Source organism: Streptomyces sp. NPDC028635, assembly GCF_040637635.1.
GTDB lineage: Bacteria > Actinomycetota > Actinomycetes > Streptomycetales > Streptomycetaceae > Streptomyces.
This window is the reverse complement of sequence record NZ_JBEZWX010000028.1, coordinates 1-55,461: the sequence shown is the minus strand read 5'-3', so window position 1 is coordinate 55,461 and position 55,461 is coordinate 1. Positions and strand designations below refer to the sequence as shown.

Annotated in this window: 53 protein-coding genes, 1 tRNA gene and 1 pseudogene (1 of these 55 only partly in view); 36 read left to right on the top strand and 19 right to left on the bottom strand. The window is 71.9% G+C overall.

All coding sequences use genetic code 11. The features are described from left to right. Positions 1–294: the final stretch of an ABC transporter permease gene (locus AB0E88_RS25840; RefSeq protein WP_361634934.1), read on the top strand. Its footprint begins 492 nt before the window's first position; 294 of the gene's 786 nt are visible here — the last part of the coding sequence; its start codon lies off the left edge, out of view; the stop codon is at positions 292–294. A gap of 1 nt (position 295) precedes the next feature. Here the strand turns inward: AB0E88_RS25840 and AB0E88_RS25835 are convergent, their stop codons facing one another. Next, positions 296–3,484: a BTAD domain-containing putative transcriptional regulator gene (locus AB0E88_RS25835; RefSeq protein WP_361634849.1), complete on the bottom strand. Its 3,189-nt coding sequence runs from the start codon at positions 3,482–3,484 to the stop codon at positions 296–298. 231 nt (positions 3,485–3,715) lie between these two features. Next, positions 3,716–6,649 (bottom strand): protease pro-enzyme activation domain-containing protein, encoded by a 2,934-nt coding sequence (locus AB0E88_RS25830; RefSeq protein ID WP_361634846.1) that lies wholly within the window; start codon positions 6,647–6,649, stop codon positions 3,716–3,718. Positions 6,650–7,124: 475 nt separating this feature from the next. Between AB0E88_RS25830 and AB0E88_RS25825 the strand changes: the two genes are divergently transcribed. Both AB0E88_RS25825 and AB0E88_RS25820 read left to right on the top strand, forming a co-directional pair. Beyond that, positions 7,125–10,523, top strand: coding sequence for a hypothetical protein (locus AB0E88_RS25825; protein ID WP_361634843.1), 3,399 nt, complete (start codon positions 7,125–7,127; stop codon positions 10,521–10,523). Positions 10,524–10,808: 285 nt separating this feature from the next. Beyond that, on the top strand, positions 10,809–11,312 hold the full coding sequence (locus AB0E88_RS25820; RefSeq protein ID WP_361634839.1) for an N-acetyltransferase family protein: 504 nt from the start codon (positions 10,809–10,811) through the stop codon (positions 11,310–11,312). A 32-nt stretch (positions 11,313–11,344) separates the two neighbouring features. Here AB0E88_RS25820 and AB0E88_RS25815 read toward each other — a convergent pair whose 3' ends face one another. The 4 genes from AB0E88_RS25815 to AB0E88_RS25800 form a co-directional block, all read right to left on the bottom strand. Then, positions 11,345–11,680 (bottom strand): SCO5918 family protein, encoded by a 336-nt coding sequence (locus AB0E88_RS25815; RefSeq protein WP_361634836.1) that lies wholly within the window; start codon positions 11,678–11,680, stop codon positions 11,345–11,347. Between the two features lie 67 nt (positions 11,681–11,747). Further along, a complete protein-coding gene (locus tag AB0E88_RS25810; protein WP_361634833.1) occupies positions 11,748–13,241 on the bottom strand; it encodes a DEAD/DEAH box helicase in 1,494 nt (497 codons plus the stop codon). Between the two features lie 204 nt (positions 13,242–13,445). Beyond that, positions 13,446–13,649, bottom strand: a complete 204-nt coding sequence (locus AB0E88_RS25805; RefSeq protein ID WP_361634830.1) for a cold-shock protein — start codon at positions 13,647–13,649, stop codon at positions 13,446–13,448. 225 nt (positions 13,650–13,874) lie between these two features. After that, positions 13,875–14,351 carry an SgcJ/EcaC family oxidoreductase gene (locus tag AB0E88_RS25800; protein WP_361634827.1) on the bottom strand — a complete coding sequence of 159 codons (477 nt, stop codon included), beginning with the start codon at positions 14,349–14,351 and terminating at the stop codon, positions 13,875–13,877. 124 nt (positions 14,352–14,475) lie between these two features. Here AB0E88_RS25800 and AB0E88_RS25795 point away from each other — a divergent pair, with 124 nt between their 5' ends. The 3 genes from AB0E88_RS25795 to infA all read left to right on the top strand — a co-directional run bounded on the left by AB0E88_RS25795 (position 14,476) and on the right by infA (position 16,100). Then, positions 14,476–14,925: a MarR family transcriptional regulator gene (locus AB0E88_RS25795; RefSeq protein ID WP_361634824.1), complete on the top strand. Its 450-nt coding sequence runs from the start codon at positions 14,476–14,478 to the stop codon at positions 14,923–14,925. Positions 14,926–15,117: 192 nt separating this feature from the next. After that, complete coding sequence (locus tag AB0E88_RS25790; protein ID WP_361634821.1) at positions 15,118–15,882, top strand: GNAT family N-acetyltransferase; 765 nt, start codon at positions 15,118–15,120, stop codon at positions 15,880–15,882. Further along, the gene (infA, locus tag AB0E88_RS25785) at positions 15,879–16,100 is read left to right on the top strand and encodes a translation initiation factor IF-1 (protein ID WP_361634818.1); all 222 of its coding nucleotides are present in this window, start codon (positions 15,879–15,881) and stop codon (positions 16,098–16,100) included. Before AB0E88_RS25790 ends, infA begins: the two co-directional genes overlap by 4 nt. Positions 16,101–16,130: 30 nt before the next feature. Here the strand turns inward: infA and AB0E88_RS25780 are convergent, their stop codons facing one another. The 3 genes from AB0E88_RS25780 to AB0E88_RS25770 all read right to left on the bottom strand — a co-directional run bounded on the left by AB0E88_RS25780 (position 16,131) and on the right by AB0E88_RS25770 (position 18,052). Continuing rightward, entirely contained in the window at positions 16,131–16,499 is a 369-nt protein-coding gene (locus AB0E88_RS25780; RefSeq protein ID WP_361634815.1) for a MerR family transcriptional regulator, read from the bottom strand. Between the two features lie 434 nt (positions 16,500–16,933). Beyond that, entirely contained in the window at positions 16,934–17,137 is a 204-nt protein-coding gene (locus AB0E88_RS25775) for a cold-shock protein (protein WP_030648194.1), read from the bottom strand. A gap of 204 nt (positions 17,138–17,341) precedes the next feature. Then, the gene (locus AB0E88_RS25770) at positions 17,342–18,052 is read right to left on the bottom strand and encodes a hypothetical protein (RefSeq protein ID WP_361634812.1); all 711 of its coding nucleotides are present in this window, start codon (positions 18,050–18,052) and stop codon (positions 17,342–17,344) included. A gap of 133 nt (positions 18,053–18,185) precedes the next feature. On the opposite strand from AB0E88_RS25770, the gene AB0E88_RS25765 reads away from it, so the two are divergent. The 8 genes and pseudogenes from AB0E88_RS25765 (at position 18,186) to AB0E88_RS25730 (ending at position 22,904) form a co-directional block, all read left to right on the top strand. After that, positions 18,186–19,436 carry a histidine kinase gene (locus AB0E88_RS25765; protein WP_361634809.1) on the top strand — a complete coding sequence of 417 codons (1,251 nt, stop codon included), beginning with the start codon at positions 18,186–18,188 and terminating at the stop codon, positions 19,434–19,436. Further along, the gene (locus AB0E88_RS25760; protein WP_361634806.1) at positions 19,424–20,068 is read left to right on the top strand and encodes a response regulator transcription factor; all 645 of its coding nucleotides are present in this window, start codon (positions 19,424–19,426) and stop codon (positions 20,066–20,068) included. The genes AB0E88_RS25765 and AB0E88_RS25760 overlap by 13 nt, the downstream gene beginning before the upstream one ends. Positions 20,069–20,128: 60 nt before the next feature. Further along, positions 20,129–20,509, top strand: a complete 381-nt coding sequence (locus AB0E88_RS25755) for a metalloregulator ArsR/SmtB family transcription factor (RefSeq protein ID WP_361634803.1) — start codon at positions 20,129–20,131, stop codon at positions 20,507–20,509. Then, entirely contained in the window at positions 20,506–21,321 is an 816-nt protein-coding gene (locus tag AB0E88_RS25750; protein ID WP_361634800.1) for an MIP/aquaporin family protein, read from the top strand. Before AB0E88_RS25755 ends, AB0E88_RS25750 begins: the two co-directional genes overlap by 4 nt. 25 nt (positions 21,322–21,346) lie before the next feature. Next, positions 21,347–21,769 (top strand): arsenate reductase ArsC, encoded by a 423-nt coding sequence (locus tag AB0E88_RS25745; RefSeq protein ID WP_361634797.1) that lies wholly within the window; start codon positions 21,347–21,349, stop codon positions 21,767–21,769. Next, positions 21,766–21,929: pseudogene (locus AB0E88_RS25740) on the top strand (VapC toxin family PIN domain ribonuclease); the annotation flags it as partial. The gene AB0E88_RS25745 and the pseudogene AB0E88_RS25740, both read left to right, overlap by 4 nt. A gap of 346 nt (positions 21,930–22,275) precedes the next feature. Continuing rightward, the gene (locus AB0E88_RS25735) at positions 22,276–22,497 is read left to right on the top strand and encodes a type II toxin-antitoxin system VapB family antitoxin (RefSeq protein WP_361634794.1); all 222 of its coding nucleotides are present in this window, start codon (positions 22,276–22,278) and stop codon (positions 22,495–22,497) included. Beyond that, complete coding sequence (locus AB0E88_RS25730; RefSeq protein ID WP_361634791.1) at positions 22,494–22,904, top strand: PIN domain-containing protein; 411 nt, start codon at positions 22,494–22,496, stop codon at positions 22,902–22,904. The genes AB0E88_RS25735 and AB0E88_RS25730 overlap by 4 nt, the downstream gene beginning before the upstream one ends. Before the next feature lie 211 nt (positions 22,905–23,115). Here the strand turns inward: AB0E88_RS25730 and AB0E88_RS25725 are convergent. Further along, positions 23,116–23,189, bottom strand: a tRNA-Gly gene (locus AB0E88_RS25725). 594 nt (positions 23,190–23,783) lie between these two features. On the opposite strand from AB0E88_RS25725, the gene dcd reads away from it, so the two are divergent. Beyond that, positions 23,784–24,359 (top strand): dCTP deaminase, encoded by a 576-nt coding sequence (gene dcd / locus AB0E88_RS25720; protein ID WP_361634788.1) that lies wholly within the window; start codon positions 23,784–23,786, stop codon positions 24,357–24,359. An 8-nt stretch (positions 24,360–24,367) separates the two neighbouring features. After that, entirely contained in the window at positions 24,368–24,865 is a 498-nt protein-coding gene (locus AB0E88_RS25715) for a phosphoribosyltransferase (RefSeq protein ID WP_361634785.1), read from the top strand. Between the two features lie 83 nt (positions 24,866–24,948). On the opposite strand, the gene AB0E88_RS25710 is transcribed toward AB0E88_RS25715, so the two are convergent. Continuing rightward, a complete protein-coding gene (locus tag AB0E88_RS25710; RefSeq protein ID WP_361634783.1) occupies positions 24,949–25,941 on the bottom strand; it encodes a Yip1 family protein in 993 nt (330 codons plus the stop codon). 92 nt (positions 25,942–26,033) lie between these two features. Continuing rightward, entirely contained in the window at positions 26,034–27,314 is a 1,281-nt protein-coding gene (locus AB0E88_RS25705) for a VCBS repeat-containing protein (protein ID WP_361634780.1), read from the bottom strand. 290 nt (positions 27,315–27,604) lie between these two features. On the opposite strand from AB0E88_RS25705, the gene AB0E88_RS25700 reads away from it, so the two are divergent. Next, a complete protein-coding gene (locus tag AB0E88_RS25700; RefSeq protein WP_361634777.1) occupies positions 27,605–27,928 on the top strand; it encodes an antibiotic biosynthesis monooxygenase in 324 nt (107 codons plus the stop codon). A 79-nt stretch (positions 27,929–28,007) separates the two neighbouring features. Here AB0E88_RS25700 and AB0E88_RS25695 read toward each other — a convergent pair whose 3' ends face one another. Next, positions 28,008–30,290 carry a (Fe-S)-binding protein gene (locus AB0E88_RS25695; RefSeq protein WP_361634774.1) on the bottom strand — a complete coding sequence of 761 codons (2,283 nt, stop codon included), beginning with the start codon at positions 30,288–30,290 and terminating at the stop codon, positions 28,008–28,010. Positions 30,291–30,524: 234 nt separating this feature from the next. Between AB0E88_RS25695 and AB0E88_RS25690 the strand changes: the two genes are divergently transcribed. The 6 genes from AB0E88_RS25690 to AB0E88_RS25665 all read left to right on the top strand — a co-directional run bounded on the left by AB0E88_RS25690 (position 30,525) and on the right by AB0E88_RS25665 (position 37,402). Then, positions 30,525–31,658, top strand: a complete 1,134-nt coding sequence (locus AB0E88_RS25690; RefSeq protein ID WP_361634771.1) for an undecaprenyl/decaprenyl-phosphate alpha-N-acetylglucosaminyl 1-phosphate transferase — start codon at positions 30,525–30,527, stop codon at positions 31,656–31,658. 93 nt (positions 31,659–31,751) lie between these two features. After that, positions 31,752–33,599 carry a molecular chaperone DnaK gene (gene dnaK, locus AB0E88_RS25685; RefSeq protein ID WP_361634769.1) on the top strand — a complete coding sequence of 616 codons (1,848 nt, stop codon included), beginning with the start codon at positions 31,752–31,754 and terminating at the stop codon, positions 33,597–33,599. Continuing rightward, positions 33,599–34,252: a nucleotide exchange factor GrpE gene (gene grpE / locus AB0E88_RS25680; protein ID WP_361634766.1), complete on the top strand. Its 654-nt coding sequence runs from the start codon at positions 33,599–33,601 to the stop codon at positions 34,250–34,252. The genes dnaK and grpE overlap by 1 nt, the downstream gene beginning before the upstream one ends. Before the next feature lie 36 nt (positions 34,253–34,288). Beyond that, positions 34,289–35,455: a molecular chaperone DnaJ gene (gene dnaJ / locus AB0E88_RS25675; RefSeq protein ID WP_361634763.1), complete on the top strand. Its 1,167-nt coding sequence runs from the start codon at positions 34,289–34,291 to the stop codon at positions 35,453–35,455. 5 nt (positions 35,456–35,460) lie between these two features. Then, positions 35,461–35,907: a helix-turn-helix domain-containing protein gene (locus AB0E88_RS25670; protein ID WP_103779400.1), complete on the top strand. Its 447-nt coding sequence runs from the start codon at positions 35,461–35,463 to the stop codon at positions 35,905–35,907. Between the two features lie 388 nt (positions 35,908–36,295). Next, positions 36,296–37,402: a substrate-binding domain-containing protein gene (locus AB0E88_RS25665; protein WP_361634760.1), complete on the top strand. Its 1,107-nt coding sequence runs from the start codon at positions 36,296–36,298 to the stop codon at positions 37,400–37,402. A gap of 126 nt (positions 37,403–37,528) precedes the next feature. Here AB0E88_RS25665 and AB0E88_RS25660 read toward each other — a convergent pair whose 3' ends face one another. After that, complete coding sequence (locus AB0E88_RS25660) at positions 37,529–38,113, bottom strand: hypothetical protein (protein WP_361634757.1); 585 nt, start codon at positions 38,111–38,113, stop codon at positions 37,529–37,531. A gap of 203 nt (positions 38,114–38,316) precedes the next feature. On the opposite strand from AB0E88_RS25660, the gene AB0E88_RS25655 reads away from it, so the two are divergent. Then, a complete protein-coding gene (locus AB0E88_RS25655; RefSeq protein WP_361634754.1) occupies positions 38,317–39,345 on the top strand; it encodes a helix-turn-helix transcriptional regulator in 1,029 nt (342 codons plus the stop codon). Between the two features lie 20 nt (positions 39,346–39,365). Here AB0E88_RS25655 and AB0E88_RS25650 read toward each other — a convergent pair whose 3' ends face one another. After that, the gene (locus AB0E88_RS25650) at positions 39,366–40,346 is read right to left on the bottom strand and encodes a helix-turn-helix transcriptional regulator (RefSeq protein ID WP_361634751.1); all 981 of its coding nucleotides are present in this window, start codon (positions 40,344–40,346) and stop codon (positions 39,366–39,368) included. Between the two features lie 310 nt (positions 40,347–40,656). On the opposite strand from AB0E88_RS25650, the gene AB0E88_RS25645 reads away from it, so the two are divergent. Beyond that, positions 40,657–40,992 carry a hypothetical protein gene (locus AB0E88_RS25645; RefSeq protein ID WP_361634932.1) on the top strand — a complete coding sequence of 112 codons (336 nt, stop codon included), beginning with the start codon at positions 40,657–40,659 and terminating at the stop codon, positions 40,990–40,992. Positions 40,993–41,119: 127 nt separating this feature from the next. On the opposite strand, the gene AB0E88_RS25640 is transcribed toward AB0E88_RS25645, so the two are convergent. Next, entirely contained in the window at positions 41,120–41,533 is a 414-nt protein-coding gene (locus tag AB0E88_RS25640) for a TIGR03618 family F420-dependent PPOX class oxidoreductase (protein WP_361634748.1), read from the bottom strand. A 151-nt stretch (positions 41,534–41,684) separates the two neighbouring features. On the opposite strand from AB0E88_RS25640, the gene clpB reads away from it, so the two are divergent. Continuing rightward, the gene (gene clpB, locus AB0E88_RS25635) at positions 41,685–44,282 is read left to right on the top strand and encodes an ATP-dependent chaperone ClpB (protein WP_361634745.1); all 2,598 of its coding nucleotides are present in this window, start codon (positions 41,685–41,687) and stop codon (positions 44,280–44,282) included. Positions 44,283–44,590: 308 nt separating this feature from the next. Here the strand turns inward: clpB and AB0E88_RS25630 are convergent, their stop codons facing one another. Next, positions 44,591–45,055, bottom strand: coding sequence for a hypothetical protein (locus tag AB0E88_RS25630; protein WP_361634742.1), 465 nt, complete (start codon positions 45,053–45,055; stop codon positions 44,591–44,593). 140 nt (positions 45,056–45,195) lie between these two features. Here AB0E88_RS25630 and AB0E88_RS25625 point away from each other — a divergent pair, with 140 nt between their 5' ends. Further along, the gene (locus AB0E88_RS25625) at positions 45,196–45,726 is read left to right on the top strand and encodes a YbjN domain-containing protein (RefSeq protein ID WP_361634739.1); all 531 of its coding nucleotides are present in this window, start codon (positions 45,196–45,198) and stop codon (positions 45,724–45,726) included. A gap of 7 nt (positions 45,727–45,733) precedes the next feature. Here the strand turns inward: AB0E88_RS25625 and AB0E88_RS25620 are convergent, their stop codons facing one another. Beyond that, complete coding sequence (locus AB0E88_RS25620) at positions 45,734–45,910, bottom strand: hypothetical protein (RefSeq protein ID WP_361634736.1); 177 nt, start codon at positions 45,908–45,910, stop codon at positions 45,734–45,736. Positions 45,911–46,039: 129 nt separating this feature from the next. On the opposite strand from AB0E88_RS25620, the gene AB0E88_RS25615 reads away from it, so the two are divergent. After that, positions 46,040–46,492, top strand: coding sequence for a hypothetical protein (locus tag AB0E88_RS25615; RefSeq protein ID WP_361634733.1), 453 nt, complete (start codon positions 46,040–46,042; stop codon positions 46,490–46,492). Further along, on the top strand, positions 46,489–46,815 hold the full coding sequence (locus AB0E88_RS25610) for a transcriptional regulator (RefSeq protein WP_361634730.1): 327 nt from the start codon (positions 46,489–46,491) through the stop codon (positions 46,813–46,815). Before AB0E88_RS25615 ends, AB0E88_RS25610 begins: the two co-directional genes overlap by 4 nt. An 18-nt stretch (positions 46,816–46,833) precedes the next feature. On the opposite strand, the gene AB0E88_RS25605 is transcribed toward AB0E88_RS25610, so the two are convergent. Continuing rightward, entirely contained in the window at positions 46,834–48,030 is a 1,197-nt protein-coding gene (locus tag AB0E88_RS25605) for a pyridoxal phosphate-dependent aminotransferase (protein WP_361634727.1), read from the bottom strand. 170 nt (positions 48,031–48,200) lie between these two features. Between AB0E88_RS25605 and AB0E88_RS25600 the strand changes: the two genes are divergently transcribed. The 7 genes from AB0E88_RS25600 to fbaA all read left to right on the top strand — a co-directional run bounded on the left by AB0E88_RS25600 (position 48,201) and on the right by fbaA (position 55,389). Then, the gene (locus AB0E88_RS25600) at positions 48,201–48,563 is read left to right on the top strand and encodes a hypothetical protein (protein WP_361634724.1); all 363 of its coding nucleotides are present in this window, start codon (positions 48,201–48,203) and stop codon (positions 48,561–48,563) included. A gap of 417 nt (positions 48,564–48,980) precedes the next feature. Beyond that, the gene (locus AB0E88_RS25595; protein ID WP_361634722.1) at positions 48,981–49,499 is read left to right on the top strand and encodes a DUF2617 family protein; all 519 of its coding nucleotides are present in this window, start codon (positions 48,981–48,983) and stop codon (positions 49,497–49,499) included. A 211-nt stretch (positions 49,500–49,710) separates the two neighbouring features. Next, the gene (locus AB0E88_RS25590; RefSeq protein ID WP_361634719.1) at positions 49,711–51,357 is read left to right on the top strand and encodes a polyamine aminopropyltransferase; all 1,647 of its coding nucleotides are present in this window, start codon (positions 49,711–49,713) and stop codon (positions 51,355–51,357) included. A gap of 363 nt (positions 51,358–51,720) precedes the next feature. Then, positions 51,721–52,641 (top strand): SRPBCC domain-containing protein, encoded by a 921-nt coding sequence (locus tag AB0E88_RS25585; protein ID WP_361634717.1) that lies wholly within the window; start codon positions 51,721–51,723, stop codon positions 52,639–52,641. 222 nt (positions 52,642–52,863) lie between these two features. Next, positions 52,864–53,652, top strand: a complete 789-nt coding sequence (locus AB0E88_RS25580; protein ID WP_361634714.1) for an aldose 1-epimerase — start codon at positions 52,864–52,866, stop codon at positions 53,650–53,652. Between the two features lie 20 nt (positions 53,653–53,672). Beyond that, positions 53,673–54,221 carry an orotate phosphoribosyltransferase gene (pyrE, locus tag AB0E88_RS25575; RefSeq protein ID WP_361634711.1) on the top strand — a complete coding sequence of 183 codons (549 nt, stop codon included), beginning with the start codon at positions 53,673–53,675 and terminating at the stop codon, positions 54,219–54,221. A gap of 145 nt (positions 54,222–54,366) precedes the next feature. Next, positions 54,367–55,389 (top strand): class II fructose-bisphosphate aldolase, encoded by a 1,023-nt coding sequence (fbaA, locus tag AB0E88_RS25570; RefSeq protein WP_361634708.1) that lies wholly within the window; start codon positions 54,367–54,369, stop codon positions 55,387–55,389. The last annotated feature ends 72 nt before the right edge of the window (positions 55,390–55,461 follow it).

The following is a 55,461-nucleotide window of genomic DNA, read 5'->3' as shown; positions in this document are numbered from 1 at the left end:
GGCATCGGCCTGGTCAGCCCCAACGCCGAGGGGGCCAGCAACCTCGGGATGCCGCTGACGATGCTGCCGCTGCTGTCGAGCGCGTTCGTACCGGTGGACGCGATGCCGGCCGGCTTCCGGTGGTTCGCCGAGTACCAGCCCTTCTCCCCGGTCATCGAGACCCTGCGCGGCCTGCTGCTCGGCACCGGGATCGGCACGAAGAACGCGGCGCTGGCACTGGGGTGGTGCGTGGCCCTCACCGTGCTGGGCTACCTGTGGTCCAAGGCGTCGTTCAACCGTGAGCCGCGGCGGTGACCTACGGGCGGGGGTCGAGCACCCCGCGGACAGGGTCCGTCGCCCCGCACCCCTGCGGGTCCCGGCCCGCCGCGAGCTCCCGCAGTGCCTCGATGCGCAGTTCCTCCCGCCCCAGGGCGGCGTACCTCGACCTCGCGTCGGTGTACGCCGCCCTGTCGGCGTTCTCGGCCGCCGCGTCGGCGCGCGCGGAGGACAGCGTCGGCAGGTCCCGGATCACCGGCATCCGTTCCGCCAGCGCCACCAGCCGCACCGCCGCGCTCTCGCCCGACGCCATCCCGGCGTGCCCCAGCGCCAGCAGCATCGTGCCGTGCACCGGGAGTTCGACCGGCGCGGCGATCCCCGGCGGGGCGCTCAGCATCCCCAGCAGCCGCTCCCGCAGCTGCCCGGCGAGTGCGGCCACCGGCTCCAGCCGGCCGTGCTGCGCGTGCGCCGCCAGCGCCGCCGACTGCACCTGGAGGGACCACGGGTCCACGAACGGGTCACCGGCGTAGCGCCTGGCGTCCTCCCGCACCTGTTCCACCGCCCGGCGCCACAGCCCGAGCCCGACCTCCGTCAGGCCCCGGGCGAGCGCGATCTCGGCACGGGCCGGCAGATCGGGCGCGAAGACGCGGGCGGTCTCCGACTGCCGGTCCAGGGCGGTCAGGCCCAGCCAGTACTCCGCCTCGTCGAGCTCCCCGCGCTGCAGGCAGGCCAGCACCAGCCCCCAGTACACGCCGATCGAGTCCGACCAGTCGCCGTACTCCTCGAGCGCGCCGAGCGCGGCCCGCAGATGTTCGTACGCCTCGGCGCCCCGCTCGGACTGCAGGCACAGTTCGCTGACCCGGCCGTGGCCGAGGAGCCGCACGGCCGGGTTGCCGAGCGGTCCGAGGGCGTCCAGGAGATGGCGGGCGTGCGTCAGCGCCCGCTCGGCGTCGTGCTCGCCCTCCCACACATAGCTGGCGATGCACGCGGCGACCCCGGCCAGCAGCGGCTCACCGGCGTCGCACAGCTCCTGAAGCCGTGTGTAGTGCGGCGGCCGCATCTCCGGCACGGCGCACAGGACGACGGCCAGCGCGCGCAGCAGCGTGTCCGGCGGTGCGGGCGGCAGACGGCGCAGCACGACCAACTGGCGCAGGGCGTGCGGGCCGTGGCCCATGAACAGGGCGCCCGTGATGACGGCGGCGGCGCTGCGGGCCGGCTCGACGTCGTCCGGGCCGGGCCGGAAGTGCGACAGCGGGCCCGCGGTGTCGGCGGCGAGCGCGGAGAGCCGGGTGTAGTGGGTGTCGATGGCCCACAGGGAGGCCAGTACGGCGGTGACGGCGGCGGTGGTGGGGGCGTCGCCGCGGGCCAGCGCGTGCCGCAGCGCCAGGACCAGGTTGTCCTGCTCGGCGCGCACCTCCACCAGGGCGCCCACCGGTCTGCCGCTGAACAGGATGTCGTGCCGGTCGCGGCCGAACTCCCGTGCCCAGTTGAGGAAACGGTCCGTCACCCGCTGCTCCTCGCCCGCCTCCGCCCGCCGGGCGGCGCTGAACTCCCGCAGCGTCTCCAGCATGTGGAAGCGCACCCCGGCCGGGCTGTCCCCGACCTTGACCAGGGACTGCCCGGCGAGCTGTTCCAGCACGGTCAGCGCGTCCACGTGGTCGCCGAGCACCTGCTGGGCGGCGTCCTCGCTGAAGCCGCCGGGGAACACCGACAGGGCGCGCAGCGCGGCCCGGCCGTCCTCCTCCAGCAGCTGCCAGCTCCACTCGACGACGGCCTGGAGCGTGCGGTGGCGTGCGGGTGTGTCGCGGGCGCCGCCGCGCAGCAGCCGGAAGCGGTCCCGCAGCCGGCGGTTGATGTCGGCCACGGACAGCACCCGCACCCGGGCCGCGGCGAGTTCCACGGCGAGCGGCAGCCCGTCGAGGTGCCGGCAGATCTCGGTGACCTCGTCGGCGGGCAGCTCCACGCCGGGCCGCACGGCCCGCGCCCGCTGGGTGAACAGCTCGACGGACGTCGTCAGCGCCAGCTCCGGCAGGGCGTACACGGACTCCGAGGTCAGCCCCAGCGGGGCCCGGCTGGTGGCGAGCACCCGCAGCCGGCTGGAGCGGGATATCAGCGTCTGCACCAGGCCGGCCACACCGCCGAGCACCTGCTCGCAGTTGTCCAGCACCAGCAGCGCCGGTCCGCCGCCCAGGGCGCCGAGGATGCCGGCGGCGTCGTCGGCACCGCCGGCGAACGACCGGCCGTCACCGGCGCCCACGGCCGCGGCGACCTCGGCGGCGACGTCGTCGTCGGCGACGACACCGGCGAGCGGGACGAAGTGCACGACGGCCTGTTCGGCGGCCCGGCTCACCGCGTGGGACAGCCGGGTCTTGCCCAGCCCTCCGGGGCCGACGACGGTGACGACGCGGGCCTCACGCAGCAGCCGGGCCACGGCGGCCACGTCGGCGTCCCGGCCGAGCAGCGGGTTCGGCTCGTGCGGCACGCCGTGCCGGACCGGTGCGGCGCCCGAGGCCAGCAGCTCCTGGTACACGGCTGTCACACCGCGGCCCGGGTCGGTGCCCAGCTCCTCGCGCAGCGCGCGCCGGTAGGCGTCGTACCGGGTGAGCGCCGCGGCCCGGCCGGCGGTGGCGGCCTCGCAGCGCAGCAGCTCCGCCAGCACCTCCTCGTCGCGGTGCAGGTCGCGGGCGAGTTCGAGGAGGGGTGCCAGGGCCTCCTGGCGGCGGTCCAGGCGGGCCAGGGCCAGCGCGCGGGAGCGCACCAGCGAGCGGTGCGCGGGGACGAGGCCGGCGCGCAGGGCGGCCACCGGGTCGTGCAGGTCCTGTCCGGCCGCGGCGTCCACGGTGCCGTCCCACAGCGCGAGTCCCGCCTCGGCCCGCGCCAGCGCGGCCGCGTGATCCCCGGCGCGGGCGCGTTCGGCGCTCGCCTCCGCGTGCCGGGGCAGCGCGCAGGCGTCGATGCGGGACTCCTCCAGCGCCAGCCGGTACCCGGTCGGTGTGCTCACCACCAGGTCGGCGCCGAGCTGCGCACGCAGCCGGGACACGAGGACCTGGACGGCCTTCCCGGGCCGCTCGGGCAGCTCCTCGGGCCACAGCCCCTCCACCAGCCGGCCGGTGCTGCACCCGGCGCGCAACTCGCCGGCGAGCAGGGCGAGCAGGCCGCGCAGCCGGGGCGCGGTGATCTCCCGCCCGCGGAAGGCGACGGTGGGCAGGAGCGTCAACTCGGTGGTCACGCCTGCAGAGTAGTCACCAGGGGAAGCCCTGGGGGGCTGTCGGGCTCGGATCCGATCACGACGGCAGCTTCCGGCAGCGCGTGGACGGCCCGGCCGACCCGGACACGCCGTACCTGCTACGACTGTCACCGGGCGGTCGCCGGTCGGTGCCGGACACGGGAAGGGCCCTGCCCCCACCGCTCACGACGGCGGCGGGGGCAGGGCCCGGGTCCCGGAGGCGCTGTGCGCGCCTTACATGTAGTAGCCGAACAGGTCGGCGATCACGTGCACGCTGCCGGCGTTCGGACGGAAGTCGATCTTTCCGTTGACGACCGGCACGGTCACCAGGTTGGCCACGGTCTGGCCCTTGACCCAGTTGACGCTGGAGGCGTTGGGCAGGGTGGACCCGTCCGGCCAGACGGTCAGGAAGCCGTTGGACGTCGGGGCGGTGACGGTGACGTTCAGGACCACGGCCTTGGCGTTCGCCAGGGTGTGGCCGTCATTGACGTTCAGCACCAGCGTGGCGCCGCCGGGCACCGGGGTGTTGCGGGCGGTGCCGAGGGCGTAGCGGGTGTCGAGCAGCCGGCTCGGACCCGCGGTGTGGAAGGACGAGCCGGTCGCGTCGGCCGTGAAGTAGCCGGCGACGTCCGCGATGAAGTGCACGGTGCCGGTGCCGGCGTTGTACAGGTTCACCTTGCCGTCGGTGCCGATCGGCAGGACGACCATGTTCGGACGGGTCTGGCCCGCGAGCCAGTTGATGTTCGACGACTCGGTGCGGGTCGCGCCGTTCGGGTACGCGATGAGGTGACCGGTGGAGGTCGGCGCGGTGGCGGTGACGTTCATGACCACGGCGGTGGCGCCCGTGGCGGGCACTCCGCCCCGGCCGGCGACCTGAAGGGACACGGTGCCCTTGCCGGTGACCGGCGTCTTCGTGGTCACGCCGTTGGCGGCGCGGGTGTCCAGCACGCGGGACGGACCGACGGGCAGGTAGGTGCTGCCGCCCGCCTCGGTGGTGTAGTAGCCGGCGACGTCCGCGACGAAGTGCACGGTGCCGCTGGAGGCGTTGAACAGGTCGACCGAGCCGTCCTTGCCGACCGGGACGGTCACCAGGTTCGGGATGATCTCGCCCTTGAGCCAGTTGCTGTTGGACGACTCCGGACGGGTGGTGCCGCTCGGGTAGGCGATGAGGTGGCCGGTCGCGGTCGGCGAGACGGCGGTGACGTTGATGACGACCGCGGTGACGCCGGTGGCCGGGACGCCGCCGGCGCCCGTGACCTTCAGCTTGACCGTGCCGTTCGCGGCGACCGGGGAGGTGCCGGCGCGGCCGGTGCCGTAGCGGGTGTCGAGGACGCGGGCCGGGGTGAGCGCGTTGAACGTGCCGGCCGGGGAGCGCGGGACGGAGGCGCACAGGCCCTTGACGATCTCGCGGCCGTTCGGCGTGCCGAGACCGGTGGCGAGGTCGTAGCCGGCGCCGGCCTGGTACTGACCGCTGTAGTTGCCGGAGTCGGTCACGTTGTTGTTGCCGGAGGTGACGTCACGGAACGCGGCTGCCGGCAGTCGGTACAGCGCGTTGTGCGCGTAGCCGACGCTGCCGTTGGCCTGGCAGGCGAGGTCCTGGTCGGCCTGGCCGATGAGCGCGGCCCACACCGGGGCGGCGCCGCTGGTGCCGCCGATGATGTTCCAGTACTGGGTGCCGCTGCTGTCGTGTCCGAAGGCGACGGGGTAGCCGGTGGCCGGGTCGCCGACCGCGGACACGTCCGGGACCTGACGGCAGACCGTGCCGGTGGCGGCGGCGCAGGCGTCGTTGTAGCCGGCGCCGGTGCGGTTCTGGAAGCCGTTCGCGTCCACGCTGAAGCGCTGCGAGACACCGCCGCCGGAGCCGGTCCAGGTGGTCTGGTTGGAGACCGCGGTCCGCATGGAGGTGCCGCCGACACCGAGGACGTACGGCGAGACGGCCGGGAAGTCGGTGACGAGCTTGTCCTGGCCGGGGATGGTCTCGTCCGGCTGGTAGCAGCCGGTGGAGCCGCTGTCGCCGGAGGCGGCGACGACGGTCTGGCCCTGCGCGGCGGCCTGCTGGAACAGCAGGTTCTCGGCGTCCATCACCTCGGCCGGGGTGTACGTCTCACAGCTGCCCCAGCTGATGGAGACGACCTTGGCGCGGTTGTCGGTGACGATCCGGCGCAGCGTGGCCGTGCCGTCGTCCCAGGTGTTCTTGCCCTGGTAGACGAGGACCTTGGACTGCGGGGCGAGACCGACGATGGTCTCGACGTCCAGCGCGGTCTCCATGCCGATGCTGTGGACGGGGTCGACCGGGTCCGTGGGACCGCCGTTGACGCGCACGGAGCTGACCGAGGCCTTGGTGCCGTGGCAGGCCTGGTAGCTGTTGATGTCGCGCAGGTCGTAGTTCTCCAGCGAGTAGACCGCGATGGTGGTGCCGGTCTGCACGTTGGGCTGGTCCGCCATGTTGTACGCGGCCGCGAGCGACCGGGCGCTCCAGTAGTCCGTCTTGTCGTACGCGGCCGGGTAGTCGTCGCCGGGCGTCGCGTACAGGTTCTTGATGTCGGTGCACATGGTGCCGGTGGTGCCGGTCAGCCGGGACTGACGGGCGCCGTCGGTGGTGTGCTGCAGGCGGGCCGGACCCTTGGCGCCGGTGTTGCGCGGCGTGCGGGCGGCGAGGGTGTTCAGGCCGACGACCGCGCGGACGTCACCGGCGACGGCGCCGTCGAGCTGCGGGGCGCGGGTGTTGGTGAACCCGGTGCTGCCGTCCTTCAGCTTGTAGCCGTCGAAGTCGGTGGCGAAGGCCTTGGCGGCCTTGTCGACCGTCGCGTGCACGGGCAGCGTGAGTCCGTCGGACTCCAGCGCGCCGACCTCGAGGCCCTTGGCGGCGAGCCGCGCGCGCACCCGCTCGACGGTCTGCGGCGTCGCGCCGAAGCGGTCGGCGAACTCGCCGGAGCCGAGGTACTTGCGGTAGTTCGGCGACGCCGGGTCGGAGACCTCGGCGACGAAACGGTTCAGCGCCGCGGGGTCGCGCGGCTCCAGAACGACGCTCAGGTCGAGCGCCTCCCCGGCCGCCGGGTCCGCCGCGCGCACGGCGCCCGCCGGCACCTTCGGCGCGCCGCCGACCCGCTGCGGGGCCGGCTCGCCGGACGTGGCCGCGTACGACACCGGTGTCACGGTGGCGGTCACGGCCAGGGCGGCTATGGTCGCCGCTCCCCATCGATACGCCTTTTCACGGGCGGTTCGGCCCATGCACACTCCCTCTTCGTCATCTGCGTCATCCAGGTGCGTGGGCAGGTGACACCGCGGAAGGGTGCGCCGGTGCGGGCACGCGGGCATACGACATGCGGCATGCGGGCACGGCGAGAGCGCGAAGAGTACGTGTCGGAGGCCCGGCCGCAGCCGGACCACGTAGAGCCCCCCCGGCGGTGTCACCGCTCCCACGCGGTGGACGACGGCCAGAAACGAATCTCTATCAGCCGGGGGATCGGCCCGCCAAGGCGGGGGTGGGTACTTTGCTAGACCGTGATCATGACAAGCCGGGGTGTTACCGGACATAGCCGCCGTCTGCTTCGCCGCACACACCGAAAGCGGTGTCTGTGGCCCTTGTTATGCTCCGGCTCACCTGCAGTGGGGGGCACGGCAGGGACAGGGGGAGGGACTCTTGCTGAAGCGTCATGGCCTGGTCCGGGGAGTGCTGGCCACCGCGGTGGCGGCCGGCGGTCTCCTGCCGCTCGCGTCGAGCGCCGTCGCGGACGACCCGGCCCCGCCACCGGAGGTGGTGATCCCGGCGACACCGCGGCCGGCCCCGGTCGACGCGGCGCTGTACCAGTCGGGCATGTCACGCTTCGGCTGGGCGGACGCCGCCGGAGCGGACGGCGTGTTCTACGCCGACGGGAAGGCGGGCGGCGTCGTCTGGACCCGGTACGCCGACGGTCGGAGCACCAGGGTGCCCGTGCCCGCCGGGAACATCCGGGCCACCGGCTCCGACACCCTGGCCGTCCTGCGCGACGGCGAGGTGGAGTTCCATGGTGCCGACGGCAGCGTGCGCCACCTGGCCCTGCCCGGCGACATCAAGACGGCCGCCATGGCCTTCGGTTCGACGGCGGTCGCGTACCGGATGGTCACGCAGCCGGACGGGACACGGACGCCGGAGTCGACGCACCTGCTGTCACTGCGGCCCGACGGAACGACGAGAGACCTGACCCTGACCGGCCCGGACGGCGTGGCGTTCGACCGGGTCATCGGCGGCGACGAGTCGAGCGTCGTGGTGGCGACGACGGCCCGGGACGGGCAGCGGCGCATCGGCATCGCCTCGACGCAGACCGGACGCGTCGAGGCCCTGACCCCGCCGGTCCCGCAGTCGTACGAGAACGTGAAGCTGTCCCCGGCACACCTGGTGGTGTACAGCGGGAAGAACGGCGTTCACGACATCCTGGCGTTCTCCCGCAAGGACCTCTCCGCCCCGGCCACCGTGGTCCCGGGGAACCGGATCGACCCGGTCGACTACACCAAGAACCACGGGTTCGCGATCGTCGGCGACTGGCTGGTGTACTCGTACGCCCGGACCCTCGAAGGAGTGCCCATCTCCGGCGGTCCGGCCGTCACGCTGCTTCCCGAGACCTTCTCCGCACCAGCCGCCGGACCCGACGGCACCGCCGCCGCCATGGGCGGCAGCGACCCGGTCCGGTGGGGGGTGCAGCACATCGCCCCCGATGACTCCGGCAGGCCCGTCGCGCGGCTGGTGAAGCCGCTGCCCAACCCCGCGCGCGTCGAGGGCGTCGCCCTCGCCCAGGGACGCCTGTCCGTGGTCGACGACAGCGACGACACCCCCTTCGAGTACGTCCGCACCCTCGGCGCCTCCGGCACCCCCGCAGCCGGCGAACGCTCCAGGCTCACCGACGTCCCGCTGCGGGCCTGCGCCGACGACGACGTCGACTGCGCCGAGTACCGTGCGCTCGGCGACGGCCGCTTCGAGCGCCGCATCGGCGGCTACTACGTGGTGAACGGCCCCGAGCGCGGCGACTTCCGGTCCGCTTGGCTCGGTGCCGGCCGGCTCGTCGACATCGACGGCGAGTACCTCGTGCACGACGCCGCGGACGCCAAGAACAAGCAACAGGTGTACTCGTTCACCGAGGAGCGCGTCGTCAAGGAGCGCGCGGCCACCGCCGCCGCCCTGTGGGGCTCGTGGCTCTGGACCCCCGGCACCGCGCAGGGCACCCTGAGCGCCGAGGACCTGACGACCGGCAAGCAGGTCGAGACCGCGGACGCCGCCACCCCGTGCGTCCCCAAGGAACTCCAGGCCGTCGGCCGCTGGCTGTACTGGAGCTGCGGCGCGAACGGACCGGCCGGCGTGTACGACCGGGACACCAAGGCCACGCAGCCCGTCCCGGCCGGTGAGGCCCTGCTCGGCGACGGCTACGTCGTCACGCACGACATTGCCGCCGCGCAGCTCGTGCTCACCGGCGCCGACCGCGCCCACCCGGTCAGCCGGGTCGTCGGCGCCCTGCCCGCCACCGGCGTCTCCCAGCGGCACATCCGCTGGAGCGTCGACCGCTTCGGCGGCCACGTGGCGTACGTCGACGCCGACGAGCAGGTCCACGTCGTGCCCACCGGCATCGCCGCCCAGCCGCTGTCGGTGCTGCACCGCACGGCCGCCACCTCCCTCGCGGCCGGCGAGCCCGGCGCGGACCTGGTGTCCCTCCTGCTCAACAAGCCCGCGGGCGCGTGGACGGTCACCGCGCGGCACACCACCACCGGCCGCACCTTCGACGTGGGCTCCGGCACCGACGCCCGCGGCCTGCTGCGGGTGCGCTGGACCGGCAAGGACACGGCCGGGCAGCTCATGCCCAACGGCCAGTACACCTGGACGCTGACCGCCGCACCGGCGGACGGCACCGGACCGGCCCTCCGCCAGAGCGGCACCGTCGTCCTGACCGGCGGCCTCTCCCCGGCGACGACGAGGTTCACGCCGGTCGAGCCCGAGCGGCGGATGGACACCCGCACCGGAGCCGGCGTCCGCAAGGGCAAGGTCGGATCCGGCGGCACCGTGACCCTGAAGGTCACCGACTCCGCCGACGTGACGGCCGTCGCCATGAACGTGACGGCGACCAACGCGACGGCGTCGACGTACGTCTCGGCGTACCCGGCGGGCACGCCCCGCTCCAGCGCCTCCAACCTGAACGTGCCGGCCGGCCGGACGGTGCCGAACATGGTCGTGGTGCCGGTCAAGGACGGCAAGGTCACCTTCTACAACCACGCCGGCACGGTGGACCTGATCGCCGACGTCACCGGCCTCTGCACGAGGGCGGCCGGTTCCCTGTACGAGCCGGTGCGGCCCGCGCGCCTGCTCGACACCCGCAGCGGCCTGGGCGCGCGCAAGGCCAAGGTGGCCGCCCGCACCACGGTGCCGCTGACCGTCGTGGGCCGCGGCGGACTGCCGGCCAAGGGCGTGACCGCGGTCGTCCTGAACGTGACCGCGACCGACCCGACTGCCTCGACCGTCGTCTCCGTCGTCCCGAACGCCACGACGACGGCGTGGTCGGGCCCTTCGGTCCTGAACGTCCCGGCCGGGGGGACCGTGTCCAACCTCGTCGTCGCGCAGGTGCGCGACGGCCGGGTCTTCCTCTACAACCACGCCGGTTCGACCGACCTGGTCGCCGATGTCGCCGGGTACTTCACCGACGGCGACCTCGGTTCCCTGTACCAGCCGCTGGCCCCGGCCCGCGCCATGGACACCCGTGACGGCACGGGCGTACGCAAGGGCACGGTCGGCCCCGGCGGCACGGTCACCCTCCAGGTCACCGGGCGCGGCGGCGTCCCCGCCACCGGCGTCACCGCGGTGGTCCTGAACGTGACGGCGACCGGTCCGACGGCGTCCACCTACATCTCGGCGTACCCGTCGGGCACGGCCCGCACCAGCGCGTCCAACCTGAACCCCGGCCCCGGCGACACGGTGGCCGGCCTGGTGGTGGTCCCGGTGATCGACGGCAAGGTCACGTTCTACAACCACGCCGGCACGGTGCACCTCATCGCGGACGTGGAGGGCTTCTACGCGCCGTAGCGACGACGGGCGCCACCGACCTGACCCGCCCTCACCACGGTGACATGCCGGGGTGGTTCCTCCCCCCGAGGAGGGGGAGGAGGCGGAACGCGGCATGGACCGCCTGGCCATCCCGAGGATCCCCGTGCTCGTACCGATGTCCGTCTGCCGATGCCGTGCTTGCGCCTCATATCGCGTCCCCTCACGCTGGGAGCGTGACGATCTCTCCTCACCTCGAGCCGCTCCGGCAGGCGGCGCTGATCGGGGACGGCGGCGCAGCGCCGGGAGCATCCCGGTGAGCGGGTCATGAGCGCGGCCGGCGGGTTCCGTGTCACCGCGCTGGGCGCCGAACACGCGGACCAGGTCCTGGAGATCTACCGGCTCGGCATCGACGAGGGCGACTCCACCTTCGAGACCACCGCGCCGGCCTGGGAGCAGTTCGACGCCGCCAAGCTGCCGCGGCACCGGTACGTCGCCCTCGACGCCTGCGGCCGGGTCCTGGGCTGGATCGCCGCGTCAGCCGTCTCCGACCGCTGCGCGTACGCCGGCGTCGTCGAGCACTCGGTGTACGTCCATCCCGCCGCACGCGGCCGCGGTGTCGGAGCGGCGCTGCTGCGGCAGTTGATCGCGTCCACCGAGGCCGCGGGCATCTGGACCATCCAGTCCGGCGTCTTCCCCGAGAACACGGCGAGCCTCGCCCTGCACCGCCGGGCCGGGTTCCGCGTGGTGGGAACCCGCGAACGCCTCGGCCGGCTCCACGGCGTGTGGCGCGACGTCGTCCTGATCGAACGACGCAGCCCCACCGTGTGAGCCGGCCAGTAGGCGGGGGCCGGACCGGGCGGTCACGCCTCCCGGGGAACCACCGGGCCCGGGTCGTCGAGCAGGTTCTGCGGCGTGGGCAGCGCGGACGGCGGCGCGCCGAACGCGGTCCCGGGCTCGGCGTCGGGATGCGGGTGGCAGGTGAAGCCGAGGCGGGTCATCGCCAGGGTGACCTCCCGGCCGGTGAAGTCCCGTCGGTCCTGCCGGGTGACCACTTCCCCCACCTGCTTCACCGGGTAGCGGCGCCGCCCGATCGTCACGGACTCACCCGTGATGGGCTCGGGCGCGACACCCTCCATGGAGGCCAGCACTCCGGCCTTGGTCAGCTCGAACGGATAGCGGGCGATGACACAGCGCATGATGCCTCCCGGGGAAGGGTGAACGGGCTGTCGGACAGGGGACGTTCCGGCCGGCTCAGCGGTGACGCTAGGCCGCCCGGCCCATGGCGGACCCGCGTCCCGAGCCACGCCGTGCCGCTTCACCGGCGGACCGGCCGCGACCGGAACGGCCACGGCGGGAGCGGGACGGCGAGGAGCCGGGAGCGCCGGCGCGACGGCTGGGTTCGGCGGCGGGCACGGCGATGACCACGGGGACGCCGGAGGGCGCCTGGGCGCCGGTGATGCGGCTCAGCTCCTCCTCCCCCGGACGCACGGCCGTGACGCGTGCCGTGACGCCGGCCGACGCGATCAGCCGCTTGAACTCACCGCGCTGCTCGGGGGTCACCAGGGTGACGACGGTGCCGGACTCGCCGGCGCGGGCGGTGCGGCCGCCGCGGTGCAGGTAGTCCTTGTGGTCGGTGGGCGGGTCCACGTTGACGACGAGGTCGAGGTCGTCGACGTGGATGCCGCGGGCGGCGACATTGGTGGCCACCAGCACGGTGACCTGGCCGTCCTTGAACTGCGCCAGGGTGCGCGTGCGCTGCGGCTGCGACCTGCCGCCGTGCAGGGCCGCGGCCCGCACCCCGCTGTTCAGCAGGTGCTTGGTCAGCCGGTCCACGGCACGCTTGGTGTCCAGGAACATGATCACCCGGCCGTCCCGGGCCGCGATCTCGGTGGTCGCCTGCCGCTTGTCCGCGTCGTCGACGTGGAGGACGTGGTGCTCCATGGTGGTGACGGCGCCGGCCGACGGGTCGACGGAGTGGACCACCGGGTCGGTCAGGTAGCGGCGGACCAGCAGGTCGACGTTGCGGTCGAGGGTGGCGGAGAACAGCAGGCGCTGACCGTCGGGGCGTACCTGGTCGAGCAGGGCGGTGACCTGGGGCATGAAGCCCATGTCGGTCATCTGGTCGGCCTCGTCGAGGACGGTGATGGCGACGTCGTCGAGGCCGCAGTCGCCGCGGTCGATGAGGTCCTTGAGCCGGCCGGGCGTGGCGACGAGGACCTCGGCGCCGGCCCGGAGCGCGCCGGCCTGCCGGCCGATGGACATGCCGCCGACGACGGTGGCGAGCCGCAGGCTCACGGCCCGGGCGTACGGCGTGAGGGCGTCGGTGACCTGCTGGGCCAGCTCACGGGTGGGCACCAGCACAAGGGCCAGCGGACGCCGGGGTTCGGCCCGCAGCCCGGTGGTGCGGGCGAGCACGGCGAGGCCGAAGGCGAGGGTCTTGCCCGAGCCGGTGCGGCCGCGGCCGAGGACGTCACGTCCGGCCAGCGAGTTCGGCAGGGTCGCCGCCTGGATCGGGAACGGCACGCTCACGCCCTGCTGGCGGAGTGCGGCCGGAAGGGCCGGCGGCAGGCCCAGCTCGTCGAACGACTCCACGGGCGGCAACGCGGGAGTGATCGTCTTCGGCAGGGCGAATTCACCCGAAGGGCGGGACGAGCCCTGTGCCGAGGACGGCCGACGGCCGCGGCGTCCCTGGGAACCACCGGAGGAACCGGATCCACCGGATCGGTTGTTTGTACGAGCAGAACGGGCACGGCTCATGCGAAATCTTCACGCTTTCCTGGACGCGGCGCGTATCCGTCAAGGAAATCGCGCGGCGGAAAAACAGCCGCGCGGAAAACCGCAGAACGAGCCGGAATTGAAGGGGGCGGACCGGGTCGGTCGACGACGCCCCGAACGACGCGAGCTGGGGCCCGCACCCCAAGGTGCGGGCCCCAGCTGCTGTGTGACGCGATGGTGCGCAGGTCAGGCGGGGACGATGTTCTCGGCCGTCGGGCCCTTCTGGCCCTGACCGACGTCGAACGTCACCTTCTGGCCCTCCTGCAGCTCGCGGAAGCCCTGGGTGGCGATGTTCGAGTAGTGGGCGAAGACGTCCGCGCCGCCGCCGTCCTGCTCGATGAAGCCGAAGCCCTTTTCCGCGTTGAACCACTTGACAGTACCGGTCGCCATTTTTTCTCCTTCGGGACGGTGTTCGAAGCCGCCCTACGCGGCTCCGGTCGCCGTGATGATCACCCCGCAGGAAAAAACTCCCGGCAACCACAACTGCAACTGACGTCGACACTACCATGCCGCTATCACCCCCGCACGGAAAAAATAATTCCGCTCAGCGCGCCGATACGGGAATATCTCGCGTCCCCCGACCCCGCGGCAGCAGTCCCCTTTCCCGGGGTGTCGTCACCGCGCCCCGGGCCGCGTGGCGGGCTGGAACCGGAAGGAGAGGGCCTCCATGAGCCGCTTGTGCCGGGTCTTCTGGACGGCGGCGATCCGCCAGCGGCCGTCGCCGTCGCGCACGACGGTGTAGGTGGCGAGCTTGCCGAGGCGCTTCGGCCGCCCCTTGGTGACGTCGCCGCGGGTGACGACCACCGCGGTGCCGGTCCCGTGGAAGCGGAGGTCGGTGATGTCCAGGGTCAGCCGGGTGCCCTTGAGGAACGTGTCGAAGAGGGCCTGGTGGGCGCGGCCGATCTCCTCACCGCCGTGGTAGACGGTGCCGACGAAGGTGACGTCGGTCGCGTCGTCGGTGAAGCACCGGCCGTAGGCGGCTCCGTCGCCGCGGCTCCAGGCCGCGCTGCTCTCGTCGAGAAGGGAACGGATCGCGGCGGCATCGCTCTCGCGGGCGGCCCGGAGGGCCTCGACAGGGGTGGGGGTCGTCACTTCTCTGCCTCCGGTTCGTGGACGTGCAGGACGTGGTAGCTTCGCAGCAGAAGTATCTGCTCCGAAGATTTCTCTTCCCTAAGGAAGAGAGTAGGGAAGGGAAGGACCCGTGTCAACGCCGTCCATGCGATCCGATGCGAGCGAGGTCTACCGCCGGTACCTGAGCGCCGTGATGCTGCACGGCCACGCCGGCGCCAGGGCGTGCGACCTGGGTGCCACCGACCTCTACGCGCTGAACATCCTTCAGCTGTCGGGCCCGATGTCCCCCGGCCGGCTGGCCGAACGCACCGGTCTGACGACCGGCCCCACGACCCGCCTGATCGACAGACTCGAACAGGCCGGCTACGTCCGCCGCGCCCCCGACCCCGGCGACCGCCGCAAGGTCGTCGTCGAACCGGTGGGCGAACCGGCCGAGCTGGACCGCGTCCTGGCCCCGGCACGCCAGAAGATCGGCGAGATCCTCCGCGGCTACGACCCGGAACAACTGGCCGTCCTCTTCGACTACTTCACCCGGTCCACCGCGGCCTACCAGGCGGCGGCGGAAGAACTGCGCACCACCCGCCCCGGCGACTGAGCCCGGTCGAAAAAGGCTGGGCAGCCCGAGGAACGAGCTGCTAGCTTGCAGTTGACCGTGACCGCGCCGGAGGAGGTGACACCCATGAACGCTGTATCGAGGTGGGTGCTCCCCCTTTCCGTCACGGTGTGCGACTGACCCAGGTGTCGTCCGGAGCGCCCCTCACAAGGCACTCCTGGAAGGCGAACACCTATGAACACTGTGACGATCACACGGCTCGACCCGGCCCGATGGGAGGCAGTGGCGGACGACCGTGTCGTCGGCCACGGGGATGTCTCGCACCGGCCCGACGGGCGGCTCTTCCTCAGCATCGACGTATGGCAGGACCCGGTCTTCGACCAGCTCGCCACCGTGATGCTGGCCGACCTCCCCGAGCCGCTCCACACCGTCGTCGGCGAGGACGACCACGAGCTGAGGTCCCGCTGGGAGCGGCTCGGCTTCACCGTCGGACGCCGTGAGCGGGAGTACGTCCTGCCCACCGACGGGCACGGCACCGGGCTCGGCGCGCGCCGGCCGGCCGCGGATGTGACGATCCTGCCCGCCGGCGAGGCCGAGGCGAGCCTGCTGCGCGCGCTGGACCGCGCGATCCGCGAGGAGGTCGAGGCCACCGTCGGCTGGCGCACCATGCCGGCCGAGGTGCTGCCCGGCCCGGCCGGATGCCTGCCGGTGGACCCGTCGAAGCACGCTGTGGCGGTCCGCGACGGCGAGTACGTCGGACTGGTCCGCGTCGTGCGGGTGCGCCGCCGGGCGCGGATCGGGCTGATCGCGGTCCGGGCGGACCGGCGCGGACACGGCATCGGACGGACGCTGCTGGCCCATGCGCTGGGCGCGTTGCACCGGGACGGCACCGACTCCGCCTGGGCCGAGGTGGACGAATCCAACACCGCGGCGATCGCGCTGGCCGAGGGCGCCGGCGGCCGGCGTTCGGGCGGCTACCTGGAGCTGGTGCGCCGATGACGCGGACGAAGGGCGTGGAGGTCGAGGGCACCGTCCTCGAGTGCCTGCGCGACGCCACCTTCACGGTGGAACTGGAGAACGGGCATCGCGTGCTCGCGCACATCAGCGGGAAGATCCGGAAGCATCACATCAAGATCCTTCCGTTCGACCGCGTGCTCCTGGACCTCAGCCCGTACGACCTGACCCGCGGCCGGATCGTCTACCGCTACCGCAGCTGAGCGGCGCCGCACCGGGACGACGGGCGGGGTTCAGTCCGAGCCGGAGCCGGAGCCGGAGCCGGAGCCGGGACCGCCCGCTGCTTCACCGGCGGCGCGGCGGTACTCGGCGTTGATGCGCTGTGCGTCCTCGAGCTGGTCCTCGAGGATGACGATGCGGCACGCGGCCTCGATCGGGGTCCCCTTGTCGACGAGCTCGCGGGCGCGCGCGGCGATCCGCAGCTGGTAGCGGGAGTAGCGGCGGTGTCCTCCCTCCGAGCGGAGCGGAGTGATCAGACGAGCCTCCCCGATGGCCCGCAGGAAGGCCGGGGTGGTACCGAGCATCTCGGCTGCCCGGCCCATCGTGTACGCGGGATAGTCGTCGTCGTCCAGACGATCGTTCAGTGGGCTGTCCGATGTCATGTCACCTCGCTGTGCAACGCGTCGAGGGGCCCCGGTGCCGTACGGCACCAGGGCCCCAAGGGAAATTCAACACCATCCGCCGCCACTGCCGGTGTGCCGACCTCCTGTTTCCGCAGCGCCGTCCTGCCGGCCGAGGGACATGCCGTGGACGACGGTGGCGAGCCGCGGGCTCACGGAGCGGGCGTACGGCGTGCGTGCGTCGGTGACCTGCTGTTCATGCGGAACTCTCCTCGACACGGGCGCGTATCAAGGAGTTTTCGCAGCGGAGTGCGGAGCGCAGAGGGCCGCGAGAACGGGCCGGAAAAAAGGATCGAACAATGATCGGGCGTACGGAATTCGGCCGTACGTTCCTCTGTCCTGTCATCCTGGAAAAAGCGAGCTGGGGCCCGCACCTCAAGGTGCGGGCCCCAGCTGCGAAGTTCTGCGCCGGTACGTCAGGCGGGAACGATGTTCTCGGCCGTCGGGCCCTTCTGGCCCTGCGCGATGTCGAACGACACCTTCTGACCTTCCAGCAGCTCGCGGAAGCCCTGGGTGGCGATGTTCGAGTAGTGGGCGAAGACGTCGGGGCCGCCGCCGTCCTGCTCGATGAAGCCGAAGCCCTTTTCCGCGTTGAACCACTTCACGGTGCCAGTAGCCATTGTGTTTCTCCTTCGGGAACGGTGTCAGGAATGCACCCTGTGCGCATTCCGTGTCGCCGTGATGATCAGCCGTCGGAAAAACCGTCTGGCAACCACACCTGCAACTGATGACGACAGTAGCACGTGAAGGTCGGCCCCGCGTGGTGCATAAATCCGCGCCGCTCCGTGGTGGCAGGAATAGTTGTGGTGCGTCGCAGCGATTTCTCATGTCGCGGCTACAGATATTGATTCGCCGGGGTGCAGTGTTGCCGCCGGCCGTTTCCGCGCACACCGCTGTGACCCGGTGCGAAGCCCCGTACCCGGCCGCCGCCGGGCCCGGCGGACGGGGGACCGGTGAGCAGCGCCGGACCACTGGCAGGGAGACGAAGGCCACACGGCACGGGGAGTCGGATCGGGACGCGGTTCCCGGGGCGCGAGCCGGGCGAGCCCGCGTGCCGCCAGTACGCCGCAGGTGACCGCCAGCGGCAGCTCCGCGCCGAAAGCCATCGCCAGCGCGGCCACCCGATCCGCGCCCGGGGTCGCCGTCATGGTGTCCAACCAGGCGTCGGCCACCAGCAGCGTGGCAGTGGCGGTGGCCGTGAGCGGGTGCAGGCGGTGGCCGCGGCCGGCCAGCAGCCCCGTGGTGATCAGACCCAGCGCCTCCAGGGCGTCCAGCCCGATCCAGACGAGGGGCCGGTCTCCGGGGGCCGTGACTCCGGGCAGGCCGCCGGCCAGGGCGACCAGCCACGGCAGCAGGCCCAGCCCGCAGACGACCAGCACCTGCTCCGTCCGGCACCGGCGGCGCGTCCTGCCGCCGGCCGCCCGGCGCGCGGCATCCTGCGGTGGACCGGCCGGCCGGCGCCCGGCATCCTGCGGTCGGCTCTCACTCGGCGCGCCCATGGGGTCGGCCTCCTCGCGTTCACGGCTCTTGCTCACGCCTTCAAGCCTGTGCAGCGCGGCGGTCGCCGTCAGTGACCCGCGTGCCCGTTCCGTGGTGGCACTAGCTACACCCCCGGAGCGGACACCTACGCCATGGATCGCTCCTCAGCTCGGCGCATACGGTCTCCCCATGCCTACAACTGCGCGTCTGCGGCGCGTGATCCTGCGGCCGCTCCGAGGAGCCGGACGCCCGGTCGCGTTCCTCGCCACAGGCGTCCTGATCCAGCTCGGCGTGCTGTTCGTGCTGGCACTGCCGTGGATGCTCTTCGTGCCGGTCGCGATGTGGGCCGTCCTGCTCGCGGTCTTCGTCCCGCCGGCCGCCGTCGCGCTGGCCGGACCGCTCATCACCGCGGCGCAGCACGGCCGTTTCCGGACCCGGCTCGGCGTGGACATCCCCTCGCCCCACGCGGGGCGCCGGCCCGGGCCGGTCGAGTGGATCCGCAGCCCGGCGGGACGGCGGCAGCTCATGTACCACCTGCTGGACGGCCCGCTCCTGGCGCTCGTGGCGGCCCTGGTCCTCCTGCTGTGGATCGCGGCCGGCGCGGCCGTCTCGGTCTACGCATGGCTGTGGCTGGTGCCCCTCGACTGGCGTGTCGGCCACCCCGGCTACACCACGTGGGCGGCCGCCCTCACCGCGGCGGGCACGGCTCTGCTGTACGCGGCGGCATGGCTGTCAGGGGCCCTCGCACGGCTCGACACCCGCATCGCGACCGTCCTGCTCGGGCCCAGCCGCGAGGAGCAACTGGCGCGCCGGGTCGATGATCTGACCGAGAGCAGGGCGGGCCTGGTGGACGCCGTCGACGCCGAACGTCGCCGCATCGAGCGCGACCTGCACGACGGTGCTCAGCAGCGACTGGTCTCCTTGGCGGTCAACCTGGGGCTGGCCAGGGCGACGCTCGGCGACCTGCCCGAGGACGCCCGCCGCGTGATCGACGAGGCGCACCGGGAGGCGAAGGAGGCGATAGAGGAACTGAGCGGCCTGGTGCGCGGGTTGCACCCGGCCGTTCTGGAGGACCGCGGACTGGATGCCGCGATCTCGGGAGTCGCCGGCAGGGCGCCCATCCCGGTCCGGGTGAGCGTGGACCTGCCGTCGCGGCCGTCGCCCACGGTCGAGGCCGTCGCCTACTTCGTCGTCTCCGAAGCGCTGACGAACGTGGTGAAGCACGCCGAGGCATCCAGGGCCGAGGTCTCCGTGGAACGGTTCGGGCCGACGCTGCTGGTCGTCATCAGCGACGACGGTGTGGGCGGGGCCGATCCGGCCGGGGGGAGCGGGCTGACGGGGCTGGCCAAGCGGGTCGCCGCGGTGGATGGCACCCTGTCGGTCGACAGCCCTGTCGGGGGGCCGACCGTGATGACCGTGGAGCTGCCGTGCGCGCTGTGATCGCCGAGGATTCCGTCCTGCTGCGGATCGGCGTGGTGAAGGTCCTGGAGATGGCCGGGTTCGAGGTGGTCGCCGAAGTCGGGGACGCCGAGGCGCTGTTGTCGGCGGTCGAGGAACACCGGCCGGACATCGCGGTCGTGGACGTCCGTATGCCTCCCGGCTTCACGGACGAGGGCGTGCGGGCGGCGCTGGTCATCAAACGCCGGTCGCCGGAAACAGCGGTCCTGCTGCTCTCGCAGTACGTCGAGGAACGCTACGCCGCCGACCTGCTGTCCTCGCACACATCGGGGATCGGCTACCTCCTCAAGCAACGGGTGGCGGACGTCGAGGAGTTCGCCGACGCGCTACGGCGGGTGGCGGCCGGCGGCACCGTCCTGGACCCCCAGGTCGTCTCCCAGTTGCTGGTGCGCCGCCACAGCGATCCGCTGGACCGGCTCACCCCCCGGGAGCGCGAGGTCCTGGAGTTGATGGCGAGTGGCCGCTCCAACGCGGGGACGGCCGAAGCGCTGGTGATCAGTGAGAGCGCGGTCGCCAAACACATCAACAGCATCTTCACCAAGCTCGACCTGCCGCAAGGGGACGCGGACCACCGCAGGGTCCTCGCGGTGCTCCGCTTCCTGGGCGTGTCCTGACACCCCTCCGGGGCGGAGGCGGAGCTTGCGCCTTGAATCGAGAAACGTCAACATAGAAGCATGTCGAAGCAAGAGTCGGCGGTGCTCGGGCAGGACGATCAGCCCGCACCCTGCTGCCCGGGCCTGGTGGCCGCTCCCCTGGACGAGGACCGGGCGGCCGCTCTGGCGAAGATCTTCAAGGCGCTGGGCGACCCCGTACGCCTGCGCCTGCTGTCGCTGATCGCTTCGCGGGTCGGCGGCGAAGTCTGCGTGTGCGACCTGACCCCGGCCTTCGAGCTGTCCCAGCCGACGATCTCCCATCACCTCAAGCTGCTGAGGCAGGCGGGCCTGATCGACTGCGAGCGCCGGGGCACCTGGGTCTACTACTGGGCGCTGCCCGGCACCCTGGACGGGCTCGCCGCGTTCCTCACCACCGCGCGCAACGTGGAGGCCACCGCGTGAGCGCACCGCTGGCGCGTCGTGCCCTCGCCGAAGCCGTGGGGTCGGCCGCCCTGGTCGCCATGGTGGTCGGCTCCGGCATCCAGGCCACAGAGCTGACCCAGGACGCCGGAGTGCGGCTGCTCGCCAACTCGCTGGCCACCGTGTTCGGACTGGGCGGGCTCATCGCGGTGTTCGGCCCGGTCTCCGGCGCGCACTTCAACCCCGTCGTCACGCTCGCGGCCTGGCTCACCGGCCGGCGCGCCCCTGACGGACCGACCCTCCGGGACGTGGCCGCCTACCTCCCCGCCCAGACGGCCGGAGCGATCGGCGGCGCCGTCCTGGCCAACGCCATGTTCGCCAGGCCCTTGGTGCAGTGGTCCGGCCACGACCGCTCCGCCGGTCACCTCTGGCTCGGCGAGCTGGTCGCGACCGCGGGACTCGTCCTGCTGATCTTCGGGCTCGCACGGACCGGCCGGGCTCACTTCGCCCCGCTGGCCGTGGCCTCCTACATCGGCGCGGCGTACTGGTTCACGTCCTCCACGTCCTTCGCCAACCCCGCCGTCACCGTCGCCCGCGCCTTCACCGACACCTTCGCCGGCATCGCGCCCGCCTCGGTCGGCCCGTTCATCGCGGCCCAGGCCGCCGGTGCGCTGGTCGGCCTGGCCCTGGTGGCCACCGTGTTCGCCCGGCCCGCCCCCACGCCGGCCACCCCCACCCCGGCCCCCGCCGAACCGGAAGCCACCACCCCCGCCGAACCGGTAGGCCCCGCCGCCAACGAACCCGAACGCACCGCCCCCGCCGAACCCGAACCGGCCGCCCCCGCCGGCCTCTGACCACCGCACCCCGAAAGACACCACCATGCCCTCTCCCGCCGAGCGCCCCTCCGTCCTGTTCGTCTGCGTCCACAACGCCGGGCGCTCGCAGATGGCGGCCGCCTTCCTCACGCACCTGGCAGGCGACAGCGTCGAGGTGCGCTCAGCCGGCTCCGCCCCCGCCGACACCGTGAACCCGGCCGTCGTCGAAGCCATGGCAGAACTCGGCATCGACCTCTCGGCCGAGGTGCCCAAGATGCTCACGGTGGAGGCGGTCCAGGCGTCCGACGTCGTGATCACGATGGGCTGCGGCGACACCTGCCCCGTCTTCCCCGGCAAGCGCTACCTCGACTGGGAACTGCCCGACCCGGCCGGGCAGGGCGTCGACGCGGTCCGCCCCATCCGCGACGAGATCGAGCAGCGCATCCACGCCCTGCTCACCGAGATCGCCCCGCCGAGCCGCCCCTGACCGCCGACGACCTGCGCCGCTGGGTGAGCCGGGGTCGTGTCGTCCTGCCGGAGATCACGCAGGACCACCTGGGCGCCGCCCAGTCCGTCCGTATCCGCTACGCGCGCTCGGCCTCGGCCTCGCCGACGCGGTGAACGTGGCACTTGCCGCCGACTACGAACCCCCGGGTCTTCGACCTGCTCGCGCTCTCAGCTGGGGAAGCGACGGCGCTTGGGTGAATGGCGGCTGACCTGGGTGAATACGTCGTGTCGGCACCGCTGTGCGGGCTTGTTCGCACCGCTGTCGACCGTGGTCGTCCGTACCTACGGGCACGCTCTGGGCACGGAAGCCACCCTCTGTCGAGCTATACGGCGCGCGGCGCTTCGCGCCGAGCGGCGGGCATGGCCTGACGGACTGATCCGGAGTTTTCCGTTGCCATTGCTCATCTGACGTTCGGAGATCGCATCACTGATGTTGGTGACATACTTTTCTATGTACATCACCAACATTGCGTAGGAGGTGCTCGTATGTCTGTGACCCAGATCGACATCGATGATGACGCCTTGGAGCGTGCCATGGCTCTGGCCAAGGTCAGGACCAAGAAAGAGGCGGTCAACCTGGCTCTGCGCTTCTACGCCGAACAGCAGGAGCGTGCGGCGCGCATCAGCCGTCACTTCGAGCGGGCGCGTGAGTGGGGTGCCGTCGAGGACGCCGAGCGCCTGCACCGGGCGGAGAAGCACCCCCGGTGATCTACTTGCTCGACACCTCCGGCCTGGTCCGGCTGCTCCGCGAACCAAAACTGCAGTCGGCCTGGTACGACGCGATCGACGCCGGTGCCATCGCATCCTGCTATGTGCAGCGAACCGAGTTTCTGTACAGCGCCCGGAACGGCCGTGAGTACGACGAGATCGCGGAGATGTTCACCGACCTCTATCCCGACGTGTCGGTGCCCAAGAACGCGGGGCGTTGGATCAGCGCGGTGCAAAACCGTATGGCCCAGGCCGGGGAGCATCGCAGCGCCTCGGCGGTGGACCTCGTCATCGCCGCCACCGCTGCCCACCACGACCTGGCTGTCCTCCACGACGATGCCGACTACGGGGCCATCGCCCGGCACGCAACCGATCTGCTCGAGCACAATGTCCACGACATCACCTGAGGAACTTTCCTCACGGGTTGTGGACGGGAACTTGCGAAGGTCGGCCATCGGGGCCTGAAGCGTCACTTGACGTGTATGGCGTGCCTGGCACGGCGTCAGCCGTCGTCGGAGAGAGGCGATCGCGTCCAGCCCGACGGCCGGGTCGAAGCCGAAGGCGCCTGCCGCTCTTGACAACAAACAAACCCCAGGCCGCTGACCTGGGGTTTCTCTCTGGAGCGGGTGACGAGAATCGAACTCGCGCTCTCAGCTTGGGAAGCTGATGTTCTACCATTAAACTACACCCGCGTAAGTTGCCGACGGCCTCCCGGGTCGGGTGGTGTCGGAACCGTCGCCCACTGTACCTCATCCCAGGCCCCCGGTGTTCATGGACGGGGGCCTGCGTGTGTGCGCGAGGGCGGGGTACGCGGCTGCGGGGGACCGGAGTTGGGGCGTACGGTGGTGGCGTGCCCGAGGGGCTGCGCGAGGTCGGAGTGCCGCCTGGAGGGCCGTCCCTTTCATCCCGTAATGTGTGGCCTCGTCGTCAGGGCAGTCCAGCCCGACGCGGCTCTTTGGGGAAGGGACTTCAGGACTTGATGGAGCGCACCCTCGTCCGTTGTGCCGACGGGCACGTGTTCACCGCCGCTTCGTTCCCGATGCAGCAGGCCGAGCGACTCGGTCCCGGACGCCTCGTCCGGTGTCCCCGGTGTGCCCGGCTCCGCAGCGCGGTGCCGGTCACCCTCGCCGGGAAGCGGTAGCGGAGACAAGCGGAAGCGGAGACAAGCGGAAGCGGAGGCAGGCCGCGGCGGCGAGAGGCCGTGGCGGAACCGCGGGAGAGATCGTCCTCGGCGTGCGGGACCCTCACGATTGGGGGGCTCCGCACGCCTTGCGTATCCTCGCTACGTGCTTCTCTCAGACAAGGACATCCGGGCCGAGATCGATGCCGGGCGGGTCCGCATCGATCCCTACGACACAGACATGGTGCAGCCGTCGAGCATCGACGTCCGGCTGGACCGTTACTTCCGGGTGTTCGAGAACCACCGGTACCCGCACATCGACCCCTCCGTCGAGCAGGCAGACCTGACCCGGATGGTCGAGCCGGAGGGCGACGAGCCCTTCATCCTGCACCCCGGTGAGTTCGTGCTGGCCAGCACGTACGAGGTGATCACCCTCCCGGACGACATCGCGTCCCGGCTCGAGGGGAAGAGCTCGCTCGGGCGGCTCGGGCTCGTCACCCACTCCACCGCCGGGTTCATCGACCCCGGCTTCTCCGGACACGTCACGCTGGAGCTGTCGAACCTCGCCACCCTGCCGATCAAGCTGTGGCCGGGGATGAAGATCGGCCAGCTGTGCATGTTCCGGCTCAGCTCGCCCGCCGAGTTCCCCTACGGGTCCGAGCGGTACGGATCGCGCTACCAGGGGCAGCGCGGCCCCACCGCCTCCCGGTCCTACATCAACTTCCATCGGACGCAGGTGTGAGCGCGAGCATGAGTGACGTGCGTGAGAATCTGACCTACGAACTGTTCGGCAAGGCCGTGCGCGAGCTCGCGCAGACCATCGCCGACGACGGCTACCGGCCCGACGTGGTGCTGAGCATCGCCCGGGGCGGCGTCTTCGTCGCCGGCGGTCTCGCCTACGCCCTCGACTGCAAGAACATCCACCTGGTCAACGTGGAGTTCTACACCGGCGTCGGCACCACCCTCGAGATGCCCGTCATGCTCGCCCCGGTGCCGAACGCGATCGACTTCACCGACAAGAAGGTGCTGATCGCGGATGACGTCGCCGACACCGGCAAGACGCTCAAGCTCGTCCACGACTTCTGCCTCGACCACGTCGCGGAGGTCCGCTCCGCCGTCATCTACGAGAAGCCGCAGTCGCTCGTGAAGTGCGAGTACGTCTGGAAGCGCACCGACGACTGGATCAACTTCCCGTGGAGTGTCGAGCCGCCCGTCGTGAAGCGCGAGGGTCAGGTCCTCGACGCCTGAGACCCCGGCGCCCGCTGCCGCGCGGCGCGCACGTGAAAGGCCCCCGGCGTCACCGCCGGGGGCCTTTCACGCGCCGGCAGGGCCTAGAACGTGCCGAGCTTCACGATCGACAGCAGCGCGATCAGCTGGATCGCCGACGCGCCCAGTGCCTTCGGCCACGGAAGGTCGTGCGAGCGGCTCACCATCAGGGTGAGCAGCGCGCCCCCCGCGGCCCACGTCGCCCAGCCGAGGACCTGCACGAACGGCGCGTCGCCGCCCGCGAACATCGCGACGACCAGGCGTGGCGCGTCCGTCAGGGTCATGATCAGCATGGACAGGCCGACCGTGGGCTGCCACGCCCCGTCGCCGCCGAGCTGGCGGGCCAGCGTGTGGGTGACCGCGCCGAGCACGAAGGACGAGATCACCATGGCCACGGCCGTCGTCAGCACGATCGGGATGGCGTTGGAGAGCGTGGCGTTGATCGCGTCCTGGCGGGCGCCGTCGAAGCCGAAGACGGCCAGCAGGCCGTAGAGGAACGTCACGATCAGGGCCGGGCCCCACATCGCGTAGTCCCGCATGCGCAGGAACGTCTGGTTCGGGGACAGCACGATCCCCTTCAGCAGGTCCTTCCAGTGCAGCCGCGGTCCGATCGGCCCGGCCGGGGCCGCGGCGCCGGCCTGGTAGGTGCCGCCCTGCGTGTAGCCCTCGTCGAAGCGTGCCTGCTCGTCGACGGAGAACGCCTGGGTATGTCCGGGCTGGTTCGCCGCGTACGGGTCCGCCGGGCCGGGGCCGTAGCCGCCGCCCGGGCCGCCGAAGTACTCCGGCTCTCCCTGGGGCGGGTGAGCGCCGGCCTGCGGCCACGGCGACGCCGGGCCGCCCGCGCCGCCCGGTGGGGGCGCCTGCGGGTAGCCGTACGACGGTCCCTGCGGCGCCTGCTGTCCGTACGGGGGGTGTTGCGGTCGCGCTTGCGGGGCACGGCCGTCCCGGCCGCCGCGTCCGATCCTGAATCCAGCCACGTCATCGAACGTACCTGGTTCCGCAGAGTGACGTGCCCACGGCCGAGTCCCCGGCGGGGGTTTGCGGCCGAGCTGTGACATCCCCTAAGGGTCCAACGCCCGGCACTTCGGGGCCCTTTCAGGGGCGGTTCCGGGCCAGGTGGCTCAACCTGCCGCCGCTCACCCCGCCCGACTCACGCCGGCGGCAGGAACACCCGTGTCGAGAACGTCACCGCCGGCCGTTCCGACACCAGCCCCCGCCGTGTCCCCGGATACACCGTCACCGTGTCCTGCGTCTCGCTCCGATACGTCCGTACGGCCAGGTCCGCCCTGCCGTCGCCGTCGAAGTCACCGGCGGCGACCACCCGGGCCGTGCCGTGCGCCGTGGGCCGCACGATGACCATCTCCCGCGCGGACAGGCCCGCCGGGCGGCCCCGGAACACCTTCAGCCGGGAGCCGCTGGAGACCAGCTCGCTCAGGCCGTCGCCGTCGAAGTCGGCGGCGTCGAGCACCGTGCCGGGGGAGTCGAGGGTGGCGCGGCGGGCGCCGGGCAGGTCGTAGCGCAGCGCCGTGCCGCCCATCGTGCCGATCGCCGCGTCCAGCGCCTCGCCCCGGCCGAAGCGGCCCAGGGCCACGTCGATGCCGTCCGGCAGCACGGCACCGGTGCGGGTGGGGCCGTCGGGGCCGCCCAGGACCACCGCGGACGTGCCGGATCGTTCCCCCGTACGGACGACGAGGTCGTCGTAGCCGTCGCGGTCGACGTCGGCGGCGGGGCCGGTGGGCAGGTTGCCGGGGGCCGGGATCGGCGCGGCGGCGGCGTGCGGGGCGCCCGTCCGGGTGAACGGGCCGCGCAGGAAGCTCAGCTTGCCGCCGGTGGCGTGCAGCGCGAGGTCGGTGTGGCCGTCGCCGTCGAAGTCGCCGCACACCGGCTGGTCGGGCCAGTCGTTGCCGGCCCGGGCGCGCGCCGGTACGGCGAGGACGACGCCCCGCCCGGTGAGGCCGCCGGGCGAGCCGAAGAGCAGCTGCAACGGCACCGGTGGCTGCCCCTGGCCGTCGTAGGGCGGGTCGGTGGAGACGACGAGGTCGGTGAAGCCGTCGCCGTCCAGGTCGCAGGACGCCTCCGCCTCGAACAGCGCGGGCAGCTCACCGCCGGCCCGGGCGGCGTGGGTGCGCGGGGCGAGCAGCTGCCGGGCGCCGGGGACGAGGCCGTGCGCGCTGCCGTAGACGATGCCGATGCCGGGGTCGTCGGTGTGCGGCTGGGTCTTGGCGAGGTCGTTGAGGACGAGGTCGCGGTGGCCGTCGCCGTTGAAGTCGTCGGGAACCTTGCTGCCGGTGCCGCGCGGAACCGGCAGGGGGGCGATGGCCGGGGCCGCCCGGACGGGCGTGGGCCGGTCCTCGGGGGAGGCCGAGCAGGCGGCGAGCAGGAGAAGACACCCGGTGGCCGCCGCGGACAGAGCCCCTCTTCGCACCCGCACCGGTCCACCCCACCCGCCCCGTCGGCAACAACCCCGCAATCATGCACGCGTTCGACCCCCAAGGACACCCCCAGCCCCGCCGTCGGCCCCGGCACAGCAGACCGGACCACGCGCCCCGGAGGGCACGCTGCGTCCGCCCGCCCGCAGGGCCGGCGCGCCCCCGGCAGGGGGTCGGCGGCCCCGGCAGGGGGCCGACACTCCTCCGGCAGGGGCCGGCGCGCCCCCGCTCCCCGTGGAGCGGAACCGCCCCGGCAGGGTGCGTGCCGGCCTGCGTGGGTCAGGATGGGGGCATGAGCGTTGTGAAGATCAATGTGCTGACCGTGCCCGCCGAGCAGCGGGAGGTCCTGGAGAAGCGGTTCGCCTCGCGGGCCCACACCGTGGAGAACTCCGACGGCTTCGAGTGGTTCGAGCTGCTGCGCCCCGTCGAGGGCACCGACCAGTATCTGGTGTACACGCGCTGGCGGGACGAGGCGGCCTTCCAGGCCTGGATGGAGGGGCCGATGAAGGCCGCCCACCAGGGCGGCGGCGAGGGCGAGCGGCCGAGGCCCGCGGCGTCCGGCTCGACCCTGTGGTCCTTCGAGGTGGTCCAGCAGGCGGCCCCCAAGGGCGCCTGAGCGACCCGGACACACGAACGACGGCGCCCCCTGCCTGTGCGGGTCAGGGGGCGCCGTCGGGCTTCGCGGTGCCGGGAGGCTACTTCACCGGCTCCGGCTCCGGCGCGCTCTCGGACTCGGCCTCGCCCGCCGGGTCGACCGGCGTCTTGACGGAGTCGAGGAGCAGCTGGGCGACGTCCACGACCTGGATGGACTCCTTGGCCTTGCCCTCGTTCTTCTTGCCGTTGACCGAGTCGGTCAGCATGACCAGGCAGAACGGGCAGGCGGTGGAGACGATGTCCGGGTTGACGGACAGAGCCTCGTCGACGCGCTCGTTGTTGATGCGCTTGCCGATCCGCTCCTCCATCCACATCCGCGCGCCGCCGGCGCCGCAGCAGAAGCCGCGCTCCTTGTGGCGGTGCATCTCCTCGTTGCGGACGCCGGGGACGGCGGCGATGATCTCGCGCGGAGGCGTGTAGATCTTGTTGTGCCGGCCCAGGTAGCACGGGTCGTGGTAGGTGATGATGCCCTCGACCGGCGTGACCGGGATCAGCTTGCCCTCGTCCACCAGGTGCTGGAGCAGCTGGGTGTGGTGGATGACCTCGTAGTCGCCGCCGAGCTGCGGGTACTCGTTGCCGAGCGTGTTGAGGCAGTGCGGGCAGGTGGCGACGATCTTCTTCGCCGACTTCGGCTTCGCGGACTCGGCGACGACCTTGCCCTCGTCGTCCAGCTCCTCGCCGAACGCCGTGTTCAGGGCCATCACGTTCTCCATGCCGAGCTCCTGGAACAGGGGCTCGTTGCCCAGGCGGCGGGCGGAGTCACCGGTGCACTTCTCGTCGCCGCCCATGATCGCGAACTTGACGCCCGCGATGTGCAGCAGTTCGGCGAAGGCCTTGGTGGTCTTCTTGGCGCGGTCCTCGAGGGCGCCGGCGCAGCCGACCCAGTACAGGTACTCGACCTCGGTGAGGTCCTCGATGTCCTTGCCGACGACCGGGACCTCGAAGTCGACCTCCTTGGTCCACTCCAGGCGCTGCTTCTTCGCCAGGCCCCAGGGGTTGCCCTTCTTCTCCAGGTTCTTGAGCATCGTGCCCGCCTCGGACGGGAACGCGGACTCGATCATCACCTGGTAGCGGCGCATGTCGACGATGTGGTCGACGTGCTCGATGTCCACCGGGCACTGCTCGACGCAGGCGCCGCAGGTGGTGCAGGACCACAGCACGTCCGGGTCGATGACGCCGTTCTCCTCGGCGGTGCCGATGAGCGGGCGCTCGGCCTCGGCCAGCGCGGACGCGGGGACGTCCTTCAGGGCCTCGGCGGACGCCTTCTCCTCGCCCTCCATCGTCTTGCCGCCGCCCGCGAGCAGGTACGGCGCCTTGGCGTGGGCGTGGTCGCGCAGCGACATGATCAGCAGCTTCGGGGAGAGCGGCTTGCCCGTGTTCCAGGCGGGGCACTGCGACTGGCAGCGGCCGCACTCGGTGCAGGTGGAGAAGTCCAGCAGGCCCTTCCACGAGAACTGCTCGACCTGGGAGACGCCGAAGACGTCGTCCTCGCCCGGGTCCTCGAAGTTGATCGGCTTGCCGCCGCTCGTCATCGGCTGCAGGCCGCCCAGCGCGGTCTCACCGGTCGCGTTGCGCTTGAACCAGATGTTCGGGAACGCCAGGAAGCGGTGCCAGGCCACACCCATGTTGGTGTTGAGGCTGACCGTGATCATCCAGATCATGGTCGTGCCCAGCTTGATCATGGCGAACAGGTAGACCAGGTTCTGCAGCGTGGAGACGCTCAGGCCCTTCAGCGCCAGGATCACCGGGTACGAGGCGAAGTAGCCGGCCTCGTAGTGGTCCACGTGGTGCAGGGCGCCCTCGAGGGCACGCAGCACGTAGATCGCGAGACCGATGATGAGGATGACGTACTCGACGAAGTACGCCTGGCCCATCTTCGAGCCCGCGAAGCGGGACTTGCGGCCGGGCCGCGAGGGCAGGCTGAGCAGGCGGACGACGATCAGCGTCGCGATGCCGAGCGTGGTCATCGCGCCGATGAACTCGATGTACATCTCGTACGGCAGGAAGCCGCCGAGCACCGGCAGCGTCCAGTCGGCCTGGAACAGCTGACCGTAGGCGTTGATGATCGTGGGCGGCAGCGTCAGGAAGCCGATGGCCACGAACCAGTGGGCGATGCCGATGATCCCCCAGCGGTTCATGCGCGTGTGGCCGAGGAACTCCCGCACCAGGGTCACGCTGCGCGCGTAGGGGTTGTCGGTCCGGCTGCCCGCCGGGACCGGCTGGCCCAGCTTGAAGTACCGGACGAACTGGCCGATGGCGCGGGCGAGCAGGGCGACGCCGACCACGGTCAGGGCCAGCGACACGATGATCGCGGCGAGTTGCATGGGGGCTCCTCGGGCCTGCGAGGGGTGAATCGACGGAGATTACTAAGCGGTAACTTATTCAGTTCGTCTGAGACTACCCCTATCTTCCGATGCAATGTAGCCAGCCGTTCGGTGATCTGTGTCGCTGAGGGTTGCCTTAAAGGATCACAGGAAAACGGCGGGCCCCCGGAAGCCGGTCGCAATCTGAACGTGTTATTCGTACCAAATTGGTACATTCACCTCTAACTTATATCCGTGCTCTACGGGATCGCCGCCGCCACCGCCGCCCTGCTGCTCACCGCCCTGCTCGCGGGAGCGCTCCGGACGCCTGCCCTGCGCCTGGGGCTCGTCGACCGGCGCCGGCGCACGCGGCCGGTGCCGCTGCTCGGCGGGGCGGCCATGGTGCTCGCCACCTGTCTGGTCGCCGCGGCCGGCAACTGGACCCGTCTGGCGCCGCTCGGGCACGGCAACGACCAGCTGCTCGTCGCGGGCGCCGCGGTCGCCGCGCTGGGCCTCGCCGCCGACGTGTGGCGGCTGAAGACCCGGTTCCTGCTGGTGGGGACGGTCGTGGCGGCCGCGTTCGTCGTGCCGTACGACGAGACGGGGGTGCTCGGCGGGATGCTGGGCGTCGTCTTCGTCGCCGCCGCCTCCCTCGCCTTCCGTTCACTCGACCACGCCGACGGCGTCGCCGGCACCGTGGGGGTGCTGACCGCCTTCGGGGTGGCGGCGTGCGCCGCGGCGGAGGTGATGGACGGGCTCGCGGTGCTGCTGAGTGTGCTCGCGGCCGCGCTCACCGGCTTCCTCATGCACGGCTGGCCGGCCGCCCGGATCGGGCTCGGCTCCTGCGGCTCGCTGTTCACCGGCTTCCTGACGGCCTCCGCGGCCGTGGTCACCCGGTCGGGCTACGACCTGACCGGCACCGCGGCCGTCCTCGGGCCGCTGGTCGCGCTCGGCGCCGCCGACATCGTCCTCGTCGCCCTCTCGCGGCGGCTGGCCGGACGGCCGCTGGCGCGCGGCGGACCCGACCACCTCGGCCACCGGCTGCGGCGGCTCGGGCTCACCGCGCAGGGCACCGCCGTACTGCTGGGCGTGGCCTCGGCCGCGGGGGTACTCGTGGGTGTGCTGGTGCACGCCGGGTGGGCCCGGCCGGGTGCCGCGCTGTGGGTGGCGGGCACCGCGCTGGTCGTCGTCCTCGCGCTGCTGCGGGTGCCGGTGTACCGGGCGCCGCGGAGGCGGGGGCCGGGCCCCGGGGCGGGGCCGGAGACCATGGCGCGAGCGCCCCGGCAGCCCGTCCCGACGAGTACGCGGTCCTCTTTTTCGCGGGTACAGCCACCGCGGCGGCCGCCATCGTCGCAGGTCAGAGCGCCATTGCGTGTAAGGAACGGATAAGACTTGAGTCGTGGTGACTCAGGTCTGTTGACCGAGCCGTGCGCCTCATGCACACTTGAGCCTGTTCCACTCAAGTCAGTTGGAGGAATCGCAATGGCACGTGCGGTCGGCATCGACCTGGGCACGACGAACTCGGTGGTCTCGGTCCTCGAGGGCGGCGAGCCCACCGTCATCACCAACGCCGAGGGCGCCAGGACCACGCCGTCCGTCGTCGCCTTCGCCAAGAACGGCGAGGTGCTGGTCGGCGAGGTGGCCAAGCGCCAGGCCGTCACCAACGTCGACCGGACCATCCGTTCGGTCAAGCGCCACATGGGCACGGACTGGAAGATCGAGCTGGACGGCAAGCCGTTCAACCCGCAGCAGATCTCCGCGTTCATCCTGCAGAAGCTGAAGCGTGACGCCGAGGCCTACCTGGGCGAGAAGGTGACCGACGCGGTCATCACCGTCCCGGCCTACTTCAACGACTCCGAGCGTCAGGCGACGAAGGAGGCCGGCGAGATCGCCGGTCTGAACGTCCTGCGCATCGTCAACGAGCCGACCGCCGCCGCGCTGGCGTACGGCCTCGACAAGGACGACCAGACGATCCTCGTCTTCGACCTCGGTGGCGGCACCTTCGACGTCTCGCTGCTGGAGATCGGCGACGGCGTCGTCGAGGTGAAGGCCACCAACGGTGACAACCACCTCGGTGGTGACGACTGGGACCAGCGCATCGTCGACTACCTGGTCAAGCAGTTCCAGTCCGGCCACGGCGTGGACCTGTCCAAGGACAAGATGGCCCTGCAGCGCCTCCGTGAGGCCGCCGAGAAGGCCAAGATCGAGCTGTCCTCGTCCACCGAGACCTCGATCAACCTGCCCTACATCACCGCGTCCGCCGAGGGCCCGCTGCACCTGGACGAGAAGCTCACCCGCGCCCAGTTCCAGCAGCTGACGGCCGACCTGCTGGAGCGCTGCAAGACGCCGTTCCACAACGTCATCAAGGACGCCGGCATCTCCATCAACGAGATCGACCACGTCGTCCTCGTCGGTGGCTCCACCCGTATGCCCGCCGTCGCCGAGCTCGTCAAGGAGCTGACCGGCGGCAAGGAGGCCAACAAGGGTGTGAACCCGGACGAGGTCGTCGCCATCGGCGCCTCGCTCCAGGCCGGTGTCCTCAAGGGCGAGGTCAAGGACGTCCTGCTCCTCGACGTCACCCCGCTGTCCCTCGGTATCGAGACCAAGGGCGGCATCATGACCAAGCTCATCGAGCGCAACACCACGATCCCGACCAAGCGCTCGGAGATCTTCACCACGGCCGAGGACAACCAGCCGTCCGTGCAGATCCAGGTCTACCAGGGCGAGCGCGAGATCGCGGCGTACAACAAGAAGCTCGGCATGTTCGAGCTGACCGGTCTGCCGCCGGCGCCGCGTGGCGTCCCGCAGATCGAGGTCTCCTTCGACATCGACGCCAACGGCATCATGCACGTCACGGCGAAGGACCTCGGCACCGGCAAGGAGCAGAAGATGACCGTCACCGGCGGCTCCTCGCTGCCGAAGGACGAGGTCGACCGCATGCGTGAGGAAGCCGAGCGCTACGCGGAGGAGGACCACAAGCGCCGCGAGGCCGCCGAGGCCCGCAACCAGGGCGAGCAGCTGGTCTACCAGACGGAGAAGTTCCTCAAGGACAACGAGGACAAGGTCCCCGGCGAGGTCAAGACCGAGGTCGAGGAAGCGGTCGCCGAGCTGAAGGAGAAGCTCAAGGGCGAGGACACCGCCGAGATCCGCTCCGCCACGGAGAAGGTCGCGGCCGTCTCGCAGAAGCTCGGCCAGGCCCTGTACGCCGACGCGCAGGGCGCCCAGGCCGCCGGTGGTCCCGAGGGTGCCGCCGGTGGTGCCAAGGCCGCCGACGACGACGTCGTGGACGCCGAGATCGTGGACGACGAGCGCAAGGACGGGGCCGCGTAATGACGGAGGAGACCCCGGGTTTTGAAGAGAAGCCCGACGTCCCCTCCGGCGCCACCCCTGACGACGCCGAGCCGAAGGCCGCCTCCTCCGAGGAGGGGGCGGCCCCGGCCGGGGACGGGAACGAGGACGCGGGTCTGCTGGCCCAGCTGGACCAGGCGCGCAAGGCGCTCGACGAGCGCACTGCGGACCTCCAGCGCCTCCAGGCCGAGTTCCAGAACTACCGCCGCCGCGTCGAGCGGGACCGCGTCGCGGTCAAGGAGGTCGCCATCGCGAACCTCCTGACCGAGCTGCTGCCCGTGCTCGACGACATCGGGCGCGCGCGGGAGCACGGCGAGCTGGTCGGCGGCTTCAAGTCGGTCGCCGAGTCGCTGGAGACCGTCGCGGCGAAGATGGGCCTGCAGCAGTTCGGCAAGGAGGGCGAGCCCTTCGACCCGACGATCCACGAGGCCCTGATGCACTCCTACGCGCCGGACGTCACCGAGACGACCTGCGTGGCGATCCTGCAGCCCGGGTACCGCATCGGCGAGCGCACCATCCGCCCCGCGCGGGTGGCCGTCGCCGAGCCGCAGCCCGGCGCGCAGGGCGCGAAGGCGGAGGGCGCCGAGGAGAAGGCGGCCGACGACAAGGAGAACGGTGGCCCGGACGAGGGCTGACGTCACACACAGCATGGGGAAGGAGGGACGTCGGGGATGAGCACCAAGGACTTCATCGAGAAGGACTACTACAAGGTCCTCGGCGTCCCCAAGGACGCCACCGAGGCCGAGATCAAGAAGGCGTACCGGAAGCTCGCCCGCGAGTTCCACCCGGACGCCAACAAGGGCAACGCCAAGGCCGAGGAGCGCTTCAAGGAGATCTCCGAGGCGAACGACGTGCTCGGCGACCCCAAGAAGCGCAAGGAGTACGACGAGGCCCGCACCCTGTTCGGCAACGGCGGCTTCAGGCCGGGGCCGGGCGCGGGCGGCGGCTCCTTCAACTTCGACCTGGGCGACCTCTTCGGAGGCGGCGCCCAGGGCGGAGGCTTCGGCGGGGGTATCGGTGACGTCTTCGGGGGCCTGTTCAACCGGGGCGGTGCCGCGGGGACGCGGACCCAGCCCCGGCGCGGCCAGGACATCGAGTCCGAGGTCACGCTCAGCTTCACCGAGGCCATCGAGGGCGCCACGGTCCCGCTGCGGATGTCCTCCCAGGCGCCGTGCAAGGCCTGTTCCGGCACCGGCGACAAGAACGGCACGCCCCGCGTGTGCCCGACCTGTGTCGGTACGGGGCAGGTGGCGCGCGGCTCCGGCGGTGGCTTCTCCCTGACGGACCCCTGCCCGGACTGCAAGGGCCGGGGCCTGATCGCGGAGCACCCCTGCGAGGTCTGCCACGGCAGCGGCCGGGCGAAGTCCTCCCGCACCATGCAGGTCCGCATCCCGGCCGGCGTCTCGGACGGGCAGCGGATCCGGCTGCGCGGCAAGGGCGCCCCGGGCGAGCGCGGCGGACCGGCAGGCGACCTGTATGTCGTCGTCCACGTCGACGCCCACCCGGTGTTCGGCCGCAAGGACGACAACCTCACGGTGACCGTGCCGGTGACGTTCACGGAGGCGGCGCTCGGCGGGGAGGTCAGGGTGCCGACCCTGGGCGGCCCGCCGGTCACGCTGAAGCTGCCGCCCGGCACGCCCAACGGCCGCACGATGCGCGCCCGCGGCAAGGGCGCGGTCCGCAAGGACGGCACCCGCGGCGACCTCCTGGTCACCGTGGAGGTGAGTGTTCCCAAGGACCTGTCGGGGAAGGCTCGTGACGCGCTCGAGGCGTATCGCGAGGCGACCGCGGACCAGGATCCGCGGGCGGAGCTGTTCGAGGCCGCGAAGGGAGCTTGAGTGGGATGGACGGCCGTCGACGTAATCCGTATGAACTGACGGAGGACACCCCGGTCTACGTCATCTCGGTGGCGGCCCAGCTCTCCGGCCTCCACCCGCAGACACTGCGCCAGTACGACCGTCTGGGTCTGGTCTCCCCGGACCGCACCGCGGGCCGGGGGCGGCGCTACTCGGCCCGTGACATCGAACTGCTCCGCCAGGTGCAGCAGTTGTCGCAGGACGAGGGCATCAACCTGGCCGGCATCAAGCGCATCATCGAGCTGGAGAACCAGGTCGCCGCGTTGCAGTCCCGCGTCGCGGAGCTGCAGGCGGCCCTGGAGGGCGCCGCGGCGGCGATGCAGCAGCGCGAGGCCGCCGTCCACGCGTCCTACCGCCGCGACCTGGTCCCCTACCAGGAGGTCCAGCAGACCAGCGCGCTGGTCGTGTGGCGGCCGAAGAAGGCCAAGGACTAGCGGCCGTTCACCGCACCGCGCGAAGGGCCCGGAGGCGATCCGCCTCCGGGCCCTTCGCGTGCGTCGTGCCGGGTGCCGGCCGCGCGCGGCGGGGCGACGGCGGGCCCCCGGGAAGAGGGCGGAGGTGCCCTCCCGCTGGCCGATATCGTTCGGTCATTTGTGCTGATTCGGGGAAGGTGAACACCCGCTCGTGAAGGGTCGGTAAAGGGTGTTTGATGGTGAATGGGCCGGTGTTCTCCCCGTCTTCACGCACCAAGCGGAGCGTGATGTTGCTATCTCGTTAGGTGGCCGGTCTTGACGCAAGGTGGCGGTCCCGCGTTGGCTTTTCAGTCACGTGGGTCGTGCTGCTGCACCCGCGTTTCGTACCGCACCCGAAGTGAGCCCCCGCATGCGCCGTACCGCCATATCCGTGGCCGCATCCACGCTGATCCTCACGCTCGCAGGCTGCAGCATGCTGAACTCCACGGGCGGCGGCGGCACCGCGAGCCCCACGAAGGGCGACGACGTCACGGTGGGCCTGCTGCTGCCGGAGAAGGTCAACTCCCGGTACGAGAAGTTCGACCACCCCATCATCGCCGCGAAGGTCGCCTCCCTCACCCGCAACCAGGGCAAGGTCCAGTACGCCAACGCCGAGCAGGACGCGGCCCGGCAGGCGACCCAGATGCAGCAGATGATCGACGACAAGGTCGACGTCATCCTGCTGGACGCCGTCGACTCGCACGCGATCGCCGGTGAGGTGACGAAGGCGAAGGACGCGGGCATCCCCGTCATCGCCTACGACCGCCTCGCCGAGGGCCCGATCGACGCCTACGTCTCCTTCGACAACGAACTGGTCGGCGAGGTGCAGGGCCGCACCCTGCTGGACGCCCTCGGTGAGAGCGCCGACACCTCCGACCAGATCGTCATGATGAACGGCTCCCCGACCGACCCGAACGCCGGCCAGTTCAAGCGGGGCGCGCTCAGCGAGCTGAACGGCAAGGTGAAGATCGCGGCGTCCTACGACACCAAGGACTGGGACCCGAAGAACGCCCAGGCCCAGATGACCGAGGCCATCGCCAAGCTCGGTGCCAAGAAGATCGCCGGCGTCTACTCCGCCAACGACGCGATGGTCGGCGGCATCATCAAGGCGTTCAAGGCGGCCGGTGTCTCCAGCCTGCCGCCGATCACCGGGCAGGACGCCGAACTGGACGCGGTGCAGCGGATCGTCTCGGGCGATCAGTACATGAGCGTCTACAAGCCCTACCCGACCGAGGCGGAGGCCGCCGCGGAGATGGCCGTCGCCAAGGTGCAGGGCAGGGACATCCAGTTTGACGCGCTCGCGGGCGACACCGTCGACAGCCCCACGCAGAAGGGCATTCCGGCCCAGCTGGTCAGTGTGGTCGCGCTGACGAAGAGCAACATCAAGAGCACGGTCGTCAAGGACGGCATCTACAAGGTGTCGGAGATCTGCACCGGGAAGTACGCCTCGGGGTGCGCCTCCCTCGGGCTGAAGTAGCGCCCCGCGAAACAGCCGTAGCGAATTAGCCGTAGCGAATCAGCCGTAGCGAATTGGCCGTGGCGAATCAGCCGTGGTGACTCGGCGGTGGTGGCTCCGTCGTGGCGCGTCGGCCGCGGGCGTGCGTCACGGCCCGGTGGCCGGGGTCATGGGCACGAACACGCCGTCCGGGGCGTGCGCAACCGTCGCACCGCTGAGGTAGCCGTCCGGGTCCCGGTCGCCGCTCACCCGCAGCCCCGTCACCCGTGCCCGCCGCGGGACGTCGTACCAGACCTCGATCTCGATGAGGTCGTGCCCGCCGATCTCGACCCGCTCGTGCTGGCGGCGCACCGCCATCGCGAAGGAGTCGGGCCGCGTGCCCGTCCCGTCGGTGCTCACCAGGCGTTGTTCCGCGGCGACATAGGTGTGGAAGGCGGGGTCGGCGTTGCGCACCCGCAACCGCGCGGTGCAGAACTGCCCGTCCGGCTGCGCCTCGCTGTGCGTCCCGGCCACGGCGGTCAGCCCGCACCGCAGGGAGAGCACCGTGAAGACCAGGTGCCCGTCCCGGTGGTCACCGGAAACGTGCGAGGAGGGGCGGGCGGACGCACTCGGCGGCGCGCCCGCGGACGTGTCGCATCCGGCCGCGCCCACGGCGGCGGCCAGGACGAGCGCTGCCACCCGGTGAGCCGCGAACGGCGGGTGCGCCGGTGTCGTACGCCCTGCACGGACCATGTGCGGCATTGTCGGGCCGCAGCGCGCCGAAGGGGAGGGGCCCGGCCGGCACGGCCTGCTGCCGCGAGGGCGCGGAGGCCGGGAGATAGCGGTACGAACCGGTGGTTTCCCGCGGTCACGCGGGTTCGAGCCGTGTTGCACCGCACGCTCCGTCCGCGCATAGTTGCGCTGCGAAGAGGCGTGAACCGGGGGTGGAGTGGGCGATGACCGGGCACGGGACGGAAGAGCACCCGCACGGTGCCGACCGACTGTGCGCGGCCGGGGACCGGGTGTACTCCCGGGCGGTGCGGCGCGGCCGGGTGCCCCGCCGGGACACCGAGCAGGTGCCCTGCCTGCTCGACCTGGCGCTGCTGCACCCCGACCCGGACGACATGGACTGGCTGGTGCCCACGGCGCCCCAGGAGGTCATGACCCGGCTGCTGCGCGGCGTGTACGACGAGGTCGCCGAGAGCCAGCGCCGGGTGGGCGCGGCGGTGGCGGCCGTCGAGTGGTACGCCGGCCTCGGCGGCCGTATGCCCGCGGCGGGGGCCGGGGCGGGTGAGGGCAGCGCGATCCGGGTGCTGGACGGTCTCGCGCGGATCCAGGCGGCGATGGACGAGGCGACGCAGGCGTGCACGACCGAGGTGCTGACCGTGCAGCCGGGCGGCATCCGCCGTGAGCACGAGCTGTCCGAGGGGCTGCACCGGGCGCTGGCGCTACGCGGCCGGGGCGTGCGCATGCGGGACCTGTACAACCACGTGGCGCGACACGGGCAGGGACTGCTGACGTACCTGGAGCTGATGGGTGACGCGGTGCAGGCGCGCACGCTCGACGAGGTCGTGGACCGGCTGATCCTCTTCGACCGCACGGTGGCCTTCATCCCGGCGAACGCGGAACGCACGATGGCCCTCGAACTGCGCCATCCGGCCCTGATCTCCTACCTGGTCACGGTCTTCGAGCGGCTGTGGCGCCTGGGCGTCCCGCTGAACGCGCCCATTCCCGACAGCGGTATCGAGGGCATCTCGCACCGCGAGAAGTCCATCGCGGCGCTGCTGGCGGAGGGGCACCAGGACGCGGTCATCGCCGAACGCCTCGGCATCAGCGTCCGCACCTGCCGGGCCCACATCGCCCGCCTGTCGGAGACGCTCGGCGCGGCCAGCCGTACCCAACTCGGTGTCCGTATCGCCCAGGTGGGCCTGGACACCCCGGCCCACCTGACCTTTCCGTGCCAGGAGTCGCCGAGCGCCCGGTGAGCGGACCGAGCCGGGCCGCCTCACTCCTCCTTGTTCAGGATCCCGGACTGGGCTATCAGAAACCCGAGTTGGGCCCGGCTGCCGCTGCCGAGGGCGGCGGCCAGCTTCGCGATGTGGGCCCGGCAGGTGCGCACGTTCATGCCGAGGCGGCGGGCGATGGCCTCGTCGACATGGCCCTCCACGAGCAGTTTGGCGATGGAGTGCTGGATCTCCGTGATGCCGTCGGGGGCGGTCTCGTAGGGGGCGCCGGCGCTCAGCGCCACGGCCCGGTTCCACATGAACTCGAAGACCTTGATCAGGTAGCGCACGAGTGCCGGGTTGCGCAGTTCCAGGGCCACTTGCTGGTCGTCCCGGGCCGGGATGAACGCGACGGACTCGTCGCAGATGATGAGGCGCTCGACCAGCTCGTCGATCGTGCGGTACTCCACCTTGCCGTTGGCGAGCTGGCCCACGTAGGCCAGTTGCTCCAGGTTGAAGCGCACCGTGTGCTGGTAGAGGGTGCGGATCCGCACGCCGCGGTCGACCAGCGCGGTGTCACGGTCCAGCCCCTGGCGGATGGTGCGCTCGGTGAAGCGGTTGCTGGGCTGCACCGTGAGCATTTCGGCCTGGCACTGCGCGGTGGCCAGGTCGAGCGCCGCGTTGATCCGGTCGCTGCCTTCCAGCACGGTGATGGAGTGGGTGGCCGACGCCATCTGCCCGTTCAGGGCCATGAACGGCTCAAAAGCATCGGACAGTTCGATTGCCCACCGTCGGCGCTCCGCGATCTCCCGCTCGATGGGCAGCAGACGCTGCGCGAGCGCAAGCGCCGGGGGGACCGGGCGGAGCCACTCCGGGTCGTCGGGATCGGGGTGGAGCAGGGCGAACTCCATCAGGCAAGGGGCGGGTTCCGCCTCCGAGCGGGAGATACGGCCTTCGCGCAGGGCACCGGCGTAAAGGCGGCTACCCTCCTCGCAGAGCTCGTTCGCCGCATGGGGATGTGCCGTATTGGACCGATTCGACATCAAATCTCCACCCCCCAGGGTCCTGAACATGCAGGAACATGATGCACCGATTGTGTGGCCATGACGTGCCTGAATGAGCCATCGTCGTACTCGACGGGGGAAGAGGGGACCTTCAAGTGAGGACGAAGCCGACTATGGGGAAAAGAGTGCTTCGCTCGATACTTGTCGCCACCTTCTCCGCCGTTGTGGCCCTCGGAGCTCTGGGTGGCCACGCCGGTACGAAGGGCGACGATCGAGCGGACAGTAAGTGGCCGGCGGTGGCGGTGTCCTCCGAGTCCGTGGCTACGGCAGACGGTGCTGGGGGCAGATGATGGCGACTCCACCTGACGACCGTTCCTTCCGACGGGAAATGGCCACCGCGTACCGATCCGGCTGGCACTTCATCGATCTGGTCACCGCCATCCCCCACAACGGGGACTCGCTGATGGTGACCGTGTTCGGTGAGCCGGTCGTCGTCACGCGCGACGACGAGGGCGACGTGCGGGCGTACCGCTGTCTGCGGCGGCCTCGGGGGGCGCCGCAGCCCGTGCGGTGTGCCATCCGGTACGGAATGATCTTTGTGAACCTCGACCAGCGCGACCACCGGCTGTCGGAGCCGGACATCTCCGACGTGCGGACCATCTCGGCCACCCCCCGCAGTGCCTGACGCGATTCCCCCGTCGTAACAGATCGCTCAGGTGCTTCCCCCCGCAGCGGCGTCACCGTGACCTGAACACGGTGACGCCGCTGCCATGTGCGGGCGTACCCGCCGCCGGGGTGCGCGGGGCCGCCGTTCATCCCCGGCCCATGGCCCGGTCCAGCTCGATCTCGATCACCACCCGCGACGGGTTCGGCGACGGCACGCGCTCGTAGCGCTCCGCATAGCGCCGCTCCGCCTCCGCGCCCCGCTCCGCCTCGGTGCGGACGAACGCGCGGCCCTCCAGCGTGGCCCAGCGCCGCCCGGCGACCTGGCAGACGGCGACCCGCGCGCCCCCGGGGCCGGCGGCCCGCACATGCGCCACCTTCGCGCTCGCCTTGTTCGTGATCACCCGGGCCAGCCGCGCCCCGGGGTCGTAGGTCACTCCGACGGGCACGACATGCGGGGTGCCGTCGGGGCGCAGTGTCGTCAGGGTGCACAGATGCCGCTCCCGCCAGAAGGCGAGATACGGCTCGTCCGGTGCGCCCGGGTCCTGGGGGTACGCGGTCATGGGACGGAACCTACTCCCCGCGGCGGCGGACCGCCGCCTGTCACCCCTCCCCCCACAGCCTTGAGTGGAATAGACTCAACTTTGTGTACGTTGACTGAGTCAGTACGGGGAGACGGCTGACCCCAGCACGCGTAGGAGGAGAGAAGCGAACGTGGACGCCGAGCTGACCAACCGGAGCCGGGACGCGATCCAAGCCGCCGGCAACCGGGCCGTGACCGAGGGACACCCGGACCTCACCCCTGCTCACCTGCTCCTCGCGCTGCTCCAGGGGCAGGAGAACGAGAACATCGTCGATCTGCTGGCCGCCGTCGACGCCGACCAGGCCGCCGTGCGCTCGGGGGCCGAGAAGGTGCTCGCGTCCCTGCCCAGCGTGACCGGCTCGACCGTCGCGCCGCCGCAGCCCAACCGCGAGCTGCTCGCCGTCATCGCCGACGCCCAGGCCCGGGCCAAGGAGCTGGGCGACGAGTATCTGTCCACCGAGCACCTGCTCATCGGTATCGCCGCCAAGGGCGGCCAGAGCGGCGAGGTGCTCACCCGGCAGGGCGCCACGGCCGGCAAGCTCCAGGAAGCGTTCCGCAAGGCGAGGGGAGGGCGTCGCGTGACCACCGCGGACCCCGAGGGGTCGTACAAGGCGCTGGAGAAGTTCGGCACGGACTTCACCGCCGCCGCCCGGGAGGGCAGGCTCGACCCGGTCATCGGGCGGGACACGGAGATCCGGCGGGTGGTGCAGGTGCTCAGCCGCCGCACCAAGAACAACCCCGTCCTCATCGGCGAGCCCGGCGTCGGCAAGACGGCCGTCGTCGAGGGGCTCGCCCAGCGGATCGTGAAGGGGGACGTGCCCGAGTCGCTCAAGGACAAGCGGCTCGTGGCGCTCGACCTGGGCGCGATGGTCGCGGGTGCGAAGTACCGGGGTGAGTTCGAGGAGCGGCTGAAGACCGTCCTCGCGGAGATCAAGGACTCCGACGGGCAGATCATCACGTTCATCGACGAGCTGCACACCGTCGTCGGCGCGGGTGCCGGCGGCGACTCCGCCATGGACGCCGGCAACATGCTCAAGCCGATGCTGGCCCGCGGTGAGCTGCGCATGGTCGGCGCGACCACCCTCGACGAGTACCGCGAGCGCATCGAGAAGGACCCCGCGCTCGAGCGCCGCTTCCAGCAGGTGCTGGTCGCCGAACCGAGCGTCGAGGACACCATCGCCATCCTGCGCGGTCTGAAGGGCCGCTACGAGGCGCACCACAAGGTGCAGATCGCCGACAGCGCGCTGGTGGCCGCGGCCACCCTGTCCGACCGGTACATCACCTCGCGCTTCCTGCCCGACAAGGCCATCGACCTGGTCGACGAGGCGGCCTCCCGGCTCCGGATGGAGATCGACTCCTCGCCGGTCGAGATCGACGAACTCCAGCGCGCCGTCGACCGGCTGAAGATGGAGGAGCTGGCGCTGAGCAAGGAGACCGACGCGGCCTCCCGCGAGCGCCTGGACAAGCTGCGCCGCGACCTCGCCGACAAGGAGGAGGAGCTGCGCGGGCTGACCGCCCGCTGGGAGAAGGAGAAGCAGTCCCTCAACCGGGTCGGTGAGCTGAAGGAGAAGCTGGACGAGCTGCGCGGCCAGGCCGAACGCGCCCAGCGCGACGGCGACTTCGACACCGCCTCCAAGCTGCTGTACGGCGAGATCCCGGCCCTGGAGCGCGACCTGGAGGCCGCCTCCGAGGCCGAGGAGGAGGTGTCCCGGGACACCATGGTCAAGGAGGAGGTCGGCTCCGACGACATCGCCGACGTCGTCGCCTCCTGGACCGGCATCCCGGCCGGGCGGCTGCTGGAGGGCGAGACGCAGAAACTGCTGCGCATGGAGGACGAGATCGGCAAGCGGCTGATCGGTCAGGGCGAGGCCGTGCGCGCGGTGTCGGACGCGGTACGGCGTTCACGCGCCGGCATCGCCGACCCCGACCGTCCGACCGGCTCCTTCCTCTTCCTCGGCCCGACCGGCGTCGGCAAGACCGAACTGGCCAAGGCGCTCGCCGACTTCCTCTTCGACGACGAGCGGGCGATGGTCCGCATCGACATGTCGGAGTACGGCGAGAAGCACAGCGTCGCCCGCCTGGTCGGAGCGCCCCCCGGGTACGTGGGCTACGAGGAGGGCGGCCAGCTGACGGAGGCCGTGCGGCGGCGGCCGTACAGCGTGGTGCTGCTGGACGAGGTGGAGAAGGCGCACCCGGAGGTCTTCGACGTCCTGCTCCAGGTGCTGGACGACGGCCGGCTGACGGACGGTCAGGGCCGCACGGTCGACTTCCGCAACACCATCCTGGTGCTGACCTCCAACCTGGGCAGCCAGTTCCTGATGGACCCGGTGACCAGCGAGGAGGAGAAGAAGGAGCAGGTGCTGGAGGTCGTCCGGGCGTCCTTCAAGCCGGAGTTCCTCAACCGTCTCGACGACCTCGTGGTCTTCTCCGCGCTGACGAAGCAGGAGCTGAGCCGGATCGCCGAGCTGCAGATCTCCCGGCTGGCCAAGCGGCTCGCCGAGCGGCGCCTCACCCTCGACGTCACCCCCGAGGCGCTGGCCTGGCTCGCCGACGAGGGCATGGACCCGGCCTACGGCGCCCGTCCGCTGCGCCGCCTGGTGCAGAGCGCGATCGGTGACCGGCTCGCCAAGGAGATCCTCTCCGGCGAGATCAAGGACGGCGACACGGTCCGCGTCGACCGCTTCGGCGAGGGACTGCTGGTGGGCCCGGCGACGGGCAAGACGCTCTGACGGTCCTGACCCTCCGACCACTCTGACGGCTCAGACGGCTCTGACCAGTCTGACGGCTCAGGCGGCTCTGACGGCTCAGACGGACGTGAGGGCGATGTACAGCGTCCAGAAGCACCACAGGGAGAACGCGAGGCAGCCCCACCACAGGGCCCACAACACCCACCGCACCGCTCTCGGTATGCGCATCCGCGCATCATCGCACCGGCGCCGGGCGGAACAGACGGCTCCGGGCCCGGCGCCGGCCGGGCCCGCCGGTCGGTTCACACGGTGGCCCGCCCGTCGGTTCACCCGGTGGCCCGCCGGTCGGTTCACACGGTGAACGCCGAGAACCGCACCCGTGCGGTCGACGTGGACTCGTAGGTCACGTCGACCGTCACGGCGTTCGCCCCGGCGCCGGCCGGTGGCGGATGGTCCTCGCTGTTGAGGTGCAGGCACAGGTCCGCGCCCTCGTCGCAGAAGTCCGTCCGCGGCCGCTCCGCGGGGTAGGTGCGCCGCAGCCACTCGACGACACCGTCCCGTGGCATGCGGAAGGTCACCCGGTAGTCGGTGTCCAGCCAGGTCTGCACCGTGCAGTCGGTGTCGTGCGCGCCGTCGGGCAGGGCCGCCCCGCCGAAGGCCAGCGCCTCGTCGCACGAGGCCTTCTCCGGGCCTCCGCCCAGCGGATAGTCACTGGTCATGAACCGCACCACCGCCACGACCAGCCATATCAGCAGCAGCGTCGGCAGGACCGCGACCGCTGCCACCAGCCCCCACCGGTACCTTCTCCGCGTCATGCCGTTCCCCTCCCGTTCGCGGCGCTCTCGCCCGACCGGCCGGATCATGTCAGCCCAGGGCTGACAGGCCCCGTCGGGGCTTGCCACCCCCCTCCCCCTCTGGGGGAGGATGGCGGAATCCGTACGAAGGGAAATTCACGGTGACCATCGACCCGTCCTCGATTCCGAACTTCGGGGGCCAGCCCCAGCCGCAGCCCCAAGGACCGGCGGGCCCCGTCGTCCCGGATCAGGACCTCGTGAAGCAGCTCCTGGAGCAGATGGAGCTCAAGTACGTCGTCGACGACGAGGGTGACCTCGCGGCGCCGTGGGAGCAGTTCCGTACGTACTTCATGTTCCGCGGCGAGGACGACCAGCAGGTCTTCTCGGTGCGGACGTTCTACGACCGCCCCCACAAGATCGACGAGAAGTCCCAGCTGCTGGAGTCGATCGACGACTGGAACCGCCGCACGCTGTGGCCCAAGGTCTACACCCACACCCACGACGACGGCACCGTCCGCCTCATCGGCGAGGCGCAGATGCTGATCGGCATGGGCGTGAGCCTGGAGCACTTCGTCTCCTCGACCGTCAGCTGGGTGCGCGCCGCGATCGAGTTCGACCGCTGGCTCGTCGAGCAGCTGGGCCTGGAGCAGGAGGTCAACGACGCCGACCAGCCCGAGGAGGGCGAGGAGTAGTCCTGCCTCACCACAGGTGCGTACGGCCGATCACGGTCAGGTACGCGCCGTGGGCGAACGACAGCCCGGCCAGGGCGCCGGCCACCACGGCCGCGTGCCAGGGCCGGGCTTTCGCCGTGTGCGGGGCCCGTGTGACCGGGGGCGGGTGCCGGCGGCGGCGCCCCGTGACGCGGCGCCCGTCCACAGGCTGTGGAAACTCCGGACCCGTTCGTGACCCTCACGAGGGAAACTACTTGCCGAAGTGGAAAGTAGTTTCCTAGAGTGGGTGCACGGGGGCGGACCGACCACCGCCCCGGGACACGGGGAGGACCACATGAGCAACGGCACGGACCAGCCGTACGACCAGCACGCCGCGGCGGCGGCCCTGCACGCCGCGCGTGACGCCCAGGCGGCCGCCCGGGCCGCGCAGCGCACACCGCGCGGCTATGTCGTCGCGCAGGGCGCCGCCTGCGCCGTCGAGTTCGCGGCCCTGGGGCTGGCGGCGGTGGCGGACGAGCGGTGGTCGGGGCCGCTGCTCGCCCTCGGCCTGGCCGGCTTCGTCGCCTTCATGGCCTTGATGTGGGCGGGGGTCCGGCACAGCGGGAGCGTGCCCTGGCCCCGGCGCGAGGGGCGCCCGGCCTGGCGGATACTGCTGCCCCCGGCCGCGACGATCGCCGTCGGCGGCCTGGCCGCGGTCCCCTACGGCATGCCCGGCGCGATGGTGGTCTTCGGCGTCGTCTGCGCCGTGGACCTCGGGCGGCGCGTCATACGAACGGAGCACGCGTGACCGACACCCCGCCGCCCGCCCTGGACCGGGAGTTGCAGCACCCCACCCGGCTGGCGCTCGTCGCCTACCTCTCCTCCTGTGCGGAGGCCGAGTTCGGGGTGTTGCGGGACTACTGCGGCATCTCCGACTCGGTCACCAGCAAGACGGTGTCCGCCCTGGAGAAGCTCGGCCATGTGAGCGTCCGCAAGGGCTATGTCGGCAAACGGCCGCGCACCTGGGTCGCGCTCACGCGGGAGGGGCGCCGGGCGCTCGAGGCGCACCTCGCGGCGCTGGAGGAGATCGTCACCGCCGCCCGGCGCGCGGGCGCCGAGCAGCAGGGGTGACGCCGGCCGGCGTGGGTGTCAGCCGGCCAGTGCCTTGAGCCGCTGGGCCGCCTCCTGGAGCACCTCCGTGCGCTTGCAGAAGGCGAACCGCACGAAGGGCGCGCCCGCCTCGCGGTGGTCGTAGAAGACGGCGTTCGGGATGGCCACCACGCCCGCCCGTTCGGGCAGCGCGCGGCAGAAGGCGAACCCGTCGTCGAAGCCGAGCGGGCGGATGTCGGTGGTCACGAAGTACGTGCCGGCCGTCCGGAACACCCCGAATCCCGCCTGGGCCAGGCCCGCCGCGAGCAGGTCCCGCTTGGCGCGCAGATCCTCGCGGAAGGCGGTGAAGTACGACTCCGGCAGGTTCAGCGCCTCGGCGATCGCGTACTGGAAGGGGCCTGCGGAGACATACGTCAGGAACTGCTTGGCCGAGCGCACGGCCGCCACCAGGCCGGGCGCGGCGGTGATCCAGCCGACCTTCCAGCCGGTGAAGGAGAACGTCTTCCCGCTCGAGGAAATGGTGACGGTGCGCTCCCGCATCCCGGGCAGGGTCGCCAGCGGCACATGGGCGGCGCCGTCGAACACCAGGTGCTCGTACACCTCGTCGGTCACCACCAGCAGGTCCCGTTCGACCGCCAGCTCGGCGATCGCGGTCAGCTCCTCGCGGGTGAGGACGGCGCCGGTGGGGTTGTGCGGAGTGTTGATCAGCAGCAGCCGGGTGCGGTCGGTGACGGCGTCGCGCAGCTCGTCGAGATCGAGCCGGAAGGTGCCCTCGCCGGGACGCGGGCGCAGGGTGACCGGCACGCGCGTGCCGCCCGCCATGGCGATGCAGGCCGCGTACGAGTCGTAGTACGGCTCCAGCGCGACGACCTCGTCGCCGGGCTCGACCAGGGCGAGCAGGGCGGCCGCGATGGCCTCGGTGGCGCCCGCGGTGACCAGCACCTCGGTGTCGGGGTCGAACGCCAGCCCGTAGTGGCGCAGCTGGTGCGCGGTGATGGCCGCGCGCAGCTCGGGGACGCCGGGGCCGGGCGGGTACTGGTTGCCCCGTCCGTCGCGCAGCGCCCGCACAGCGGCCTCACGGACCTCCTCGGGTCCGTCGGTGTCGGGGAAACCCTGACCGAGGTTGATGGCCCCGGTGCTCAGGGCGAGGGCGGACATCTCGGCGAAGATCGTCGTCCCGAACTCGGCGAGCCGGCGGTTCAGCAGGGGGCGGGCGCTGGAGGTCATGCGGGCCATCCTGCGCCGAAGCTCTGGAGTTCCTCAACTCTGCTTTGGGTCACGAGGGGGGTGGGCATCTCCCGGTCACACCAAGAGCGGGGCGGCCGACGGGGGACGCCTCGCCGGACCCGCCCCGGGCGGAGGCCCGGGGCGGGTCCACGGGGGAGAAACGGAAGGAGGGTGACGCCGTGAGCGTGTTCTTCGGCTTCATCCTGGTGCTGATCGCCTTCGCGGTGATCGCGGCGATCGTGTCCGGCGCCCGCCGGGGCCGGCGCGCCGCCCGCCGGCCCGGCCGCCGCAGTGCCGCCGGCACCCTTTTCGGCGGCAGCGGCTCCAGCAGCAGCTGGTGGGCCGGCGGCGACACCGGTGGGTCGTCGTGCGGTTCGTCCTCGGGTGGGCACCACGGTGGCGGTCACCACGGCGGTGGCCACTCGGGGCACGGGGGACATTCCTGCGGGGGAGGCCACTCCTCGTGCGGCGGCGGCTCGTCCTGCGGAGGCGGGTCGTCCTGCGGGGGTGGCGGGGGCGGATGCGGAGGAGGCAGCGGCTGACACGGGGCAGCCGGGTCTCGAACAGGGGAACGCATCCGCGCCGCGGGGCCCGGTCCTGGGCCGGGTCCCGCGGCGAACCGTCCGACACACGTGCGGTGCGCGGGCGTACGCCTCGCGCGGGTGGGCGTACGCCGTCGTTGAACAGTTGAGCGTTGCAGCCCTCTGAGGGATGGAAACCCTCCGAAGTTGGGTAAAAACGCTGTGGCGGCCGCGCCGTTCATGATTCCCTCTCCATCACCACCCCAGCCCAGAGGGCCTGCCTGACAGTTCCCGCCCGCCCCGCGGCGCCTGGCAGACAGCCCCCAGGACGTCTCGCGCGGACGCCTGCCCGCCGGGCTGACCGGGCCGATCTCCCGGTGTCGACCGGGGTGTGACGGACCAACGCCCCTGTTCTTTGCGTGCTTGCGGAGCCGATCCATGCTCACGACCCTGAAGACCTCCTACACCGACACGCGCGCGGCCGACCTCGCCTGGGCCCTGGGACGCGAACCGCTCCCCGCACTGGCCACGCTCGATCTCGAACTGACCGGCGCCAAACTCCAGTTGAGATTGCTCGGCGCCTCCCACCAGGTACTCCTGGAGGAGGAGCGGGGCATGTGCTCGGAGACGGTGGCCTGTATTCCGGGCAGCAGCACACCGCTGCCGCTCGGCGTCGCCAAACGCGTCGGCGACTGGGAGTACGAGTTCGCCGCCCGTGTCGAGGTGCTCTCCCCGGGCTCCTTCGCGGGCCGCGCGCAGGAGCTGCTGGCCCTGGTCTCCGACCACCCCAACGGCCTGGCCGGTGTCTTCCCGGGCAGCCCGCACGCCTTCACGGCGCTGCTGGCGCAGGCCCACGAGGGCCACGTCCACTGGCGCACCTGGCACGCCTACCCGCAGGACGGCCAACTGGTGGCCACCCGCACGCGGGTCGGCACCCGGGTACCGGCCGCGGTCTAGACGCTCTCGCTCCGGCCGGCCGCTGTCGCCGTGCCCGCCGTGTGCCGTGCCCGCATGTCCCCGTGCCCGCGTGTCCCCGTGCCCGCGTGTCCCCGTGCCCGCGTGTCGCCGTACGCAGACCACCGGGTGTCGGCCGGGCAAACCCGTGAAGGGCCAACACCACACGTGTGGGTGACGAAGCGTGGCGGACCTCTGACGTAACGTCACAAGCGTGATCGAACAGCACGCCCCCGCCCCGCCCGGCGCGCCACCGCCCTGGGGCTGTCCCGCGCGGCTGCCCGTCCGTCCGCGCACGGGACGGTTCCTGGTCCTCGCCGGTGTGTTCGTGTGCGCCGCTTGCGGACTGGTGTACGAGCTCGAACTGGTCGCCCTCGCCTCGTACCTGATCGGCGACTCGGTCACCCAGGCCTCGGTCGTGCTGTCGGTCATGGTGTTCGCCATGGGCATCGGCTCGCTCGCGGCCAAGCGGCTGCGGCGGCACGCGGCCATCGGTTTCGCCGCCCTGGAGGCGGCGCTCGCCCTGGTCGGCGGATGCAGCGCGCTCACCCTGTACGCCGTGTTCGCCTGGACGGGGGCCTGGGGCGGGCTGTGGGCGAGCGGCCCGCGCTGCCTGCTGGTCGCCTTCTCCCTCGCCATCGGGCTGCTGATCGGCGCCGAGGTGCCGCTGCTGATGGAGCTGATCCAGCGGATCCGCCGTCAGGACGCGGGAGGCGCGGTGGCCGACCTGTTCGCCGCGGACTACGTCGGCGCCCTCGTCGGCGGCCTCGCCTTTCCCTTCCTGCTGCTGCCGTTGCTGGGCCAGCTGACCAGCTCCCTGCTCACCGGCGCGGTCAACGTCGTCGCCGGGGGCGCGCTCGTCCTCGGGCTGTTCCGCCGCGATCTGAGCCGGCGCGCCCGGCGGGTGCTGCTCGGCGTCGGTCTCGTCGTGCTCGGCGTGCTCGCCTTCGCCGCCGCCGAGGTCGACGACTTCGAGCGGGCCGCACGGCATGCCGTCTACGGCGACGGGGTGCGCGTCGCCGTGCAGAGCGGAGTCCAGGAGATCGTCCTGACCGGCGGCACCGCGGGCCGCCCCCTCGACCTCTTCCTCGACGGCCGGCTGCGCGTCGGCGGCCATGACGAGCGGCGCTACCACGAGGCGCTCGTCCAGCCCGCGATGGCCGGGCCGCACGCGCGCGTGCTGATCCTCGGCGGCGGCGACGGCCTGGCCGCCCGTGAGGTGCTGCGCCATCCGGACGTGCGGCGGCTGCGCGTCGTCGAACTGGACCCCGAGGTGGTGCGCCTCGCCCGCACCGACCCGGCGCTGGCCCGGCTCAACGACCACGTCTACGGCGACCCGCGCCTCACCGTCACCACCGCCGACGCCTTCGGCTGGCTGCGCACGGCGCCGCAGGAGTCGTACGACGTGGTGATCGCGGATCTGCCGGATCCCGGCATCACCGCCAGCACCAAGCTGTACTCGCAGGAGTTCTACGGGCTGGCCCGGCGTGTGCTCGCCCCCGGCGGGCGGCTCGTCGTGCACGGCGGGCCGGTCGCCGCGCGGCCCCGCGTGTTCTGGACCGTGGAGTCGACGCTGCGGGCGGCGGGGCTGCGGACCGTGTCCTACCGGGTCGACGGCCGGGACTCCGGGTTCGCGGCCGGGCCGGACCGTACGGCCGGGGTGTCCCATCCGCCGGGGGACTGGGGCTTCGTCCTGGCCGGTGGCGGCGCGCGGCCGCCGGCCCTGCGTCTGGACCCCGGCGGCCCCCGTCCGGCCACGCTGACCCCCGGCGCGCTCGCCGCCGACGCGCGCGCCGCGGCGGCCACGCGGGTCCCGGGGCTGCCGCCGTCGACGCTGGTGCACCCGCGGTACCGAGGCTGACCGGCCCGGGCCCGGCGGCTCACCCCTCGCGCCCGCGCGGCGGCGACCTCGCCCGTTTCGCGCGCCTGCTCGGCGGCCACCTCGCGCGCTCGCGGGGCGGCGGCCTTTCCCGTCGCGCGCAGGCGTGGCGGCCCGCCTCTCCCCCGAGAGACGGGCCGCACCCTTCCCCCCGGTCGGGTCGCTCGCCACCGAAGGTACGGGCCGTGGTGCCGGGCCGAATCCCGCGCTCGGCTGATCTTGGGCGCAACCCAGGGGGTAGTCGTGCGGCTCCTGCAACTTCCGCGGTAGTCCGCAAGGAGGAGGGCAAGGGGATCCAGGCGCGTGGGGGTGCAGTTCGCCGCCCGCTGGGTAGGCTCCGTCGACATGGAGCATGAGGTGTTCGTCCCGGTCCCCGCCGAGCGGCTTCGGGCGGCGCTCGCCGACCCCGCGCGGATCGCCCGGGCGGTGCCCGGACTCCAGCGGGACGCCGGTGCGGAAGACGGCACGGACATCGCCGGGCGGCTGAAGCTGCGGGTCGGCGGGCACTCCGTCACCTACCGCGGCACCCTGCGGGTCACCGGCCGCGAGGACGGTTCCTGCGCGGTCGAGGGCGACGCGGGCGAGGCGCGCGGCAGCGGCACGGTCAAGCTGACGCTCGCCGTGCGGGCCACGGACGCCGAGGGCGGCGCCACGCTCACCTTCGAGGGCGGTGCGACGGCGGACGGCCGTATCGCCGAACTCCCCGCGGAGGAGGTCGAGGCGGCGCTCACCCGCCTGCTGACCCGGTTCGCGGAGCACCTGGGGCAGGAAGAGACGCAGGAGGGGACGCGGGCGGGGGCCGCCGAAGCTGCGGACGCCGCGCCCGAGTCCCCCGAGCAGCTGTCCGCCGGGGACTTCGAGCCGGCCGCGACCACCGACTTCGAGACCGCGCCGGACGCCGACGACGCTCCGGCACCGTCCGTCTTCGACGTCGAGGTGCCGCCGCCTTCCCTGGACCCGCGCGCCGAAGAGGCCCCCGAGCCGCCGGCGGACGCCCCGGCGGACAGTGCCGAGACGCAGGCAGGCGCCGAGGCGGACCACACCGAGCCCGGCCGGCCGCCCGCCGAGGCCGCGCACGCCCGCCGCACGATGATCGGCCGCAGCGCCGAGGAGGTCGACCACGCGCCGCCCCGTGGCCGCTACGCCCCGGTCCCGGCCCCGCAGAGCGCCTCGGCGACCTCCACCCTGCGCTGGATGGCCCCGGCCGCGGTGGCGGTGGTGGCGTCAGCGATCGTGGTCGGCCGAGCCCTGCGCCGCCGCCGCTGACCGTCCAGGCCCTGCGCCGCCGCCGCTGACCGTCCAGGCCCTGCGCCGCCGCCGCTGGCCGGCGGGGTCCTGCGCCGTCGCCGCCGACCGTCCGGGCCCGCTGCCGCCGCCGACCGTCCGGCCCCCGCGCCACCACCCCCTCCCGTCGCCCCTCCCGTCGCCCCCCTCCCGTCGCCCCCCTCCCGTCGCCCCCGCGCCCCCCGCCCCCAGTACTGTCGTCCCGTGAGTAACGAAGACATCACGTTGAGCGCGGGGGACGCGCAGGTCGTCGTGCGGCCCGGCAGCGGTGGGCGGATCGGATCCGTGCGTGTCGGCGGTGCGGAGCTGCTGCGCCAAGGGGACCGCTACGGCTGCTTCCCGATGGTGCCCTGGTGCGGGCGGATCCGGGACGGACGGTTCCGGGACGGCGCCACCGAGCATCAGATGCCGCTGAACTCCCCGCCGCACGCCATCCACGGCACCGCCCGCGACGGTGCCTGGAGGACCGCCCGCGCCACGGCCGACGAGGCCGTCCTGACGTACGACCTGGTCGAGCCGTGGCCCTACCCCGGCCGGGTCACGCAGGTCGTCGCCCTCGCCCCGGACTCCCTGACGCTGACGATGTCGATCGAGACGTACGACTCGTCGTTCCCGGCGCAGATCGGCTGGCACCCCTGGTTTAACCGGAACCTGGGCGGCGAGGACGTCACGCTGGACTTCTCGCCCGCCTGGCAGGAGGAGCGCGGCGAGGACCATCTGCCCACCGGCAAGCGGATCGAGCCGAAGCCCGGCCCCTGGGACGACTGCTTCGGCATGCCCGGCGGCGTCGACGTCACCCTCACCTGGCCCGGGCGGCTGGAACTGAAGGTGACCAGCCGGGAGGAGTGGGTCGTCGTCTACGACGAGCAGGCCGAGGCGGTCTGCGTGGAGCCGCAGACCGGGCCGCCGAACGGGCTGAACACCGCCCCGCGCCTGGTCACGCCCCTGGAGCCGCTGGAGGCCACGACCACCTGGAGCTGGCGGCGCCTTTGAGCGCATTTAAGCTGGTCGGCATGACGGACGTTCGCGCGGCGCTGCTGCAGCAGATCAAGGACAAGGCCGTGGTGCACGGCAAGGTGACCCTCTCCTCGGGTCTGGAGGCCGACTACTACATCGACCTGCGCCGCATCACGCTCGACGGCGAGGCGGCCCCGCTGGTCGGCCAGGTCCTGCTGGACCTGACCGCCGAGCTGGAGTTCGACGCGGTCGGCGGCCTGACCATGGGCGCCGACCCGGTGGCCGCCGCCATGCTGCACGCCGCCGCCGCGCGCGGGAAGAAGCTCGACGCCTTCGTCGTCCGCAAGGCCGCCAAGGCGCACGGCCTGCAGCGCCGCGTCGAGGGCCCGGACATCGCGGGCCGCCGGGTGCTCGTCGTCGAGGACACCTCCACGACCGGCGGCTCGCCGCTCACCGCCGTCGAGGCCGTGCGCGAGGCCGGCGCCGAGGTCGTCGCCGTGGCGACGATCGTCGACCGGGCGACCGGTGCGGCGGAGAAGATCCAGGACGGCGCGGGGGTGCCGTACCTGTACGCCTACGGCAAGGACGAGCTGGGCCTGGACTGACCGGTCCCGCCGCCCGCCCCCTGGACCGCGCCTGGACCTTCCGGCCGAGTCTGGGAAGATGGGGCCGACGATGACGTCGCCCCCATGGTCTAGGTCAGGGCCGTAACGCACCACACGCCCACCCGCACATACAAGGAGCGGACAGATGCCCATCGCAACCCCCGAGGTCTACAACGAGATGCTCGACCGGGCGAAGGCAGGCAAGTTCGCCTACCCGGCCATCAACGTCACCTCCTCCCAGACGCTGCACGCGGCCCTGCGCGGCTTCGCGGAGGCGGAGAGCGACGGCATCGTCCAGATCTCCACGGGTGGTGCCGAGTTCCTGGGCGGCCAGCACAACAAGGACATGGTCACCGGCGCGGTCGCCCTGGCCGAGTTCGCGCACATCGTCGCCGAGAAGTACGACGTCAACATCGCCCTGCACACCGACCACTGCCCGAAGGACAAGCTCGACGGGTATGTGCGTCCGCTGCTGGCGCTGTCGAAGAAGCGCGTCGAGGCCGGTCTGAACCCGCTGTTCCAGTCCCACATGTGGGACGGCTCCGCGGAGACCCTGGCCGACAACCTGGCGATCGCCCAGGAGCTGCTCGAGCAGGCCCGCGCCGCCAAGATCATCCTCGAGGTCGAGATCACCCCGACCGGTGGCGAGGAGGACGGCGTCTCGCACGAGATCAACGACTCCCTGTACACCACCGTCGAGGACGCCCTGCGCACCGCGGAGGCCCTGGGCCTCGGCGAGAAGGGCCGCTACCTGCTCGCCGCGTCCTTCGGCAACGTGCACGGCGTGTACAAGCCGGGCAACGTCGTCCTGCGTCCCGAGCTGCTGAAGGAGCTGAACGAGGGCGTCGCCGCCAAGTACGGCAAGGCCTCCCCGTTCGACTTCGTCTTCCACGGCGGCTCCGGCTCCTCCCAGGAGGAGATCCTGACCGCGCTGGACAACGGCGTGATCAAGATGAACCTCGACACGGACACCCAGTACGCCTTCACGCGTCCGGTCGCCGCGCACATGTTCACCAACTACGACGGTGTCCTGAAGGTCGACGGCGAGGTCGGCAACAAGAAGACCTACGACCCGCGCACCTGGGGCAAGCTCGCCGAGGCGGGCATGGCCGCCCGTGTCGTCGAGGCCTGCAACCACCTGCGCTCCACCGGCACCCGCATCAAGTAAGCGGTCCGGAGGACGTCACCCGAAGGCCCGGTGGCCGTACCGCGGTACGGCCACCGGGCCTTCGGCGCGCCC

Excerpts from the sequence above, each read along its gene's own strand:
- AB0E88_RS25820 (WP_361634839.1), top strand. The coding sequence starts at position 10,809 with ATGAGCGCGGCCGGCGGGTTCCGTGTCACCGCGCTGGGCGCCGAACAC.
- AB0E88_RS25815 (WP_361634836.1), bottom strand. The coding sequence starts at position 11,680 with ATGCGCTGTGTCATCGCCCGCTATCCGTTCGAGCTGACCAAGGCCGGA.
- AB0E88_RS25810 (WP_361634833.1), bottom strand. The coding sequence starts at position 13,241 with ATGAGCCGTGCCCGTTCTGCTCGTACAAACAACCGATCCGGTGGATCC.
- AB0E88_RS25805 (WP_361634830.1), bottom strand. The coding sequence starts at position 13,649 with ATGGCGACCGGTACTGTCAAGTGGTTCAACGCGGAAAAGGGCTTCGGC.
- AB0E88_RS25795 (WP_361634824.1), top strand. The coding sequence starts at position 14,476 with ATGCGATCCGATGCGAGCGAGGTCTACCGCCGGTACCTGAGCGCCGTG.
- AB0E88_RS25790 (WP_361634821.1), top strand. The coding sequence starts at position 15,118 with ATGAACACTGTGACGATCACACGGCTCGACCCGGCCCGATGGGAGGCA.
- infA (WP_361634818.1), top strand. The coding sequence starts at position 15,879 with ATGACGCGGACGAAGGGCGTGGAGGTCGAGGGCACCGTCCTCGAGTGC.
- AB0E88_RS25780 (WP_361634815.1), bottom strand. The coding sequence starts at position 16,499 with ATGACATCGGACAGCCCACTGAACGATCGTCTGGACGACGACGACTAT.
- AB0E88_RS25775 (WP_030648194.1), bottom strand. The coding sequence starts at position 17,137 with ATGGCTACTGGCACCGTGAAGTGGTTCAACGCGGAAAAGGGCTTCGGC.
- AB0E88_RS25765 (WP_361634809.1), top strand. The coding sequence starts at position 18,186 with ATGCCTACAACTGCGCGTCTGCGGCGCGTGATCCTGCGGCCGCTCCGA.
- AB0E88_RS25755 (WP_361634803.1), top strand. The coding sequence starts at position 20,129 with ATGTCGAAGCAAGAGTCGGCGGTGCTCGGGCAGGACGATCAGCCCGCA.
- AB0E88_RS25745 (WP_361634797.1), top strand. The coding sequence starts at position 21,347 with ATGCCCTCTCCCGCCGAGCGCCCCTCCGTCCTGTTCGTCTGCGTCCAC.
- AB0E88_RS25735 (WP_361634794.1), top strand. The coding sequence starts at position 22,276 with ATGTCTGTGACCCAGATCGACATCGATGATGACGCCTTGGAGCGTGCC.
- AB0E88_RS25715 (WP_361634785.1), top strand. The coding sequence starts at position 24,368 with ATGAGTGACGTGCGTGAGAATCTGACCTACGAACTGTTCGGCAAGGCC.
- AB0E88_RS25710 (WP_361634783.1), bottom strand. The coding sequence starts at position 25,941 with ATGTCACAGCTCGGCCGCAAACCCCCGCCGGGGACTCGGCCGTGGGCA.
- AB0E88_RS25700 (WP_361634777.1), top strand. The coding sequence starts at position 27,605 with ATGAGCGTTGTGAAGATCAATGTGCTGACCGTGCCCGCCGAGCAGCGG.
- AB0E88_RS25695 (WP_361634774.1), bottom strand. The coding sequence starts at position 30,290 with ATGCAACTCGCCGCGATCATCGTGTCGCTGGCCCTGACCGTGGTCGGC.
- dnaK (WP_361634769.1), top strand. The coding sequence starts at position 31,752 with ATGGCACGTGCGGTCGGCATCGACCTGGGCACGACGAACTCGGTGGTC.
- grpE (WP_361634766.1), top strand. The coding sequence starts at position 33,599 with ATGACGGAGGAGACCCCGGGTTTTGAAGAGAAGCCCGACGTCCCCTCC.
- dnaJ (WP_361634763.1), top strand. The coding sequence starts at position 34,289 with ATGAGCACCAAGGACTTCATCGAGAAGGACTACTACAAGGTCCTCGGC.
- AB0E88_RS25670 (WP_103779400.1), top strand. The coding sequence starts at position 35,461 with ATGGACGGCCGTCGACGTAATCCGTATGAACTGACGGAGGACACCCCG.
- AB0E88_RS25665 (WP_361634760.1), top strand. The coding sequence starts at position 36,296 with ATGCGCCGTACCGCCATATCCGTGGCCGCATCCACGCTGATCCTCACG.
- AB0E88_RS25660 (WP_361634757.1), bottom strand. The coding sequence starts at position 38,113 with ATGGTCCGTGCAGGGCGTACGACACCGGCGCACCCGCCGTTCGCGGCT.
- AB0E88_RS25655 (WP_361634754.1), top strand. The coding sequence starts at position 38,317 with ATGACCGGGCACGGGACGGAAGAGCACCCGCACGGTGCCGACCGACTG.
- AB0E88_RS25650 (WP_361634751.1), bottom strand. The coding sequence starts at position 40,346 with ATGTCGAATCGGTCCAATACGGCACATCCCCATGCGGCGAACGAGCTC.
- AB0E88_RS25645 (WP_361634932.1), top strand. The coding sequence starts at position 40,657 with ATGGCGACTCCACCTGACGACCGTTCCTTCCGACGGGAAATGGCCACC.
- AB0E88_RS25640 (WP_361634748.1), bottom strand. The coding sequence starts at position 41,533 with ATGACCGCGTACCCCCAGGACCCGGGCGCACCGGACGAGCCGTATCTC.
- AB0E88_RS25630 (WP_361634742.1), bottom strand. The coding sequence starts at position 45,055 with ATGACGCGGAGAAGGTACCGGTGGGGGCTGGTGGCAGCGGTCGCGGTC.
- AB0E88_RS25615 (WP_361634733.1), top strand. The coding sequence starts at position 46,040 with ATGAGCAACGGCACGGACCAGCCGTACGACCAGCACGCCGCGGCGGCG.
- AB0E88_RS25605 (WP_361634727.1), bottom strand. The coding sequence starts at position 48,030 with ATGGCCCGCATGACCTCCAGCGCCCGCCCCCTGCTGAACCGCCGGCTC.
- AB0E88_RS25595 (WP_361634722.1), top strand. The coding sequence starts at position 48,981 with ATGCTCACGACCCTGAAGACCTCCTACACCGACACGCGCGCGGCCGAC.
- AB0E88_RS25585 (WP_361634717.1), top strand. The coding sequence starts at position 51,721 with ATGGAGCATGAGGTGTTCGTCCCGGTCCCCGCCGAGCGGCTTCGGGCG.
- pyrE (WP_361634711.1), top strand. The coding sequence starts at position 53,673 with ATGACGGACGTTCGCGCGGCGCTGCTGCAGCAGATCAAGGACAAGGCC.
- fbaA (WP_361634708.1), top strand. The coding sequence starts at position 54,367 with ATGCCCATCGCAACCCCCGAGGTCTACAACGAGATGCTCGACCGGGCG.